General features: G+C 72.8%; 49 protein-coding genes and 2 pseudogenes (1 of these 51 running past the window's edge). 25 read left to right on the top strand and 26 right to left on the bottom strand.

Annotated elements, in window-relative coordinates:
* Positions 1–841, top strand: partial view of an ABC transporter substrate-binding protein gene (locus ACIOWN_RS30020; protein WP_401983873.1) — the 3' portion only. It extends 119 nt beyond the left edge of the window; only the last 841 of its 960 coding nucleotides appear in the window; its start codon lies beyond the left edge, outside the window; it ends in the stop codon at positions 839–841.
* 111 nt (positions 842–952) lie between these two features.
* On the opposite strand, the gene ACIOWN_RS30015 is transcribed toward ACIOWN_RS30020, so the two are convergent.
* Positions 953–1,408 carry a TerB family tellurite resistance protein gene (locus tag ACIOWN_RS30015; RefSeq protein WP_362354887.1) on the bottom strand — a complete coding sequence of 152 codons (456 nt, stop codon included), beginning with the start codon at positions 1,406–1,408 and terminating at the stop codon, positions 953–955.
* 284 nt (positions 1,409–1,692) lie between these two features.
* Between ACIOWN_RS30015 and ACIOWN_RS30010 the strand changes: the two genes are divergently transcribed.
* Both ACIOWN_RS30010 and mgtA read left to right on the top strand, forming a co-directional pair.
* The gene (locus tag ACIOWN_RS30010) at positions 1,693–2,049 is read left to right on the top strand and encodes a metalloregulator ArsR/SmtB family transcription factor (protein WP_100566386.1); all 357 of its coding nucleotides are present in this window, start codon (positions 1,693–1,695) and stop codon (positions 2,047–2,049) included.
* Positions 2,039–4,690, top strand: a complete 2,652-nt coding sequence (gene mgtA / locus ACIOWN_RS30005; RefSeq protein ID WP_401983871.1) for a magnesium-translocating P-type ATPase — start codon at positions 2,039–2,041, stop codon at positions 4,688–4,690. Before ACIOWN_RS30010 ends, mgtA begins: the two co-directional genes overlap by 11 nt.
* 18 nt (positions 4,691–4,708) lie before the next feature.
* Here the strand turns inward: mgtA and ACIOWN_RS30000 are convergent, their stop codons facing one another.
* Complete coding sequence (locus ACIOWN_RS30000; protein WP_401983870.1) at positions 4,709–5,707, bottom strand: lytic polysaccharide monooxygenase; 999 nt, start codon at positions 5,705–5,707, stop codon at positions 4,709–4,711.
* 216 nt (positions 5,708–5,923) lie between these two features.
* Here ACIOWN_RS30000 and ACIOWN_RS29995 point away from each other — a divergent pair, with 216 nt between their 5' ends.
* From ACIOWN_RS29995 to ACIOWN_RS29970, 6 genes are all read left to right on the top strand, one after another.
* Entirely contained in the window at positions 5,924–6,571 is a 648-nt protein-coding gene (locus tag ACIOWN_RS29995; RefSeq protein WP_362354775.1) for a ScbR family autoregulator-binding transcription factor, read from the top strand.
* A 22-nt stretch (positions 6,572–6,593) separates the two neighbouring features.
* Positions 6,594–7,772, top strand: a complete 1,179-nt coding sequence (locus ACIOWN_RS29990) for a damage-control phosphatase ARMT1 family protein (protein WP_401983868.1) — start codon at positions 6,594–6,596, stop codon at positions 7,770–7,772.
* A gap of 114 nt (positions 7,773–7,886) precedes the next feature.
* Complete coding sequence (cyc2, locus tag ACIOWN_RS29985) at positions 7,887–10,049, top strand: germacradienol/geosmin synthase Cyc2 (RefSeq protein ID WP_401983866.1); 2,163 nt, start codon at positions 7,887–7,889, stop codon at positions 10,047–10,049.
* A 13-nt stretch (positions 10,050–10,062) separates the two neighbouring features.
* The gene (locus ACIOWN_RS29980) at positions 10,063–10,617 is read left to right on the top strand and encodes a PDZ domain-containing protein (RefSeq protein ID WP_401983864.1); all 555 of its coding nucleotides are present in this window, start codon (positions 10,063–10,065) and stop codon (positions 10,615–10,617) included.
* A 167-nt stretch (positions 10,618–10,784) separates the two neighbouring features.
* Complete coding sequence (locus ACIOWN_RS29975; RefSeq protein ID WP_362354783.1) at positions 10,785–11,921, top strand: aminopeptidase P family protein; 1,137 nt, start codon at positions 10,785–10,787, stop codon at positions 11,919–11,921.
* Between the two features lie 45 nt (positions 11,922–11,966).
* The gene (locus ACIOWN_RS29970) at positions 11,967–12,938 is read left to right on the top strand and encodes an aminoglycoside phosphotransferase family protein (RefSeq protein WP_401983862.1); all 972 of its coding nucleotides are present in this window, start codon (positions 11,967–11,969) and stop codon (positions 12,936–12,938) included.
* A gap of 34 nt (positions 12,939–12,972) precedes the next feature.
* Here the strand turns inward: ACIOWN_RS29970 and treZ are convergent, their stop codons facing one another.
* Positions 12,973–14,727, bottom strand: coding sequence for a malto-oligosyltrehalose trehalohydrolase (gene treZ / locus ACIOWN_RS29965; RefSeq protein WP_362354786.1), 1,755 nt, complete (start codon positions 14,725–14,727; stop codon positions 12,973–12,975).
* A gap of 172 nt (positions 14,728–14,899) precedes the next feature.
* Here treZ and ACIOWN_RS29960 point away from each other — a divergent pair, with 172 nt between their 5' ends.
* Together ACIOWN_RS29960 and ACIOWN_RS29955 are read left to right on the top strand one after the other, a co-directional pair.
* Positions 14,900–15,451 carry a DUF1707 and FHA domain-containing protein gene (locus ACIOWN_RS29960; RefSeq protein WP_362354788.1) on the top strand — a complete coding sequence of 184 codons (552 nt, stop codon included), beginning with the start codon at positions 14,900–14,902 and terminating at the stop codon, positions 15,449–15,451.
* A gap of 111 nt (positions 15,452–15,562) precedes the next feature.
* Entirely contained in the window at positions 15,563–15,988 is a 426-nt protein-coding gene (locus tag ACIOWN_RS29955; protein ID WP_362354790.1) for an SSI family serine proteinase inhibitor, read from the top strand.
* 26 nt (positions 15,989–16,014) lie between these two features.
* Here the strand turns inward: ACIOWN_RS29955 and ACIOWN_RS29950 are convergent, their stop codons facing one another.
* The 3 genes from ACIOWN_RS29950 to glgX form a co-directional block, all read right to left on the bottom strand.
* Positions 16,015–17,265, bottom strand: coding sequence for a M14 family zinc carboxypeptidase (locus ACIOWN_RS29950; protein WP_401983859.1), 1,251 nt, complete (start codon positions 17,263–17,265; stop codon positions 16,015–16,017).
* 57 nt (positions 17,266–17,322) lie between these two features.
* Entirely contained in the window at positions 17,323–19,677 is a 2,355-nt protein-coding gene (gene treY, locus ACIOWN_RS29945; protein ID WP_401983857.1) for a malto-oligosyltrehalose synthase, read from the bottom strand.
* 494 nt (positions 19,678–20,171) lie between these two features.
* Positions 20,172–22,289, bottom strand: coding sequence for a glycogen debranching protein GlgX (gene glgX / locus ACIOWN_RS29940; RefSeq protein ID WP_362354796.1), 2,118 nt, complete (start codon positions 22,287–22,289; stop codon positions 20,172–20,174).
* Positions 22,290–22,741: 452 nt separating this feature from the next.
* On the opposite strand from glgX, the gene ACIOWN_RS29935 reads away from it, so the two are divergent.
* The 3 genes from ACIOWN_RS29935 (at position 22,742) to ACIOWN_RS29925 (ending at position 25,451) form a co-directional block, all read left to right on the top strand.
* The gene (locus ACIOWN_RS29935; RefSeq protein WP_362354798.1) at positions 22,742–23,980 is read left to right on the top strand and encodes an SAV2148 family HEPN domain-containing protein; all 1,239 of its coding nucleotides are present in this window, start codon (positions 22,742–22,744) and stop codon (positions 23,978–23,980) included.
* A gap of 201 nt (positions 23,981–24,181) precedes the next feature.
* Entirely contained in the window at positions 24,182–24,892 is a 711-nt protein-coding gene (locus ACIOWN_RS29930; RefSeq protein ID WP_362354800.1) for a 3'-5' exonuclease, read from the top strand.
* 55 nt (positions 24,893–24,947) lie between these two features.
* Positions 24,948–25,451 carry a hypothetical protein gene (locus ACIOWN_RS29925; protein WP_362354802.1) on the top strand — a complete coding sequence of 168 codons (504 nt, stop codon included), beginning with the start codon at positions 24,948–24,950 and terminating at the stop codon, positions 25,449–25,451.
* A gap of 88 nt (positions 25,452–25,539) precedes the next feature.
* Here ACIOWN_RS29925 and ACIOWN_RS29920 read toward each other — a convergent pair whose 3' ends face one another.
* Entirely contained in the window at positions 25,540–26,403 is an 864-nt protein-coding gene (locus ACIOWN_RS29920) for an aminoglycoside phosphotransferase family protein (protein ID WP_362354804.1), read from the bottom strand.
* Positions 26,404–26,584: 181 nt separating this feature from the next.
* On the opposite strand from ACIOWN_RS29920, the gene mgt reads away from it, so the two are divergent.
* Positions 26,585–27,781: a macrolide-inactivating glycosyltransferase gene (mgt, locus tag ACIOWN_RS29915; RefSeq protein ID WP_401983856.1), complete on the top strand. Its 1,197-nt coding sequence runs from the start codon at positions 26,585–26,587 to the stop codon at positions 27,779–27,781.
* 27 nt (positions 27,782–27,808) lie between these two features.
* On the opposite strand, the gene ACIOWN_RS29910 is transcribed toward mgt, so the two are convergent.
* Positions 27,809–30,061: an MMPL family transporter gene (locus ACIOWN_RS29910; protein ID WP_401983855.1), complete on the bottom strand. Its 2,253-nt coding sequence runs from the start codon at positions 30,059–30,061 to the stop codon at positions 27,809–27,811.
* 260 nt (positions 30,062–30,321) lie between these two features.
* On the opposite strand from ACIOWN_RS29910, the gene ACIOWN_RS29905 reads away from it, so the two are divergent.
* Positions 30,322–30,870 (top strand): DUF1697 domain-containing protein, encoded by a 549-nt coding sequence (locus ACIOWN_RS29905; RefSeq protein WP_362354810.1) that lies wholly within the window; start codon positions 30,322–30,324, stop codon positions 30,868–30,870.
* 30 nt (positions 30,871–30,900) lie between these two features.
* Here the strand turns inward: ACIOWN_RS29905 and ACIOWN_RS29900 are convergent, their stop codons facing one another.
* Positions 30,901–31,728 (bottom strand): aldo/keto reductase, encoded by an 828-nt coding sequence (locus tag ACIOWN_RS29900; protein WP_362354890.1) that lies wholly within the window; start codon positions 31,726–31,728, stop codon positions 30,901–30,903.
* A gap of 67 nt (positions 31,729–31,795) precedes the next feature.
* Between ACIOWN_RS29900 and ACIOWN_RS29895 the strand changes: the two genes are divergently transcribed.
* Both ACIOWN_RS29895 and ACIOWN_RS29890 read left to right on the top strand, forming a co-directional pair.
* Entirely contained in the window at positions 31,796–32,818 is a 1,023-nt protein-coding gene (locus tag ACIOWN_RS29895) for a 2-dehydropantoate 2-reductase N-terminal domain-containing protein (protein ID WP_362354812.1), read from the top strand.
* Positions 32,819–32,930: 112 nt separating this feature from the next.
* Positions 32,931–33,557 carry a DsbA family protein gene (locus ACIOWN_RS29890; RefSeq protein WP_401983853.1) on the top strand — a complete coding sequence of 209 codons (627 nt, stop codon included), beginning with the start codon at positions 32,931–32,933 and terminating at the stop codon, positions 33,555–33,557.
* A gap of 211 nt (positions 33,558–33,768) precedes the next feature.
* Here ACIOWN_RS29890 and ACIOWN_RS29885 read toward each other — a convergent pair whose 3' ends face one another.
* From ACIOWN_RS29885 to ACIOWN_RS29820, 14 genes and pseudogenes are all read right to left on the bottom strand, one after another.
* Positions 33,769–34,515 carry a sirohydrochlorin chelatase gene (locus ACIOWN_RS29885; protein ID WP_362354816.1) on the bottom strand — a complete coding sequence of 249 codons (747 nt, stop codon included), beginning with the start codon at positions 34,513–34,515 and terminating at the stop codon, positions 33,769–33,771.
* A 6-nt stretch (positions 34,516–34,521) separates the two neighbouring features.
* Positions 34,522–35,412 carry an ABC transporter permease gene (locus ACIOWN_RS29880; protein ID WP_362354818.1) on the bottom strand — a complete coding sequence of 297 codons (891 nt, stop codon included), beginning with the start codon at positions 35,410–35,412 and terminating at the stop codon, positions 34,522–34,524.
* Positions 35,399–36,178 (bottom strand): ABC transporter ATP-binding protein, encoded by a 780-nt coding sequence (locus ACIOWN_RS29875; RefSeq protein ID WP_100566412.1) that lies wholly within the window; start codon positions 36,176–36,178, stop codon positions 35,399–35,401. The genes ACIOWN_RS29880 and ACIOWN_RS29875 overlap by 14 nt, the downstream gene beginning before the upstream one ends.
* Positions 36,179–36,213: 35 nt before the next feature.
* On the bottom strand, positions 36,214–37,362 hold the full coding sequence (locus ACIOWN_RS29870) for an aliphatic sulfonate ABC transporter substrate-binding protein (protein ID WP_401983850.1): 1,149 nt from the start codon (positions 37,360–37,362) through the stop codon (positions 36,214–36,216).
* A 250-nt stretch (positions 37,363–37,612) separates the two neighbouring features.
* The gene (locus tag ACIOWN_RS29865; protein WP_362354820.1) at positions 37,613–38,941 is read right to left on the bottom strand and encodes a GTP-binding protein; all 1,329 of its coding nucleotides are present in this window, start codon (positions 38,939–38,941) and stop codon (positions 37,613–37,615) included.
* A 2-nt stretch (positions 38,942–38,943) separates the two neighbouring features.
* A complete protein-coding gene (gene cysD / locus ACIOWN_RS29860; RefSeq protein WP_362354822.1) occupies positions 38,944–39,888 on the bottom strand; it encodes a sulfate adenylyltransferase subunit CysD in 945 nt (314 codons plus the stop codon).
* Entirely contained in the window at positions 39,885–40,475 is a 591-nt protein-coding gene (gene cysC, locus ACIOWN_RS29855; protein WP_401983849.1) for an adenylyl-sulfate kinase, read from the bottom strand. Before cysC ends, cysD begins: the two co-directional genes overlap by 4 nt.
* A gap of 2 nt (positions 40,476–40,477) precedes the next feature.
* On the bottom strand, positions 40,478–41,188 hold the full coding sequence (locus tag ACIOWN_RS29850; protein ID WP_362354825.1) for a phosphoadenylyl-sulfate reductase: 711 nt from the start codon (positions 41,186–41,188) through the stop codon (positions 40,478–40,480).
* Entirely contained in the window at positions 41,185–41,367 is a 183-nt protein-coding gene (locus ACIOWN_RS29845) for a hypothetical protein (RefSeq protein ID WP_362354827.1), read from the bottom strand. Before ACIOWN_RS29845 ends, ACIOWN_RS29850 begins: the two co-directional genes overlap by 4 nt.
* Positions 41,364–43,055 carry a nitrite/sulfite reductase gene (locus ACIOWN_RS29840; RefSeq protein ID WP_362354829.1) on the bottom strand — a complete coding sequence of 564 codons (1,692 nt, stop codon included), beginning with the start codon at positions 43,053–43,055 and terminating at the stop codon, positions 41,364–41,366. Before ACIOWN_RS29840 ends, ACIOWN_RS29845 begins: the two co-directional genes overlap by 4 nt.
* A 397-nt stretch (positions 43,056–43,452) precedes the next feature.
* Positions 43,453–44,025: a GNAT family N-acetyltransferase gene (locus ACIOWN_RS29835; RefSeq protein WP_362354831.1), complete on the bottom strand. Its 573-nt coding sequence runs from the start codon at positions 44,023–44,025 to the stop codon at positions 43,453–43,455.
* Positions 44,026–44,172: 147 nt separating this feature from the next.
* Positions 44,173–45,510: a hypothetical protein gene (locus tag ACIOWN_RS29830; protein ID WP_401983847.1), complete on the bottom strand. Its 1,338-nt coding sequence runs from the start codon at positions 45,508–45,510 to the stop codon at positions 44,173–44,175.
* A 421-nt stretch (positions 45,511–45,931) separates the two neighbouring features.
* Positions 45,932–46,466: pseudogene (locus ACIOWN_RS29825) on the bottom strand (helix-turn-helix domain-containing protein); the annotation flags it as partial.
* A gap of 241 nt (positions 46,467–46,707) precedes the next feature.
* Positions 46,708–48,342 (bottom strand): acyl-CoA dehydrogenase family protein, encoded by a 1,635-nt coding sequence (locus tag ACIOWN_RS29820; RefSeq protein ID WP_401983846.1) that lies wholly within the window; start codon positions 48,340–48,342, stop codon positions 46,708–46,710.
* 219 nt (positions 48,343–48,561) lie between these two features.
* Between ACIOWN_RS29820 and ACIOWN_RS29815 the strand changes: the two genes are divergently transcribed.
* On the top strand, positions 48,562–49,641 hold the full coding sequence (locus ACIOWN_RS29815; RefSeq protein ID WP_362354837.1) for a YihY/virulence factor BrkB family protein: 1,080 nt from the start codon (positions 48,562–48,564) through the stop codon (positions 49,639–49,641).
* A 107-nt stretch (positions 49,642–49,748) separates the two neighbouring features.
* Positions 49,749–50,402, top strand: a complete 654-nt coding sequence (locus tag ACIOWN_RS29810) for a ThuA domain-containing protein (RefSeq protein ID WP_362354840.1) — start codon at positions 49,749–49,751, stop codon at positions 50,400–50,402.
* Between the two features lie 28 nt (positions 50,403–50,430).
* Here the strand turns inward: ACIOWN_RS29810 and ACIOWN_RS29805 are convergent, their stop codons facing one another.
* Entirely contained in the window at positions 50,431–51,015 is a 585-nt protein-coding gene (locus ACIOWN_RS29805) for a helix-turn-helix domain-containing protein (protein ID WP_401983844.1), read from the bottom strand.
* 131 nt (positions 51,016–51,146) lie between these two features.
* Here ACIOWN_RS29805 and ACIOWN_RS29800 point away from each other — a divergent pair, with 131 nt between their 5' ends.
* Together ACIOWN_RS29800 and ACIOWN_RS29795 are read left to right on the top strand one after the other, a co-directional pair.
* The gene (locus ACIOWN_RS29800) at positions 51,147–51,362 is read left to right on the top strand and encodes a PLDc N-terminal domain-containing protein (protein WP_362354846.1); all 216 of its coding nucleotides are present in this window, start codon (positions 51,147–51,149) and stop codon (positions 51,360–51,362) included.
* A gap of 107 nt (positions 51,363–51,469) precedes the next feature.
* A complete protein-coding gene (locus ACIOWN_RS29795) occupies positions 51,470–53,041 on the top strand; it encodes a carboxylesterase family protein (RefSeq protein WP_362354849.1) in 1,572 nt (523 codons plus the stop codon).
* 677 nt (positions 53,042–53,718) lie between these two features.
* Here ACIOWN_RS29795 and mmuM read toward each other — a convergent pair.
* Positions 53,719–54,645 (bottom strand): homocysteine S-methyltransferase, encoded by a 927-nt coding sequence (mmuM, locus tag ACIOWN_RS29790; RefSeq protein WP_362354852.1) that lies wholly within the window; start codon positions 54,643–54,645, stop codon positions 53,719–53,721.
* A gap of 145 nt (positions 54,646–54,790) precedes the next feature.
* Between mmuM and ACIOWN_RS29785 the strand changes: the two genes are divergently transcribed.
* Both ACIOWN_RS29785 and ACIOWN_RS29780 read left to right on the top strand, forming a co-directional pair.
* Positions 54,791–55,036: a type II toxin-antitoxin system RelE/ParE family toxin gene (locus ACIOWN_RS29785; RefSeq protein WP_401983843.1), complete on the top strand. Its 246-nt coding sequence runs from the start codon at positions 54,791–54,793 to the stop codon at positions 55,034–55,036.
* On the top strand, positions 55,033–55,362 hold the full coding sequence (locus tag ACIOWN_RS29780) for a helix-turn-helix transcriptional regulator (protein WP_100566429.1): 330 nt from the start codon (positions 55,033–55,035) through the stop codon (positions 55,360–55,362). Before ACIOWN_RS29785 ends, ACIOWN_RS29780 begins: the two co-directional genes overlap by 4 nt.
* 91 nt (positions 55,363–55,453) lie before the next feature.
* Here the strand turns inward: ACIOWN_RS29780 and ACIOWN_RS29775 are convergent, their stop codons facing one another.
* The gene (locus ACIOWN_RS29775) at positions 55,454–55,621 is read right to left on the bottom strand and encodes a hypothetical protein (protein WP_362354855.1); all 168 of its coding nucleotides are present in this window, start codon (positions 55,619–55,621) and stop codon (positions 55,454–55,456) included.
* Positions 55,622–55,887: 266 nt separating this feature from the next.
* Here ACIOWN_RS29775 and ACIOWN_RS29770 point away from each other — a divergent pair.
* A pseudogene (locus ACIOWN_RS29770) lies at positions 55,888–56,028 on the top strand (transcriptional regulator); the annotation flags it as partial.
* Positions 56,029–56,411: the final 383 nt, after the last annotated feature.

Raw genomic sequence — 56,411 nt, 5'->3', positions numbered from 1 at the left:
GGACCCGCTCGCGGAGGGCAGGGCGAGCGGCGGCAAAGTCGTCGTCGGCTCCAACAACTTCGCCGAGAGCATCCTGATCGCCGACATCTACGGCGAGGCCCTGAAAGCCAAGGGCATCAAGGTCGAGTACAAGCCCAACATCGGCAGCCGGGAGGCCACCTACGGTCTGCTCAAGAACGGCTCGATCACCGTGCTGCCCGAGTACAACGGGGCACTGCTGGCCTACCTCGACTCCAAGGCCGCCCCGGAGTCGGTCGAGGCGACGACGGCCGCCATCGGCGCGAAGCTGGACTCCGGTCTCACGCTGCTCGAGCCGGCGCCCGCCGAGGACAAGGACTCCGTCACCGTCAACGCCGCGACGGCGAAGAAGTACGGCCTCACCGGCAAGTCGTCCATCGCGGACCTCAAGGACGCCGCCAAGGACCTGGTCATCGGCGGCTCGCCGGAGTTCCAGGCCCGGCAGCAGGGTCTGAAGGGCCTGAAGTCCGAGTACGGGCTGGAGTTCAAGTCCTTCAAGGCGCTGGACGCGGGCGGCCCGCTGACCCAGGCGGCGCTGAAGAAGAACACCGTGCAGGTCGCCGACCTGTTCACCACGGATCCGACCATCGCCAAGGAGAAGTTCGTCGTCCTCCAGGACCCGAAGAACCTCTTCGGCTTCGAGAACGTGCAGCCGCTGGTGTACAAGTCCGGCCTCGACCAGAAGGGCGTCGACGCGCTCAACGCCGTCTCCGCCAAGCTGGACACGGCCGCCCTGCTGGACATGGACACCCAGGTGCAGTCGCAGAACAAGGACCCGCTCGACGTGGCCAAGGCGTGGCTGAAGTCCGTGGGTCTCGACTGACCGACGCCGGTGGGACACGGGCCCGCGGGGCCGCGAACCGCCCGCTCGCAGGGTGCCGGACGGACGACCGTCCGGCACCCGGCGAGGCGGGAGCCGTGAGGACCCGCCGGCTCAGAGGTCGAACTCGTGCGGCGGCAGGCCCAGGGCGAAGCAGGCCTCGCGCACCATGGCCTGCTCGGTCTTGTCGAAGTCGCCGTCCGCGCCGCCGATGACGATGCCGATCTGGACCACGGCACGCGCCTCGGCCGGCTTCTTCTTCGCCTTGGCGATCTCCTGCAACACGCTGACCTTGCCGAAGTCGAAGTCGGCGGTCAGCTTGTCCAGGTTCTCCTCGAAGCGGCGGCGCAGGTCGTCCGCGGGGAAGTTCTGCAGTACCTCGTTGGTGGCGATCAGCTGCGCGACACGCTGACGCTCCGAAGGGTCGACGGTGCCGTCGGCGGCGGCCACGAGGGCGCACATCGCCATGCTCGCGTCCCGGAAGGCACCGCTCTTCAGGTCGTTCTTCTTCGCCACGAGCTGGGTCTGCATCTGCGTCGCGGAGTCCTTGATGCGGTCCCACAGGGCCATGTGCTCTCCAAGTGTGGTGTCGGGTGGACTGACACGTCCGTGCTGCATCTACAGCAACGTAGAAACTGACGGGGCGACGGATAAGTTCCGGCCGACGTCGTCGCGGGCTCCGGCGGGTTCCCGGCGGGCTCCGGCGGGTTCCTTCCGGGCCGGGCCGCCTAGACTGGGGCGGCCCGTACCGGGCGTGCGGGCGAGCGCGGGAAGAGCTCGCGCGAACAGTCCGCGCGACCAGCGTGTGCGATCAGTGTGCGCGATCAGTGCGCGCGAACAGGAGGAAGACGACCGTGGCGGCAGCCGGCAGTGGCTTCGAGGATCCGCCCGCCGACGTGCTCGCGGAGGCGGCCGCGGCCTTCGGGCTGCTCGCCTCGCCCGCCCGGCTGCACATCGTGTGGGCCCTGGCCCAGGGCGAGAGCGACGTCACCGGGCTCGCGGAGCGGGTCGGCGGCGCGCTGCCCGCGGTCAGCCAGCACCTCACCAAGCTGAAGCTCGCCGGGCTCGTCCGCTCCCGCCGCGAGGGCAGGCGGCAGGTCTACTTCGTCGACGACCCCGACGTGGTCGACGTGGTACGGCTCACGGTGGCCCGGCTCACCGACCGGGGCGCCGCCGTCGGCGCCCCGGCGCACCGCCTCCGTGGCCTCTGAGCTCGCGGCGGCCCGCCCGGCCTCGCCCGACGGAACACCCCTCCAGGTACTGCGCCGGCTCGACAGCGGCCCGCGCGGACTGACCGACGCCGAGGCGGAGGCCCGGCTCGCGGCGGTCGGCGAGAACACGGTTCCCGAGGTACGCACCCCGTCCTGGCCCCTGCGGTGGATGCGCTCCCTGCGGGACCCGTTCACGGCCGTACTGCTCTGCCTCGGCCTCGTCTCCACCCTCGTCGCCTCCTGGGGAACCGCCGCGGTGATCCTCGGCCTGGTCGCGGTCAGCTGCGTACTGCGCGCGACCGGCGAGCACCGGGCCGACCGGTCCATGGCCGCCCTGCGCGAACTGGTGGCCGGCACCGCCACCGTGCTGCGGCGCACGGCCGGCGGGGAGGAGCCGCGCGCCCGAGAGGTCCCGGTCACCGAGCTGGTGCCGGGCGACGTGCTCCGGCTCGGCCCCGGCGACCTCGTACCGGCCGACGTAAGACTGCTGCGCGCCCGCGGGCTCACCGTGCATCAGGCCGCGCTCACCGGCGAGTCCGCCCCGGTCGCCAAGGCGGCCGTGGAGGAGCCGGGGCTCGGTGAGCGGGGCCCGTTCGGGCAGCCGCACCTGTGCTTCCAGGGCAGCAGCGTCGCCACCGGCACGGCCACCGCCGTGGTGGTGGAGACGGGGGAGCGGACGCGGTTCGCCGCCGCCCACGGCACGGCGGGCCTCGGGCGCGCGGGCCGGACGGGCCCCAGCGCCTTCGACAGCGCCTTCGACCGCTCCGTGCGGGGCATCTCCTGGGTGCTCATCCGGTTCATGCTGCTGACGCCGCCGCTGGTGCTGATGGCCAACGCGGCGCTGCGCGGGCGCGGTCTGGAGACCCTACCCTTCGCCGTGGCGGTGGCCGTCGGGCTCACCCCCGAGATGCTGCCCGTGATCGTCACCCTCTGCCTGGCCCGCGGCACCCGGCAGCTCGCGGGGGCGCACGGCGTCATCGTCAAGCGGCTGCCCGCCCTGCACGACCTGGGGGCCGTCGACGTGCTCTGCGTCGACAAGACCGGCACCCTCACCCAGGACCGGCCCGTCGTCGAACGGGCCCTGGACGCCGACGGCCACGACGACCCCGAGGTGCTGCGCTGGGCCGCGGTCGGCGCCTGGTGGAGCCTCCAGCTCGCCGAACTGCCCGCGCCCGACGCGCTCGACGAGGCGCTCCTGGAGGCCGCCGGAGCGGTCGGCGAGGAGCACGACGGGGTCGCCGCCGTCCCCTTCGACCCGGTGCGGCGCCTGGCCACCGCCGTGGTGCGGGGCCGGTTCGGCCGGCACGTCCTCATCGTCCGGGGCGCCGTGGAGGACGTACTGGAGCGCTGCGCGCTGGAGCCCGCCGAGCGCGAGCGGCTGCGCCGGCTCGCCGCGCGGGAGGCGGACGCCGGGCTGCGGCTGCTGGCCCTCGCCACGGCCGACCGCGCCGCCCGCACCGGCGACTACACCCCCGCCGACGAACGCGGGCTGACCTTCCGGGGCCTGATCGCCTTCCGCGACGCGCTCGCGCCGACCGCGGCCGAGGCCCTGCGCGGGCTCGCCGAGGCCGGTGTCACCGTCAAGATCCTCACTGGCGACCACCCCGGCACGGCGGCGCGCGTCTGCCGTGACCTGGGGATCGACGTGGGGGAGGTGCACACCGTGGGCCCGGGGCCCGGCGGGGACGGCGCCCTCGCGGCCGCCGCCGCCCGTACCACCGTCTTCGCCCGCTGCACACCGGACGACAAGGCCAGGGTCGTCGCCGCGCTGCGGGCCGCGGGACACACCGTCGGCTTCCTCGGTGACGGCGCCAACGACGTGCCCGCGCTGCGGACCGCCGACGTCGGCGTCGCGCCCCGGGCGGCCTGCGGCATCGCCCGGGGGAGCGCCGACGTGGTGCTCGCCGACAAGGACCTCACCGCGATCGGCCACGCCGTGACGGCCGGCCGGCGGGCCAGCGGCAACATCGCCTCCTACCTGCGCGTCACGCTCTCCTCCAACCTCGGCAACGTGATAGCGATGCTCGTCGCGGGCCTGCTGCTGCCCTTCCTGCCGATGCTCCCGGTGCAGGTGCTCGTGCAGAACCTCTGCTTCGACGCGGCCCAGTCGTCGTTCGCCCACGACCGTCCGGGAAGGGCGGCGCTGCGCCGCCCGACCGTGCTGCGGCCGCGCGCCTTCCTGCGGTTCATCACCGGGTTCGGCGCGCTCAACGCGGTCGCGGACTTCGCCACCTTCGCCGTCCTCGCCCTCGTCCTGTGGGGGCCCGACGCGCTGAACGACGAGGCCGTCTTCCACTCGGCCTGGTTCACCGAGAACCTGCTGACCCAGGCCCTGGTGATGGTGCTCCTGCGCACCGGCCGGGGCGAGGGCGGCCGGCGACGGCTGCCCGGACCCGTGGGCAGGGCGGCGGCCGTCCTCGCCCTCGTCGGGCTGCTGCTCCCGGCCAGTCCGCTGGGTCCGCCGCTGGGCATGACGGGACTTCCGCTGCCCTACTACCTCCTGCTCGCCGTCGTCCTCGTTCCGTACGGACTCGCCCTCGCGGCGGCGGTCCGACGGTACGAGCGGCGGGTGCCGGGCGCCGACGCGCCCGGCACCAAGACCCCGGTGACCGAGGAGGGCGCGCCCGCCCGCGTCAACTGACGACGGGCGCGGGCGGTTTCAGCGGCTCCGCAGCCGCAGGGCCAGGGCGACGCCCGCGGTGAGCACCAGCACCGCGGCGGCGCCGGCCGCCAGCAGGGGCGCGGAGGGGCCCTGGCTGGGGGCGTCGGTCGCGGACGCCACCGGGCTGCTGTCGGGAGCGGCCGAACGCGCCTGGGCGGCGGCGGAGTCGGGGGTCTGCCGCGCCGGAGCCGTCGTGTGCGACTCGTGCGAACGGCCGGCGCCCGGGCTCCGGGTGTCCGGCTTCGGCGTACCGGTGGCCGGGCTCCCGGCCGAGGGGCCGGAGTCACCCTGCCCGGCCGGTCCGGCCGTTCCGCCTGTGCCGCCCGGACCGCCCGTGCCGGCCGTCGCGTTCGTCGCCTTCGCGAACACCACGTCCGAGCACGAGTAGTAGGTGTCCGGGGTGCTGCTGTTCTGCCAGACGGTGAAGAGGACATGGCGGCCCGTCCGGTCGGCCGGGAGGGTCGCGCCGATGCGGTACGCGCCGCCCGTCAGCGGCGCGTCCTTGACCTCGGCGAAGGGGCGCTCGGGCAGGTCCGACCAGGTCAGCGGCTTCGTCGGGTCGTAGCCCGGCCTGGTCAGATAGAGCCTGAACGTGCCCTCGTGCGGGATCGTCGAGGCGTACGACATGCTGAGCCTCGCGCCCGGCGTCAGACGGGTCGACGGCCAGTCGGTGCGGGCGAGGTCGAGGCCCTTGTACGCGGGCAGTCCTCCGCTGCAGAGCCTTCCGTCGGGGACGACCTGGCGGTCCCGGCCGCCCACGTTCGCCACCCGCAGGTTGTCCCAGGCGGTGAAGGGGGCTCCGCCGTTCGCGGCGACGGCCGCCCGGCAGGCCGCAGTACCGGCCCAACCGCCGTCCGGCGAGCAGGCGTACACCCGGCTGACCGGGTCGGTCGGGGCGCCGTGCGCCCGGGCGGGCCCCGCCGCCCACAACGTGAGCAGGGCCGACACCGCCACGGCGGCTGCGGTGCCCCTGAGGGGCGCGGTCGTCCGGGTCATCGGGAGGCGTCTCCTGGCGGGCGGGAAAACGGAGTGCTGTCCGGTCCAGTACGGGCGGCGGGCGCGGAGCGTTCAAGCGGGTTTCCCGAGCACGGCCGGTGACGTCAGGGGCCCAAGGGGCCCTGGTGGACGCCTCGTAGCCGTGAGCTATCGTGTACGCGGAGTGAGAAACAAACGGTCCGCCCCGTTCGTTACGGCCCCGGGAGTGTTCTGTCCATGCCGAGGCAGTTACGTGCCGAACAGACCCGCGCGACGATCATCACAGCCGCCGCCGACCTGTTCGACCGGCACGGCTACGAACGGACCAGCCTGAGCGACATCGTCGCACACGCACACGTCACCAAGGGCGCGCTGTACTTCCACTTCGCGGCCAAGGAGGATCTGGCCCACGCCATCCTGGAGTTGCAGTCCCGGGCCGCCCAGCAGGTCACCAACCGCGTGGACGAGCAGGGCTACTCGTCGCTCGAGGCCCTCATACGCATCACCTACGCGCTCACCCGCCTCACCGTGGAGGGCCCCGTCACCCGCGCCGGCCTGCGACTGGCCACCGGAGGGATCGAGGTACGGCCGCCGCTGCGGCACCCGTTCACCGAATGGCTGGACATCGCCACCGGCAAACTCCTCGGCGCCGTCAAGGAGTACGAGATCCAGCAGGACGTCGACGTCCACGCCGTCGCGCACTCCCTCGTCTGCTTCTTCGTCGGCACCCGCGTCGCCGGCCGGCGCCTGGAAACCATGGCGCGGCTGCCCCGCCGCACGACCGAGATGTGGCACCTGCTGATCCGCGGTCTGGTGCCGGTGCACCGGCGCCCCCGCTATCTGAGCCTCGCCACCCGCCTGGAGCGGGAGATCGTCGTCCTGTGACCCGCCGGGTACGGTGAGGCGCATGCCCGCCAACCCGTCCGCGCCCGTCATCCTCGGCAACGAACCCGGTTCCTTCCCGCGCAGCGTGCTGGCCGCACGGCACCCGGCCATCATCCGGCAGGTGCGCGACGCCTTCCCCTACGGCCCCGAGCAGCATCGCGCCCTGGACGCGCTCCTGCAGAGCTGCGCCGAGGGCGTGATCGAGGACCTTCCCGCCGCCGCGCCCGACCGGGACCGCTGGCGGTCCTGGGGCCTGGAACGGTACGCCGGGCACTCCTGGTTCGACGTGCCGTGGCTGTGGTCCGAGAGCTACTTCTACCGCCGGCTCCTCGAAGCCGTCGGCTACTTCGGGCCCGGCCCCTGGCAGGGCATCGACCCCTTCCGCCCGTCCAAGCTCGCCGAACTCGACTCCCGGGAGACCGACGAGGAACTGGCGGCGCTCGACGAACTGGCGGGCAAACCTGTGGCGCAGCGCGCGGACGCCCTGCTGCACGGCTCCCTCTGGGGCAACCGCGCCGACCTCGGCTTCCGGCTGTCGGCGGGCGGCGCCGAGACCGGACCGCCCGTCCCCGCCCTGGTCGCCGACGACAGCGCGGCCCTCTGGTCACTGCTGCCGCCCTCCGGCACCGGCACGCTCTGCCTGGTCGCCGACAACGCCGGCCGCGAACTCGTCCCCGACCTCCTCCTCGTCGCCCACCTCCTCGCCCACGGCCGCGTCCGGCGGGCGGTCCTGCACGTCAAGCCGTACCCGTACTACGTCTCCGACGCCACCACCGCCGACGTCGTCGACGCCGTACGCCGGCTGACGGCGGCTCCCGGCGCGGCCGCGGACCACGGGCGCCGCCTGTGGTCCGCGATGGCCGACGGCCGGCTCACGGTCCGGGCGCACCCCTTCTCCTGCTCCCCGCTGCCGTACGCCGACATGCCCGCGGACCTGCGCGAGGAGTTCGCCGCGGCGGCGCTGACCGTGTTCAAGGGCGACCTCAACTACCGGCGGCTGGTGGGCGACCGGCTGTGGCCCCCGACCACGCCGTTCGCGGACACCACCGGCTTCTTCCCCGGCCCCGTCGCCGCCCTGCGCACCCTGAAGTCCGACGTGATCACCGGTCTTGAGGCGGAGACCGAGGCCGCGCTGGACGCCGCCGAGGGCGGGCGCTGGCGCGTCGCCGGCACGCACGCCCTGATCCAGGTCAGGACCTGACCCGCGGGACCGCCCCACCCCCGCGACCACCCGGTTCACGTGCGAATTCACGCGATGGAGTGATCGCGTTGGTGCGTACGGATGGTGCCGGAGTGTCGCGGGTAGGGCCCGGCCATGACGCAGCAGCCCTTCGAACTCCCGCACTTCTACATGCCGTATCCCGCGCGGCTCAACCCGAACGTCGACGAGGCCCGCGCCCACTCGACGCAATGGGCGCGCGACATGGGCATGCTGGAGGGCTCCGGGATCTGGGAGCAGTCCGACCTCGACGCGCACGACTACGGACTGCTCTGCGCCTACACCCACCCCGACTGCGACGGACCGGCCCTGTCGCTCATCACCGACTGGTACGTGTGGGTCTTCTTCTTCGACGACCACTTCCTGGAGACCTTCAAGCGCAGCCAGGACCGCGGGGGCGGCAAGGCCTACCTGGACCGGCTTCCCCTGTTCATGCCCCTCGACCCCGAAACCCCCGTCCCCGGGCCCCGCAACCCGGTCGAGGCCGGCCTCGCCGACCTGTGGGCGCGTACGGTGCCGTCGATGTCGGCCGACTGGCGCCGCCGGTTCGCGGTGGCCACCGAGCATCTGCTGAACGAGTCCATGTGGGAGCTGTCGAACATCAACGAGGGGCGGATCGCCAATCCCGTCGAGTACATCGAGATGCGCCGCAAGGTCGGCGGCGCGCCCTGGTCGGCGGGGCTGGTGGAGTACGCGACCGCCGAAGTGCCCGCCTCCGTCGCCGAGGCCCGGCCGCTGAGGGTGCTGATGGAGACGTTCTCCGACGCCGTGCACCTGCGCAACGACCTGTTCTCCTACCAGCGGGAGGTCGAGGACGAAGGGGAGTTGAGCAACGGTGTCCTGGTCCTGGAGACCTTCTTCGGATGCACCACCCAGGAGGCCGCCGACTCCGTCAACGACGTCCTCACCTCCCGTCTGCACCAGTTCGAGCACACCGCGCTCACCGAAGTGCCCGCGCTGGCCCTGGAGAACGGCCTCACCCCGGCCGAGACGGCGGCGGTGGCGGCGTACGCCAAGGGCCTGCAGGACTGGCAGTCCGGCGGCCACGAGTGGCACACGCGCTCCAGCCGGTACATGAACGAGCGGGCCCGGCCCACCAACCCCTGGCAGCGGCCGGCGGGTCCCGGCACCTCGGCGGCAGACGTGGGCGCGCTGCTCGCGGCCGCCGGGATGGAAAGGCTGCGCGCGTACACGCACGTGCCGTTCGAGAAGGTCGGCCCGTCCCGCATCCCCGACCTCCACATGCCCTACCCGCTGGGGCTGAGCCCCCATCTGGACCGCTCCCGGGCAACGCTCGTCGACTGGTGCCACCGCATGGGCATCCTCGAAGAGGGCGTGTGGGACGAGGACAAGCTCGCCGCCTACGATCTGGCGCTGTGCTCGGCCGGGATCGACCCGGACGCCACGCCGGAGGCGCTCGACCTGAGCGCCCAGTGGCTCGCCTTCGGCACCTACGGCGACGACTACTACCCGCTGGTGTACGGACAGCGACGCGACCTGGCCGCCGCGAAGGCGACCACGGCCCGCCTGTCGGCCTGCATGCCCGTGGAGGGGGAGGCGGCGCCCGTCCCGCTCAACGCCATGGAGCGGAGCCTGACCGACCTGTGGGCGCGCACCACCGCGGCGATGACCCCCGACCAGCGGCGCACCCTGAAACACGCGATCGACTCCATGACCGAGAGCTGGGTGTGGGAGCTGTCCAACCAGCTCCAGAACCGTGTCCCCGACCCGGTGGACTACCTGGAGATGCGGCGCGCCACCTTCGGCTCCGACCTCACCCTGAGCCTGTGCCGGATGGGACACGGCCCGGCCATCCCGGCGGAGGTCTACCGCAGCGGCCCGGTCCGCTCCCTGGAGAACGCGGCGGTCGACTACGCCTGCCTGCTCAACGACGTCTTCTCGTACCAGAAGGAGATCGAGTACGAGGGTGAGATCCACAACGCGATCCTGGTCGTGCAGCACTTCTTCGGCATCGACTACCCGGCCGCGCTCAAGGTCGTCCAGGACCTGATCAACCAGCGCATGCGGCAGTTCGAGCATGTCGTCGCCCACGAACTGCCCGTGGTCCACGACGACTTCGAACTGTCCGAGGAGGCTCGGGCGGCCGTGATCGGCTATGTCGCCGACCTGCAGAACTGGATGGCGGGCATCCTCAACTGGCACCGGAACGTCGACCGCTACAAGTCCGAGTGGCTGGGCAGCCGGGCCCACGCCTTCCTGCCGGACCGCGTGCCGGCCTCCGCCCTCCCCGTGGGCTGACCGGAGGCGGTCGATGGACTCCAGGGAGCAGACGGCGTTGCGTCCCAAGCCGATGCCCGGACAGGAGCCCGGCGGCGAGCACGGGCCGGTACGGCGGCCGCCCGCCCCGCGCCGCCGCCGTGGCCGCCGCCTGGCGGCCCTGGCGTGCGGGGTGCTCGCCGGGATCGTCCTGATCCTGTCCGGCGTCGGCCTCGCCACGCTGGCCGGCCCGAGCCGGCAGGCCCCCACCGGGCCGCGGCCGCAGGCGGGTGCGCAGGCGCGCACGGCTCCGGCGCCCGCCGTCGCACCCGCGCCCGCGCCGGTGCGCCCGACCCTCGGCCTGGAGGTGGTGGACGACGACAGGCCCGGAGCCCGGGTGGTCGGCGTCCACGTCTCCGGCCCCGGCTACACGGCGGGCCTGGTCCGCGGCGACGTACTCCTCACCTTCGCCGGAAGCCGCCTGGCCACGGCGACGGACCTGGCCCGCGCCGTCGCCGCCTCCCACCCGGGCCGGGCAGTCCCCCTCACGGTCCGCCACGCCACCGGCACCTACCAGCAGCTGACGGTCACCCCGGGCATCGTCACATGACGCCGATCACGCGGACCCGCCCCGTGTCCCCTGCCCCGCCCCGCGCCCCGCCGGCAGGCGGGCGCGACCGGGGGCGGGATTCGCAACCGGCTCGCGTCGGGCGGCGGGGGCGGGCAGGATGCTGCCCGTAGTGGTTCTCACCGTTTCAGCCGTGTACGGAGGCCCGGATGACCGGCATCGCGCTCGCGCCCTTCAGCGCCGACGACTACAGGGTCCGGCTGGAACGCGCCGCCCGGGCGGCGGCCGAGGCCGGGCTGGCCGGGCTGCTGGTGGCGCCCGGGCCGGATCTGGTGTGGCTGACCGGGTACGCGCCCACCGCCGTCACCGAACGGCTCACGCTGCTCGTGCTGGCCGCCGGACGCGAACGCGTCGAGCCCGTTCTCGTCGTGCCCACCCTGGAGGCCCCGGACGCCGCCAAGGCGCCCGGGACGTCCGCCCTGGCCCTGCGGGACTGGACCGACGGCACCGACCCCTACGCCGTCACCGCGGCCCTCCTCGACGACGGCGGCCGGTTCGGCATCAGCGACAACACCTGGGCCATGCATCTGCTCGCCCTGCAACAGGCGCTGCCGGGGACCTCGTACGCCTCCCTCACCGAGGCCCTGCCCATGCTGCGCGCGGTGAAGGACGCGGCCGAGGTGGAACTGCTCGCGGCAGCGGGGGCGGCCGCCGACGCCGCGTTCGAGGAGATCCGCGCGGTGCGCTTCTCCGGCCGCCGTGAGTCCGAGGTCGCCGGCGACCTCGCCGGCCTGCTGCGGCGCTTCGGGCACTCCCAGGTCGACTTCACCATCGTCGGCTCAGGACCCAACGGCGCCAACCCGCACCACGAGGTGGGCGACCGCGTCATCGAACGCGGTGACATGGTCGTCCTCGACTTCGGCGGCCTCAAGGACGGCTACGGCTCCGACACCACCCGCACCGTCCACGTCGGCGAGCCGACCGACGAGGAGCGGCGGGTGCACGACATCGTCCGCGAGGCCCAGGAGGCCGGCTTCCGTGCCGTACGTCCCGGCGTCTCCTGCCAGGAGGTCGACCGCGCCGCCCGCGCGGTCATCACCCGGGCCGGATACGGCGAGTTCTTCATCCACCGCACCGGCCACGGCATCGGCGTCACCACGCACGAGCCGCCGTACATGATCGAGGGCGAGGAGCAGCCCCTCGTGCCCGGCATGTGCTTCTCCGTGGAGCCCGGCATCTACCTGCCCGGCCGCTTCGGGGTGCGCATCGAGGACATCGTCACCGTGACCGAGGACGGGGGCCGCCGCCTCAACGACACGACCCGGGAGATGGTCATAGTGGACTGACCACCGGCAGTCCCCACCCCGCAACCGCAACGACACGGCGCGACGATGACCCAGGCACCGACACCCACCGCGGACACCGTCCGCAGGCTGGTCCGCACCCTGCTCAAGGACGGCCAGGAAACCGCCCCCGGACCCGAGATCCGGCCCGTCGCCGAGGGCGTCGAGCACTTCACCTGGTGGGTCGGCGCCCGCCATGTGCTGCGCCTGGCCCCCGACCGTGAGGCCGCCGACCGCCAGCGCCGCGAACTGCGCCTGCGCGAACTGGTCCGCCCGCACCTTCCGGTCGCCGTCCCCGCCAGCGTCGCGCACGGTGAGTGGGCACCCGGGCTGACGTACACGCTGGACACCCGGATCACCGGCGGCACGGCCGGCGAGCACGACGTCTCCGCCGTCGGCGAGGACGACCTGGCCGGGCTGTTCAGCGGGCTGCGCGAGGTCCCCGCCCGGCAGGCCCGGACCCTCGGCGTCCCGCGCACCGCGCCGCGCTCCCTGGAGGCGCTGCGCCGCATGGCCGTGCGCGCCGCCGAACGCCTCGGCGTCGCCGACGAGTTCGACCCCGCGCGGATGGCCCAGCTCGCCGCGCCCGCCGCGGCCCAGCTCGCCGCCCAGCCCGGTGCCGCCGTGCTCGTCCACCACGACCTCAAGGGCGAGCACCTGGTGGTGAGCGCCGACGGCCGGGTGCGCGGGGTCCTCGACTGGACCGGTGCCGTGGTCGGCGACCCCGCCGAGGACATCGCCGGCGTCGCCGTCGCCGTCGGTTCCCCCGCCGCGGTGCGCGCCGCCACCCTCGCCGGCTACAGCGCCCGGCCCTGCCTGCGCGGCCTGTGGCTGGCCCGCTGCGACACCGTGATCCGCCTCGCCGCACGCATCGAGGGGCGCGGCGACGCCCCGCTGCCGCTCCTCAGGGCCCAGCTGCGCCACGCCTGGGAGGCGATCCTGCTGGAGCGGGTGACGGAGTTCCGGGAGGACACCGGGGACACCGGTGGCATCGGCGATACGGGGGCCGCCGGGGAATAGCGGCCGTACGGTGCGGCGCGTCGCTGTGCCGTGCTCAGTGCTGCACCAGCACCGCGCACGACTCCGCGGGCACGTGCAGCACCCCCTCCGCCCCCGGGGCCGCGACCGGCTCCCAGGCGGCCAGCACCTCGACGGGGCGGTTGCCGAGGGGGATCTCCGCCGGCGTCCCGGCGAGGTTGAGCGCCACCAGCACGTCCCCGCGCCGGAAGGCGAACCAGCGGGCCTCCTCGTCGTAGGCCACCTTGGTGTCGGCGAGATCGGGGTCGGTGAGGTCGGGCTGCTCCTGCCGCAGGGCGGTCAGCCGGCGGTACCAGGCCAGCACGCGCGCGTGCGGCTCGCGTCCCGGCTCGGACCAGTCCAGGCAGGAGCGGTCGCGGGTCGCCGGGTCCTGCGGGTCGGGCACGTCCGCCTCCGCCCAGCCGTGCTCGGCGAACTCCCGCCGCCGGCCCCGGCGCACCGCCTCCGCGAGTTCCGGGTCGGTGTGGTCGGTGAAGTACTGCCACGGCGTGCCGGCCGCCCACTCCTCGCCCATGAACAGCATCGGCGTGAACGGCGCGGTCAGCGTCAGCGTGGCAGCGCAGGCCAGCAGCCCGGGGGAGTCGGCGAGCAGCATGGACAGGCGGTCGCCCCGGGCGCGGTTGCCGATCTGGTCGTGGGTCTGGCTGTAGCCGAGCAGCCGGTGCCCGGCCACCCGGGTGCGGTCCAGCGGGCGGCCGTGGTGGCGCCCCCGGAAGCCGGAGTACGTACCGTCGTGGAAGTAGCCGCCGGTGAGCGTCTTGGCGACCGCCGCGAGCGGGGCCCGCCCGAAGTCGGCGTAGTAGCCCTGGGCCTCGCCGGTGAGCGCGGAGTGCAGCGCGTGGTGGAAGTCGTCGTTCCACTGGGCGTCGAGGCCGAGGCCGCCCTCCGCGCGCGGGGTGATGAGCCGCGGGTCGTTCAGGTCCGACTCCGCGATCAGGAACGGACGGCGGCCCAGGTCGGCGGAGAGCGCGTGCACGGCCGCCGACAGCTCCTCCAGGAAGTGGCACGCGCGCGTGTCCACGAGCGCGTGCACCGCGTCCAGGCGCAGACCGTCGATCCGGTAGTCGCGCAGCCAGGCGAGCGCGCTGCCGACCAGGAACCGGCGCACCTCGTCCGAGCCGGGCGCGTCCAGGTTGACGGCGGCGCCCCAGGGGGTGTGGTGGGTGTCGGTGAAGTAGGGCCCGAACCGCGGCAGATGGTTGCCCGACGGGCCCAGGTGGTTGTGCACCACGTCCAGGACCACGCCGAGGCCCAGTTCGTGGGCCCGGTCGACGAAGCGCTTCAGGCCCTCGGGGCCGCCGTACGGCTCGTGCACCGCCCACAGCGACACGCCGTCGTAGCCCCAGCCGTGCCGGCCGGGGAAGGGGCACACCGGCATCAACTCCACGTGGGTGACCCCCAGTTCCACCAGGTGCGGCAACCGCTCGGCGGCCGCGTCGAGGGTGCCCTCGGGCGTGTACGTGCCGATGTGCAGCTCGTACATGACCGCGCCGGGCAGCGGGCGCCCGGCCCGGTCGGAGGAGCGCCACGTGTACCGTGTGTGCTCGACGACCGCGCTCAGCCCGTCCGGTCCGTCCGGCTGCCGGAGCGAGCGCGGATCGGGCAGCACCGGGCCGTCGTCCAGCGCGAATCCGTACCGCGAGCCGTCGCGCGCGTCGGCCTCACCGGTCCACCACCCCTCCCGCTCCGGATCGCGCTCCAACGCGCGCGTGGCGCCGTCGCACTGGAGCGTCACACGGCCGGCCTGTGGTGCCCACACCTCGAACTGCACGGACGGTTCCCCTTCGTTCGCTCACCGTGACGTCGCCGTCCATGGTGCGCCACAAGAGATCGATCCGCTTTTGAATCCCCCTTTTACGGCGGGTGTCGCCGGATCCGCGGGCCCGGTGTGCCTCTTCGTGATGGCTGGACACGGGGGGATGGGCTGACCGACAATCAGCAGCGTGACGTCGCCCTCTGAGTCCCACGCGTTCCCCGCGCGGCTGTCCGACGCGGAGCGCGACAAGGCGCTGAAGGTGCTCCGTGACGGCGTCGCGATGGGCCGGCTGTCCCACGACACGTTCGTGAGGCGGATGGAACTGGCCCTGGCCGCCCGCCGGGCGGACGAACTCGCCGTGCTCACCTCCGACCTGCGCGCCGAGGGGCGCGTGTCCCGCCTGGTGTTCGGCACGGTCGAGGCGGTGTCCGGCTTCGGCGTACGGGTGCGGCGGGCCTGGCAGGCCGAGCGGCTGCCCAAGCTGCTGCTGCCGCACGCCGGGAGCGGTCACCCGTTGCGCATAGGGCGCGATCCGGCGTGCGGTCTGCGGCTGACCCACGAGACGGTCTCCCGGGTGCACGCCGAGCTGCGGCACCAGGGCGGGATGTGGGTGCTGCGGGACCTCGGCTCGACCAACGGCACGACCGTCAACGGGCGGCGCGTGGTCGGCGCGGCCGTCGTGCGCGCGGGGGATCAGGTGGGGTTCGGGCAGGTGGCGTTCCGGCTCTCCGCGAACTGAGCCGCGCACGCGGCGGGCCTCACGCGCGCGTGTGTGCTCACGATCGCGTGTGTGTTCACGATCGAGTGAGCGGGGGTGGGGCGCGCGGGCGGCCGTGCCGATACACCGGGCATGACTCACCTCACCAAGGCGGCCACGACCTGCCTGCGGCACGGCCTGACGGCCGCGGCCGCCCTCCTGCTCGCCGGCGCCGCCCCGGCCTCGGCCACCCACCGGACCGCCGCCCAGTCCGACTGGCTCTACGTCACGGTCACCCACGGCGACGCCCGTTCCGGGGAGGCCCGCGGTGTCCTGCTCCTGTGCGACCCGCCCCGGGGCCACGCCCACGCGGCCGAGGCCTGCGCGCAGCTCCGCTCGTCCGGCGGCGACATCCACGGCATCCCCCACAGGGACGTCCTCTGCCCGATGATCTACGCCCCCGTCACGGCGCACGCCCGCGGCCGGTGGGAGGGCCGCCCGGTCGACTACACGGAGACCTTCTCCAGCACCTGCGAAATGAACGCCAGGACAGGCCACGTCTTCGACGTCACCCCCTGACACCGGGCCACGCGCGCGGTGGGGGTTCAGGCGGGTGGGGTGCCGGCCTGGTGGGCCGTGGTGAGGACTGTGTGGCTCTGGTGCTCGATCTGGTGTTCCAGGGGGACCCATCGGGCGTGGAAGCGGTGGGCGAAGGACTCGCTCCAGGTGGTCACCAGGTGCTCCAGGTCCGGGGCCGCGCGGTCGTCGGACTCGCGCAGGGTGCGCAGGAGCATCGCCGCGGCCCGCAGCGGCAGCCGGCGGCCGAAGGCGTCCACGCTGCCGACGTACGCCATCGTGGTGTCCGCGGGCGGCGTGTGGAGCCAGTCCGCGGCCAGCCCCGGCACCAGGCTCAGCCCCCACTTCGCCGCCCGCAGCAGTGGCCCGTCGGCACCGTGCAGGCGCGGCAGCGCGTCGGCGAGCACCAGCTCCACCTCCCGCGCGTCCCGCAGCAGCCGGTACGCCAGCCGCCGTATCGCCGCCGCCGGGGCGGGATGCGGCGCGGGGTCGTCCACCAGGTCGCTCGCCCACATCGGCACCTCCACGACCGCGGTCATGCCGCCGTACCGGTGGGGATGGAACCAGGTGCTGTGCCGCGCGTCGTCCGGCATGCTCGGATACGCCAGGTCCGCGCCCGCCCCCGGCATCACTCGCACCCCGGGCCCGGACACCGGCCAGCCCGCCGCGTCCGACGCGCCCGTCTCCACCGGTATGTGCAGCCGCGCCGCCGACTTGCCGAACGGCTCGGCGAGCCCGGGCACGTCACGGGTCAACTGCACCCAGCTTCCGCCCAGGTCGGTGCCGTGCAGCGTCACCTGGAGGTAGGGCCGCAGCTCGTCGATCACCCTGGTCAGCGCACGTGTCTCCGGCGGCAGCCGGTCGGGCGGCAGCACGGAGGGCGACCACTCCGGCTGCTCGGGCCCGGCGGGCCGGAAGAAGCCGAGGTGGTAGTCGAGCAGACTGCGCGGGGCCGGAGTGACGTGCAGACTCGCCCCGTCCGGGTCCGCGCACAGCAGGAAGTGCCAGGAGGTGTACGCCCGCAACCGCTCCTCGCGCAGCACACGGCGTGCGACGGCGAGGAGGGTGGAGCCGCCGGTGGGCTCGTTGGCGTGGGCGCCCGCGACCACCAGCACCGCCCGCCGGGCGTGCCCGACGGACAGCAGGTGCAGCGGTCGTCCCGCGCGTGAGTGGCCGACCTGCCTCAGCACGCACCGGTCCGGCCGGGACGCGGCCAACGCCTGGGCGGACGTCACCAGTTCGGCAACACTGGGGTAGCGCAACTCCGGCAGGAGACTCACCCCCGACCTGTCCTCCCGGCTTCGCATTCCGCAGTACCCCACGGACGCCGGGTCCTGTCAAGCACGCTCCAGCAGTGCGACCGGCAGCCGCTCGAAGAGTTCCGCCACGCGCACGTGCCCCTCGAACTCCCCTCCAGGGGTCAGCGTGTCGGCCCACCGGCCGGGCGGCAGCGGCAGCCGGGTGTCCCGCCAGCCGCCTTCCTCCGCCAGCCGCAGCGACAGCCGGGTCACGGCCGTGACCACCTCCCCGGAGCGCTCGAACGCCGCGCAGTGGGCCGCCGCCGGCCCCTCGGCGAGCAGGGGCGCGTACGTCGCCGCGGCACCGAAGACCTCCGGCCGTCGGGCGCGCAGCCGCAGCGCCGCCATCGTCACCGCCCCCTTGTCACCGGCGTCGGCGGGCGGGAACCGCGCCGGGCGCCGGTTGTCCGGGTCGACCAGGGCCCGGTACTCGTCCTCCGTGCCCTGGTACACGTCGGGCACGCCGGGCATCGTCAGATGCACCAGGGCCGTGCCCAGGACGTTCGCCCGGATGTGCGGCTGGAGCGCGGTGCGCAGCTCGGTCACCGGCCCGGCGGGAGCCCCGCACGGCCCCTCGGTGACGAAGCGGGCCACCGCCTCCTCGTAGTCGGGTCGCTGCTCGGTCCAGCTCGTGCGCAGGCCCGCCTCCCGCACATGCTTCAGCAGGGCCTGCCGCACGCGTTCCCCGTCCGCGGGGCCGAGGCCGAACACCGTCTGCCAGGCCGCCCACGCCAGTTGCCGGTCCGGCACGCCCTCGCCGCCGCCCGTCACCACGTCCAGCAGGTCGGCCCAGACCCGCGGGCACTCGGTGAGCACGGCCAGCGCCGCCCGTACGTCGGCGCTGCGCTTGGTGTCGTGCGTGGAGACCACCGTGCCGGTGGCCGGCCAGTCGCGCTGCACCCGGGCGCAGTACGCGTGGAAGTCCTCCGGGGGCACCGCCGGGCGGCCGGGGTCGCCGCCCACCTCGTTGGCCGACAGCAGCGGCACGTACCGGTAATAGGCCGTGTCCTCGACGGACTTGGCGCGCAGCGCGGAGGCGGCCTGCGCGAACCGGGTGCGGAACTCCAGGGCGCCGGGCCCGGATCCGGCCCGCCCGACGACCAGGTCGCGCACCACGTCGACGGCCTCCCCCTCCTCCGGCACCGTGAAGGCGAGCCGGGCCTGCGCGGCGCCCTCCTCCGTGACCACGGACGCCGGGTCCACGGAGGTGTAGGGCCGGTAGACCCGGAGGCGGACCAGCAGCTCCCGCAGCGCGGTGCGCAGCGCCCAGGGCGCGCGGTCGTGCAGCGCGAGGTCGGGCGAGGTGGCGCACACCCGGCTCGCCACCCGGGTCAGCCGCTCCGTCTCGGCGGCCAGCTCGTGCGTGATCACCGTGTACGCCGCCCGCCGTACGGTCGCCTCCCAGTCCCCGCCCTCGTCGTCGCGCGGAGCGGCGAACCGGCGGTACCGCTCGGCCAGCTCGTCCGCTCCGGCCGGGTCGGTGAACAGGCCGTCGACGTGCCGCAGGGCGTCGTAGCCGGTGGTGCCCGCGACCGGCCAGGAGGCCGGCAGGTGCTCGCCGTCGGAGAGGATCTTCTCGACGACGGTCCAGCGCCCGCCGGTCGCCTCGTGCAGCCGGCGGAGGTAGGCGTCGGGGTCGGCGAGCCCGTCCGGGTGGTCGACGCGCAGCCCGTTGACCACGCCCTCCGCCAGCAGCTGGAGGATCTTGGCGTGGGTCGCCCGGAACACCTCCGGGTCCTCCACCCGCACCCCGATCAGCTCCGAGATGCTGAAGAAGCGCCGGTAGTTCAGCTCCGTACGGGCCAGCCGCCACCACACCGGCCGGTACCACTGCGCGTCCAGCAGTTCGGGCAGGGGCAGCCCGCCGGTGCCCTCGCGCAGCGGGAAGGCGTGGTCGTGGTACCGCAGGACGTCGCCGTCCGCCTTCAGCTCGCCGGCCTCCCGGCCGACCGGGTGGCCGAGCACGGGCAGCAGCACCTTGCCGTCCTGGGCGTCCCAGTCGATGTCGAACCAGCGTGCGTACGGCGACGAGGGTCCCTGCCGCAGCACCTCCCACAGGGCGTGATTGTGCCGTGGGGCCATGGCCATGTGGTTCGGCACGATGTCCACGACCAGGCCGAGCCCGTGCTCCCGGGCGGTGCGCGAAAGCCCCCGCAGGCCCTCCTCACCGCCGAGCTCGTCGCGCACCCGCGTGGGGTCCACGACGTCGTAGCCGTGCGCGGAGCCCGGCACGGCCTGGAGGACGGGCGACAGATGCAGGTGCGAGACGCCGAGCGAGGCCAGATACGGCACGGCCCGCTCCGCGGCCGCGAACGGGAACTCGGGCTGGAGCTGGAGCCGGTAGGTGGACGTCGGCACGACGGGCTCGGGACGCTCGGATGTCTCGGGTGTCATGGAGAGCTACGTACCCGCCCGGCCGCCTTTGGTGTCACCCACCCGCCATGTGCCCCACACCCCCCGGCGCGGGCAAGCGCCGGGCCGGGCGCTTGTGCTAGCTAGCCGGGTCGTGCGTTTGCCCGCGCCGGGCCGGGCCGAGCGGTTGCGCCGGCCGGGCTGGGTGGCTGCCTTTGCCGGGCTGGGTGGTTGGCTTCGCCCGGTCGAGCGTGTGCTCTCGCCCAACCGGGCGGCCGCGTGGCCTCGCCCGGCCGGGGGGCCTGTCGTTGCCGGGCCGGGTGCCCCCGCCCTTGCTGGGCCGAGTGCCTCGCCCTTGCCGGGCTGGGTGCCCGCCCTTGCCGGGCTGTGCGCCTTGCGCCGGCCGGGCTGGGTGGCTGCCCTTGCCGGGCCGGGTGGTTGGCTTCGCCCGGTCGAGCGTGTGCTCTCGCCCACCCGGCCGGGGCACCTGGCCCCACCAGGCCGGGGGGCCTGTCGTCGGCCGGGTGGGCGAGGGGCTACACCGGGCGTCGCAGGACCGTCAGGCTGCGGTCCGGCAGGGTGAGCTGTTCTCCGGCGCGCACCGTGGGGCCGGTGCCCGGTGGGACCGGGTCCGTGCGGGCGGTGTCCACCACCACCTGCCACTGGCGCCCGTGATCGACCGGTACGGCGAAGTCGAGCGGCTTCGGCGAGGCGTTGAACATCAGCAGGAAGGAGTCGTCGGTGATCCGCTCCCCGCGTGTGCCGGGCTCCGAGATCGCGTTGCCGTTGAGGAACACGGTCAGCGCGGAGGCCCGCGCCGAGTCCCAGTCCTGCTGGGTCATCTCCCGGCCCTCGGGGGTGAACCAGGCGATGTCGGACAGCGCGTCGTGCGTGCCCTCCACCGGCCGTCCGTGGAAGAAGCGGCGCCGCCGGAAGACCGGGTGGTCCCTGCGAAGCGCCGCCATCGCCCGGACGAAGTCCAGCAGCTCGGCGTCCGGCTCGCCGGGCTCGGGCCAGCGCACCCAGGACAGCTCGTTGTCCTGGCAGTAGGCGTTGTTGTTGCCCCGCTGCGTGCGCGCGAACTCGTCACCGTGACTGATCATGGGCACGCCCTGGGACAGCATCAGCGTCGCGACGAAGTTCCGCGTCTGCCGCGCCCGGAGCCGGAGCACCTCGGGGTCGTCGCTCTCGCCCTCGGCGCCGCAGTTCCAGGACCGGTTGTGGTTCTCGCCGTCCCGGTTGTCCTCGCCGTTGGCCTGGTTGTGCTTGTCGTTGTACGACACCAGATCGCGCAGGGTGAAGCCGTCGTGGCAGGTGACGAAGTTGATCGAGGCCAGCGGGCGGCGGCCGTCGTCCTGGTACAGGTCGGAGGAGCCGGTCAGCCGGGAGGCGAACTCGGCGAGCGCCCGGGGCTCGCCGCGCCACAGGTCCCGCACGGTGTCGCGGTACTTGCCGTTCCACTCGGTCCACAGCGGCGGGAAGTTCCCCACCTGGTAGCCGCCCTCGCCGACGTCCCAGGGCTCGGCGATCAGCTTCACCTGGGAGACCACCGGGTCCTGCTGCACCAGGTCGAAGAACGACGACAGCCGGTCCACCTCGTGGAACTGCCGCGCCAGGGTCGCCGCCAGGTCGAAGCGGAAGCCGTCGACGTGCATCTCGGTGACCCAGTAGCGCAGCGAGTCCATGATCAGCTGGAGCACGTGCGGGGACCGCATGAGCAGGGAGTTCCCGGTGCCCGTGGTGTCCATGTAGTAGCGCGGGTCGTCGGTGAGCCGGTAGTAGCGCGGGTTGTCGATGCCCTTGAAGGACAGTGTCGGACCCAGGTGGTTGCCCTCGGCGGTGTGGTTGTAGACCACGTCGAGGATGACCTCGATGCCGGCCTCGTGCAGGGCCCGGACCGCCGACTTGAACTCCAGGACCTGCTGGCCGCGGTCGCCCCAGGAGGCGTAGGCGTTGTGCGGGGCGAAGAAGCCGATCGTGTTGTAGCCCCAGTAGTTGTTGAGGCCCAGGTCGACCAGGCGGTGATCGTTCACGAACTGGTGTACGGGCATCAGCTCGAGCGCGGTGACGCCGAGTTCGGTCAGGTGGTCGATGAGCGCCGGGTGGGCGAGCCCCGCGTAGGTGCCGCGCAACTCCTCGGGCAGCCCCGGATGCCGCATGGTGAGGCCCTTGACGTGGGCCTCGTAGATCACCGTCTCGTGGTAGCCGCGGCGCGGCAGCCGGTCGTCGCCCCAGTCGAAGTACGGGTTGACCACGACGGACGTCATGGTGTGCGGCGCCGAGTCCAGGTCGTTGCGCCGGCCGGGGGCGTCGAAGTGGTAGCCGTACACCTCCTCCCCCCACCGGATCGAGCCGCTGATCGCACGCGCGTACGGGTCGAGGAGCAGTTTCGCCGAGTTGCAGAGCAGCCCGCGCTCCGGGACGTACGGGCCGTGCACCCGGAACCCGTACCGCTGTCCCGGCATCACACCGGGCACGTACGCGTGCCGGACGAACGCGTCGCTCTCCCGCAGTTCCACCGCCGTCTCCGAGCCGTCGTCGTGCAGCAGACACAGCTCTACTCGGTCCGCGGCCTCGCTGAAGACCGCGAAGTTGGTGCCGGCGCCGTCGTACGTGGCGCCGAGTGGGTACGCCTCTCCAGGCCAGACCTGCATGGACAAGACTCTTTCAGGTGTGGGACGCCGTGGGTGGCGCCTTGGCACCGAGTCTCCACAAAAGTCGGGGAAGCACCCATGACGCACGTCCATGTGCCGAACCGGTGGGGTGAACGGTGCCCGCGGGACGGGAACGCCCAGGTGTGCGGGGTGGGCCGGGCGGGCCGCGGGGTCCGGGCGCGCCCGCGGGTCAATGTGCGGGCCCGGTGCTCACCCGGAGAGGTGGCGACACGGGGGCGTGCGGCACCGCGCGGGACGCGGACGGCGGCCGGTGCCGGTCACCGGCTATGAATCAGCTCACTCGGCGGGGGCCGGGCCGCCGGAACACGTAAGCACCGTGCGGAAGTTGGGAAAGGAGCTGTGCATCCGGCTGCGTCGCGCGCCGCTCCCGGAGTACCCTTCCTTGATCGTTGGGACGGGGAGTGCCCGGGGGAGCGGAAGGCGGTGTACGGGTGGGCTCGGGAGGCCTGGAGCTGCCCTCTGGTGACGAGGGTCACGAGGGGCACTCCGCAGACGTCCCCTCCGGCGCGGTGTCCCTGGCCCGGCCGATGGACGCGGGTGCCATCGGGCCGGAGCTGGACTGGGACGCGGGCGCCTGGCGCGAGGTGCGTACACGCGCCCAGCGGGCCGGCCGCGCCTACATCTGGCTGAACCTCGTCGAGCAGCGGCTGCGCGCCGTCGTGGCCGCCGTGCTGCGCCCCGTCTACGAGCCCGTCCACGGCGACGACTGGGTGGTGGCCGCCGCCGGACCGGCCGGCCAGGAGTGGGTGCAGCGGGCCGTCGCTGTACGCGAAGTCAGCCGCCGCAAGGGCTACTTGCTCGACCCGGCAGACGACAACGTGATCAGCTTCCTCACCCTGCCGCAGCTGCGTGAGCTGGTGGTGCAGCACTGGCCGTGCTTCGCGCCCTACATAGACGAGCGCCGGGACGTCGAACTCGCCCTGGACGAGCTGGAGGTGGCCCGCAACGTCGTCTCCCGCAACCGGGCGCTGTCCGAGGCGGTGCTGAACCAGGCCGAGCGGGCCTCCGCGCGCCTGCTCGACATCCTCGGCACCGGCGGCGACGTGCCCTCCGCCCGGCGGCTGCCGGTCGACGCGGTCGAGGACCTGGTCGGCGACCGGTACGCGGACGTGGTCGCGGTGCACCCGGACCGGGTGCGGCTCATGCGCCAGTTCCCGGCCGAGGACATGTTCGGCGGCGCCCGCCGCCTGGACGCCATCGGCATCGGCCTGAACCTGCTCGTGCAGAACTTCTCCGGCCGCCGCCTGGTGCGGCTCGCCGAGTCCGGCTGCCGGGTGCGGTTGCTGTTCCTCAACCCGGCCTCCAGCGCGGTGAAGCGGCGCGAGCGCGAACTCGGTCTCAAACGCGGGGAACTGAGCCGCTCGGTGGAGATGAACATCCTGCACATGCGCCGGGTGCGCGGCCGGCTGCGTGACCCGGGCGCCTTCGAGATCCAGGTCTACGACGAGACCCCCCGGGTCACCGCATACCTGGTCGACGGCGACGGCTCGGACGGCGTCGGGGTCGTGCAGTCCTATCTGCGGCGCAGCCGGGGCATGGAGGCCCCCGTCTTCGTCCTGCGGAACGGGAACAAGGTGGTCAAACCCGGCGAGATCGACGAAAGCGGCCTCTTCTCCGCCTATCGCGAGGAGTTCGAGCTGATGTGGGCGGATTCGCGCCCGGTGTCCTGAAACGCCCTCAGTCCCCCGGTGCCAAGCGGAACGTGGTCCTCGGATTGTCAGTGGCGCGTGCGATCGTGGAGGCCACTGGGGGAACGCACCACCGAGAAGGGGGGCCGCCATGGGCCGGCACCGGGAACTGCTGATCGGCTTCGACCTGGAGACGACCGGGACGGATCCGCGCGAGGCGCGCATCGTCGCGGGGGCCGTGCGATGAGCTGGATCAGAGGGCCGTTGATGGCCTTCGACCTGGAGACCACGGGTACTGACGTCGAGACCGACCGCATCGTCACCGCGGCGGTCGTGCGACTGGATCCGGACGGGGCGGTCTCGAAGGAGCGCACCTGGCTGCTCGATCCCGGGGTGGCGATACCGGAGCAGGCGTCGGCGATCCACGGAATCTCGACGGAGCGGGCTCGCAGGCACGGGGCACCGGCTGCTCCCGCGATCGAGGAGATCGCACGGACCGTCGCCGAGGGGATGCGGTCGGGGACGCCCCTGGTCGTGATGAACGCACGCTACGACCTGTCACTGCTCGACCGTGAGTGCCGGCGGTACGCGGTCGAGTCCGTCACTGAGCGGCTGGGCAAGGGGCCTTGGCCCGTCATCGATCCGTTGGTCATCGACAAGCATGTGGACAAGTACCGGAAGGGGAAGCGGGCCCTGACCGCGCTGTGCGCGCACTACGGCGTGCCGCTCGACGACGCGCACGATGCGAGGGCGGACGCCGTGGCCGCCGCCCGGGTGGTACGGCGCATGGGCGAGAAGTACCCGGCCATGGGGGAGTTGGCGCCGACGGATCTCCACGACCTTCAGGTTCGTGCGGCAGCCGAGCAGGCGGCGTCGCTGCAGCGATATCTCCGGCGCACCTCGAACCCCGAGGCGACCGTCGAACCGGCCTGGCCCGTCATCCCGTACTGTTGACGGACCTATCGCTCGCAGCTGAACAGGTCAAGAATTCGTGAATCTCGGAGCAAGGGTGGCGCGGCTGGTCGTCGTGGCCGGTCTCGCCGCGGCGGTATCGAGTTGCGGCTATGCCGAACCGTGTGCCGGTGTCGGTGTCTCCTCCTACCTCTCGGTGAGCCTCCTTCAGTCGGAGTATCCCGAATTCGTCGATGGTACATACGAGTTGTGCGCCTTCGGCCACTGCTCCACAGAGCATTTCGTCGACCGGGAGATCATGATCGCCAATCTCCATCTGCCGGACGAGATCGGTCCGGCTCATGGAACGGTGCGGCTGCGGATGATCCCGAAGGGTGCGCGCACGCCGACGGTGGACGAGTCCGCTGAAGTCACTCTGGACTCGCAGTCCGACAACTGCGGTGGCTTCGGTTACAACAGGGGCCTCGCCCTGACCAAGGCAGGGGGGCTGAGCAGCACCATTCCCACCACGGGGGAATGGGACTACCGGAAGCGGTTCTCACCGACTACTCCTCCTGCCTCCCCCGAGGCGGGTGGGTCTCCGGCCGGGCTGAGCGGCTGACCGTCGGGCCGGGATCGCACTGTGCGATCCCGGCCCGACGTCTTCGGGGCGAGCGCGAGAGCCGGCCCGGGCGCGGCGGCCGGGCGGGTCAGAAGGGGTACCAGCGCACCGTGGTGTCGCCGTCGCGCAGGGATGCCACCCGGCGTTCGAACTCGGCCAGCGCCTTGGGGTTGGTGGGGGCGTGCTGGGCGACCCAGGCGCAGCTCGCCGTCTCGCGGGCGCCGCGCAGCACCGGGCAGCCCTCCCACTCCCGTACGTCCCAGCCGTACGTCCGCGTGAAGGCGTCGTAGGCGTCGGCGGGCAGGCCGTAGCGGTCCCGGGACAGGGCCATGACCACCAGGTCGTGCTCGCGCAGGTCCGCCGAGAAGGTCTCCAGGTCGACCAGGACCGGCCCGTCCGGACCGATGTGCACATTGCGCGGCAGCGCGTCGCCGTGGATCGGGCCCGGCGGCAGGTGCGGGGTGAGCGCGGCGGCGGCCGCCGCGAAGCCGTCCCGGCGCTCCCGCAGATACGCCGCGTCGGCCGGGGAGATCGCGTCGCCCGCGAGCCGCAGCCAGCGTTCCACGCCGCCGAGCAGCTCGCGGGGCGGCAGCTCGAAGCCGGGAGCGGGCAGGGCGTGGACCAGGCGCAGCAGTTCGGCCAGGTCCGCCGGCCCGGCGGGCCGTACCGGATCGGGCAGCCGGTGCCACACGGTCACCGGATGCCCCTCGACGAGGATCGCCTCCGTGTCGGCGGCCCGCACCGCGGGGACGCCGGCCTCGGCCAGCCACAGCGCGATCCGCACCTCGCGCCGCGCGCGGTCCCACAGCTCCGCGTCCCGGCCCACCTTGACGACGAGGTCCCCGGCGGCGAACACCGCGTTCTCGCCCAGCGCGAGGAGCCGCGCGTCGCGCACCGGACCGGTCGACACCCCCGCCCCGCCCAGTACCTCCCGAGCCCGCGCCTCGTCCATCCTCAGCCTCCGTGTCCTCGTCCGGACCCCGGCAACCACACCGAGGCCCCGCGTTTTCGCCGGGTCAGTGTCGCATCCGCACAGGTCGGGGCAGGTGTCCGGTGCCCGGCCCGGAGCGAGCCGCCCGCCGTCAGTGAAACTACATTGCACGAGACGTATCGTCTCGCCTAGGGTCCTGGGCATGCCCACTCGCGCCCACATCGCCATGTTCTCCGTCGCCGCCCACGGACACGTGAACCCCAGCCTCGAAGTGATCCGGGAACTCGTCGCACGCGGACACCGGGTGACGTACGCCATCCCGCCCGTCTTCGCGGAGAAGGTCGCCGAGACCGGCGCCGAGGTGAAGCCCTGGCACTCCACGCTGCCCTCGCCCGACGACGACCCCTCCGCCTGGGGATCCACGCTGCTCGACAACGTCGAACCGTTCCTGAACGACGCGATCCAGGCCCTGCCCCAGCTGATCGAGGCCTACCGCGGCGACGAGCCGGACCTCGTCCTGCACGACATCACCTCCTACCCGGCCCGCGTCCTCGCCCACCGCTGGGGCGTGCCGGCGATCTCCCTCTCCCCGAACCTCGTGGCCTGGGAGGGCTACGAGGAGGAGGTCGCCGAACCGCTGTGGGCCGAGCCCCGCAAGACGGAGCGCGGCCGGGCCTACTACGCCCGCTTCGAGGCGTGGCTCGCGGAGAACGGGATCTCCCTGCACCCGGACCCGTTCGCCGGGCGCCCCGACCGCTCGCTCGTCCTGATCCCCCGCGCGCTGCAACCGCACGCCGACCGGGTCGACGAGAAGGTTCACAGCTTCGTCGGCGCCTGCCAGGGCGACCGCTCGGCGCAGGGCGGCTGGGAGCGGCCCGCCGGGGCCGAGAAGGTGGTGCTCGTCTCGCTCGGCTCCGCCTTCACCAAACAGGCCGCCTTCTACCGGGAGTGCCTCGAGGCCTTCGGTGCACTGCCGGGCTGGCACACGGTGCTCCAGATCGGCAGGCACGTGCGCCCCGACGAACTCGGCGAGGTCCCCGCGAACGTCGAAGTACGTTCCTGGGTGCCGCAGTTGGCGATCCTGCGCCAGGCCGACCTGTTCGTCACGCACGCCGGGGCCGGGGGCAGCCAGGAGGGCCTGGCCACCTCGACGCCGATGATCGCCGTACCGCAGGCCGTCGACCAGTTCGGCAACGCGGACATGCTCCAGGGCCTCGGCGTGGCCCGTCACCTCCCCATGGAGGAGGCGACCGCCGGGAACCTGCGTGCCGCCGCGCTCGCCCTAGTCGACGACCCCGAGGTGTCCCGGCGGCTGAAGGACATCCGGGCCGCCATGGCCGAGGAAGGCGGCACCCGGCGGGCCGCCGACCTCATCGAGGCCGAACTGCCCGCCGGGTGAAGGTGACGTGCGCTGCCCGCCGAGGGCTCAAACGCCCAGTGGCTCGCCCTTGCTCGGAGCGGGCGGGGCCGGCGGGACCGCCGCCGGCTCCAGGGGCTCGTCGTGGGAGAGGTCCGGGAGGCGGTGCAGCCAGCGGGGCAGGTACCAGTTGCGCTCGCCCAGCAGGGACATCACCGAGGGCAGCAGCACCCCGCGGATGACCGTGGCGTCGATGAGCACCGCGGCCGCCAGGCCCACACCCATCTGCTTCATCGACTGCATGGACAGCGTCCCGAAGATCGCGAACACGGCGACCATGATGACCGCGGCGCTGGTGACGACACCCGCCGTGGTGACCACACCGTGCTGGATGGCGTCCTTCGTGCCGCGGCCGCGCAGCCGCGCCTCGCGGATCCGGGAGACCACGAAGACGTGGTAGTCCATCGAGAGACCGAACAGGATCACGAACAGGAACAGCGGCAGCCAGGTGACGATCGCGCCGACACCGTGGGCGCCCACCAGGGACGCCCCCCAGCCGTGCTGGAAGACCGCGACGAGGATGCCGTAGGCGGCGCCCACGGACAGCAGGTTCAGCACGATCGAGGTGATCGCGACGGTCAGCGAGCGGAACGACAGCAGCATCAGCAGGAAGGCGAACACCACGACGAAGACGAACACCGGCACGACGGAGCCGATGAGCTGCGCGTTGAAGTCGTGGGAGCCGGCGACCTGGCCGGTGATCGGCGCCTGGACGCCGTCGACCTTGCCCAGCGTGGCGGGCCGCACCTCGTCACGCAGCTTCTCCAGGCTCTTGCCCGCCTTGTCGAGGTCCGAGCCGCCGACCAGCGGGACGGAGACGAGGGCGACGTCGTGGTCCTCGTGCAGCCGGATGTCGACCGGGCCGCGCGAGGCGCCCGAGGCGACGGCCCGCTCCTTGAACGCGGCCAGCGCCTGCCGCACCTCGGGAGCGTTGATGTCGTCGGCCTTCACGACCACCTGGGCCGGCTGGGTGCCGCCGGGGAAGGCGTCGTTGAGCCGCTGGTACGTCTGCACGATGGGCAGCGAGTCGCCGAACTCCTGGTCCAGCGTGAGCTGCGACGTCTTCATGCCCAGCGCCGGGGCCGCGACGGCGAGCAGCGCGCCCGCGGCCACCGCGGCCGACACCGCCGGCCGGGCCAGCACACGCCGCAGCACGGCCGTCCAGAACCTGCTCTCCCCAGTGCCCTGCCGGCCCCGCCGCAGGAACGGCAGGCGCCCCTTCTCGACCCGCTCGCCCAGCAGCGACAGCAGCGCCGGCAGCACGGTCACCGAGCCGACCATGGCGACGGCCACCACCATCAGCGAGGCCAGGCCCATCGCCTCGAACTCGGCGACCCCGGTGAACAGCATGCCCGCCATCGCCACGCACACCGTGACGCCGGAGACGATGATCGCGCGCCCGCTGGTCGCGGCGGCGATGCGCAGCGCGGTCCCGGCGTCCCGCCCGGCCTCCCGCTCCTCGCGCTCGCGGCGCAGGTAGAAGAGGCAGTAGTCGACGCCGACCGCCATGCCGACCAGCAGCATCACGGAGTTGGCGGTGTCGCTCATCGGCTGGAGGTGGCTGACGATGCCCATCAGGCCCATCGTCGCCATGATCGCGGTGATCGCCAGCGCCACGGGCAGCAGCGCGGCCACCAGCGCGCCGAAGGCGATCAGCAGGATCCCGAGGGCCACCGGCACGGCGGAGAACTCGGCCTGCTGGAAGTCGTCCCCGAAGGCGTCGGAGTACTGCTTCTGCATGCTGGCGCCGCCGATCTCCTCGATCCGCAGCGTGGAGTGGTCCTTCTGGACGTTGGCGACGGCGTTGAGCACGGGCTCCACCCGCTCGCCCGCGGTGTCCGCCTCGCCGCGCAGCGAGAACTGCACCAGCGCGCTGCGGCCGTCCCCGGAGATGGTCTTCGTGTCGTACGGCGAGGTCACGTCCGTGACCAGGCCGGTCCCCTCGACGGCCGTGATCACGTCGCCGACGGCCGTCCGGAAGCCGGCGTCCGTGGCCCTGCCGGAGCCCTCCTTCGCCTGGATGAGGACGGTCTCGCTCGCCGGTTCCTTGATCCCCGCGTCCTCGATGATCTTCGCCGCGGTGTGTGTCTCGCCCTTGAGCTGGTCGCTCTCCTTGACGTCCAGCCGGCCGGCCGCCGACCCAAGACCCATCGCCAGCACGACGAACAGCACCCAGATCCCGACAGCGGCCCATCGATGCCGGGCGCTCCAGCCGCCGGCCCGCGCGGCGAGGCCCCGCACCCGTGTCTCTGCGTTCACCATGACGGGCTTGCCCCTTCTTGAGAGGCCCTGCGGACCTCGTGCGCGGCGACGGCCCCCTGCCGTCGCCCTCCGCATCGAAGGTAGGTGCGGGGCGGTGCCCCACTCGTCGTGCTGACCGGTGAAGTGCCGCCGCCCGGGCTCCTCCTGCCGGACCCCGTTTCCTCCGCACTGGGGAGGACGCCGACCCCTTACACGTATCCGGGCTTCTCGGGGGCGCGGATCAGGGGTGCGCGTGACGCCCGCCGCTCTATCGTGGGCGGATGACGACGTACGCCGCGCTGCTGCGCGGAATCAACGTGGGCGGCAAGAAGGTCCCGATGGCCGAGCTGCGCACCCTGGTGGCGGAGCTCGGTCACACCCGTGTGCGGACCCATCTGCAGAGCGGCCAGGCTGTTTTCGCCGCCGGTCACGGCGACGAGGAGTCGCTGGCCGCGGAGTTCACGGCGGCGCTGGAGAAGCGGTTCGGCTTCCCGGTGGACGTGATCGTGCGCGACCACGCCTATCTGCGGGCGGTCGCGGAGTCCTGCCCGTTCCCGGCCGCCAAGCTGGAGGGACGGCAGCTGCACGTGACCTACTTCTCCGCGCCCGTCGGGGCGGAGCGGTACGCGGAGATCGACCAGGAGGCCTACCTGCCCGAGGAGTTCCGCCTCGGCGACCGGGCCCTCTACCTGTACGCGCCGGACGGGCTCGGCCGCTCCAAGCTCGCCGAGCACCTGTCCAGGAAGCGGCTGAACAAGGACCTGATCGCGACCAGCCGGAACTGGAACACGGTGCTCAAACTCGTCGAGCTGACCGCCCCTGACGCCTGACCCGCGCGGGCGCGTCCCCCACGGGCCCGCTCACCCGAGGGCGGACAGCCGGGACAGCTCGGCGGCGCCGAGGGACAGGCGCGCCGCGTCCAGGTTCTCCTCAAGATGGGCGAGGGTGCCCGTGCCCGGGGTCGGACAGAGCACGGGGGAGCGGTGCAGCAGCCACGCCAGCGCCACCTGCCCGGGCGTGGCGCCGTGCGCGGCGGCGATCCGGGCGCACTCCGGGTTCCCGGTCAACGCGCCGTTGCCCAGCGGGAACCACGGCAGGAACGCGATCCCGCGCTCCTCGCACAGGTCCAGCAGCGGCCCGGACGCGCGGTCGGCGAGGTTGTAGCGGTTCTGGACGGAGGCGACCGAGGTCAACTCCATCGCCGACGCGAGCTGTTCGGCGGAGACGGTGTCAAGGCCGACGTGGCGGATCTTGCCCTCCTCGCGCAACTCGTCGAGCGCGCCGAGCTGTTCGGCCATCGGCACGGCGGGGTCGAGCCGGTGGAGCTGGTACAGGTCGATCCTCTCCAGCCGCAGCCTCCGCAGGCTCGCCTCGCACATCGCCCGCAGCCGCTCCGGCCGTCCGTCGACGTGCCAGGCATTGTCGCCGGTGCGGACCACACCGCCCTTGGTGGCGAGCACCAGGTCCTCCGGGTAGGGGTGCAGGGCCTCGGCCACCAGTTCCTCGGCCACGGACGGACCGTAGTTGTCCGCGGTGTCGACCAGGTTCACCCCGCGCTCCACCGCCCGCCGCAGCACGGCCACCGCGTCCCGGGCGTCGCCGCGCGGACCCCAGTAACCGGGGCCGGTGAGCTGCGCGGTGCCGTAGCCGAGGCGCCGTACGGGCAGGTCGCCGCCGAGCGTGAACATCTGCGGGGTCACACGGTCTCCTGGGTCGTCCGGTGGGGCATGCGGAGGGCTGTGGGAGGCTCGCCCCATGCGTTACATCATCATCGGGGCAGGGGCGGTCGGCGGCACCGTCGGGGGGCGGCTGGCGCAGAGCGGGCGCGAGGTCGTGCTGGTCGCGCGCGGAGCGCATCTCGCTGCGCTGCGCGAGGACGGGCTGCGGCTGGCGGTCCCGGAGGGCGAACTCACGTACCGGCTGCCCGCCGTGGACGGGCCCGGGGCGCTCGGCGAACTGCGCGCCGACGACGTGCTCGTGCTGGCCGTCAAGACCCAGGACACCGAGGCGGCGCTGGCGGCCTGGGGTCCGGCGCCGGTCGCGGGCGGCGGCACGGCCGAGCGGAGACTGCCGCTGCTGTGCGCGCAGAACGGGGTGGAGGGCCAACGGCTCGCCCTGCGCCGCTTCCGGCACGTGTACGGCGTCTGCGTCTGGCTGCCCGCGGCCCACGTCGAACCCGGCGCCGTCTCGGCCGCGGGCGCCCCGCTCACCGGCATACTGCACCTGGGCGGCTACCCGGGCGGAACCGACGACACCCTGCGGCGGATCTCCGCCGACCTGGAGTCGGCGCACTTCGAGGCGCCGGTCGTGCCGGACGTGAGCCGCTGGCAGTACGCCAAACTGCTCGGCAACCTCGCCAACGCGATCGAGGCCGTCAGCGGCCCGCTGGACAGCGAGGCGGCGCACGCGCTGTACGGGAGGGTGCGCGCCGAGGGCGAGGCTGTGCTCGCCGCCGCCGGGATCCCCTGGGCGGGGGCCGAGGAGCAGAAGGAGGTCCGCGGCGACAAGATCACCCTGGTGCCGCTGCCCGGCGCCCCGCGCGGCGGCGGCTCCTCCTGGCAGTCCCTCGCCCGGGGCACCGGTTCCATCGAGGCCGACCACCTCAACGGGGAGATCGTGCTCCTGGGCCGGCTGCACGGCATACCGACCCCGCTCAACGAACTGCTCCAGCACCTGGCCAACACCTTCGCGCGAGAGCGCCGGGCGGCGGGCTCGATGCCGGTGGCGGAGCTGGTGCGGCTGGCGGACGCGGCGGAAGCGGCGGACGCTGCGGGCTGAGCGGGCCGCGCCGGCCAAGCCGGGCAGGCGGGCCGGGCGGGCCAAGTGGCGCACGAAAAGACCTCGCGATTGGACCGGGATCCTGTGCCAATCGGCCGCTAGCGTCGACGGCATGACCCCTGACTCGCCCAACTCGCCGACCCGCGTCGACTTCTACTTCGACCCCGCCTGCCCCTTCGCCTGGATCACCTCCCGCTGGCTGCTCGAGGTGGAACGCGAGCGTCCGCTCGACCTCGGGTTCCACGTCATGAGCCTGTATCTGCACAACACCGGCAACGAACTGCCCGACTGGTACCGGGATCTGGTCGACAGGTCGATCGGCCCGGTGCGCGTCGCGGTGGCCGCCGCCGAACGGCACGGCGAGAAGGTGCTGCGGGACCTCTACACCGCGTTCGGCGTCCGCATCCACGAGCGTGGGGAGGAGGACTTCGACGCGGTCGTCGTCGGGTCCCTGGCCGAGCTGGGACTCGACCGGGACCTCGCCGCGGCCGCGCACGATCCGTCGTACGACGACGCGGTTCGGCGCAGTCACGAGGCCGGTGGCGAGACGGAGACCGGCGCGTACGTGGGGACGCCCACCCTCCACGTCGACGGAACGGTGTGGTTCGGGCCGGTGCTGCGGGCCGTCCCGCGTGGCGCCGAGGCGGCCGAGCTGTTCGACGCCTTCCGAGTCCTGGCCACCCAACCGGACTTCTTCGAACTCAAGCGCACCCGCACCGGATCACTCCGCTTCGACTGAGCCCCGGCCGAGGGTCCCTCGCGTACGGCATGGGCGGGATGATCCGCATTCGGGGACCCGCCCGCGGCAGGGCAGTGACACTTGCGCACCGCCGCACGCTGAACTGGATGTCACCACCATTCACCGCTCAACGGCGTTTGGTGGTGGGGCCGTTCGCGGACCGGCACCACGGGGGAGTGCCGGGCCGCGGGCGGAACCCATCCTCCGTCCTTCAGGCTCCCAGGGCCGCCGAGAGCGGCAGCCGGGCGGCGTCGTAGCGCTCCAGCAGGACCCGGGCCACCTCCGGGGCGGGGCCGAGCACCCCGGCCAGTACGTCGGCGCCGGCCTCGGTCGCTCCGCGGGCGATGCGGTCGGGCAGGAAGCCGGGTGCCAGGACGTACGGCGCGACCGCGACCCTCGCGCAGCCCAGTTCGCGCAGTTCCCGCACCGCGTCCTCGGTGCGCGGCGTGGAGGCGGAGGCGAACGCAGGCCGCACGGCGCACCAGCCGGTGTGCCGCCACTCCCGCGCGATTTCTGCGATCACTGCGATCGCCTCCGGGTCCGAGGACCCCGCCGAGGCCAGTACGACCCCGGTCGAGGACTTGTCGGCGGGGCCGAGCCCCGCCTCGTACAGACGCCTCTCCAGGGCGTCCGTCAGCAGCGGTGAGGGGCCGAGGACCTCCGCCTGCCGGATCCGCAGCCGCGACGGCGCCCGGCGCAGCACCGAGGGGATGTCCGCCTTGGCGTGGAAGGCGCGGGTCAGCAGCAGCGGCAGGGCCACGACGTCCCGCACCCCGTCGGCCGCCAGGGCGTCCAGCACGCCCGGCACGCCCGGCACGTTGAAGTCCAGGAAGCCGGTCTCCACCCGCAGCCCGGGGCGCAGTGCCCGGACCCGGCGTACCAGGGCGTGGACGGTCGCGGCATGGCGCGGATCGCGGCTGCCGTGGGCGACGACGAGGAGAACGGGCTGGTGGATCATGGGCGTTCAGCTCTTCACGAGAAGACCGCGGCCGCGCAGCACCCGCCGCTCCAGCGGACTGAAGATCAGCAGGTCGATGGCGATGCCGACGAACAGGATCAGGATGATGGCCTCGAAGACCATGGCCATGGAGCTCGCGTTGCGGCCGTTCTCCAGCAGCGCGCCAAGGCCGATGCCCAGGTCCGGCGAGGAGGCGATGATCTCCGCCGCCATCAGTGACCGCCAGGAGAACGCCCAGCCCTGCTTCAGACCGGCCAGATAGCCCGGCAGGGCGGCCGGCAGGACGATGTGCCAGGCGCCCCGGGCACCCGTCGCGCCCATCGTGCGGCCCGCCCGCAGGAACAGCGGCGGCACCTGGTCGATGCCGGACACCAGTCCATTGGCGATGGACGGGACCGCGCCGAGCAGGATCACCGCGTACATCATCGAGTTGTCCAGGCCCAGCCAGATCACCGCCGGCGGCACCCACGCCACCGACGGCAGCGACTGGAGGCCGGACAGGATCGGGCCGAGGGCCGCGCGCACGAACTTCACCCGGGCCACCAGCAGGCCCAGCGGGGTGCCGATGGCCAGCGCGAACAGGAAGCCCAGCAGACCGCGCGAGACGGACGTCCAGATGAAGCCGAGCAGCTTGCCCTGCAACCAGGCGTCCTTGAACTCGCCGCCCACGTCGGCGGGCGAGGGCAGCCGGCTCGGGTCGTCGACCACCTTCAGGGAGATCAGCGCCTGCCAGACCACCAGGACCACCGCGATCGCCACGACCGGCGGCAGGACCTTGTTGACCAGGGTCTGGCGCAGCGGCGCACGGCCGGCCGCCGTGGTCTCCAGGGCGTCGAGACCGGCCTCGACGTCGGCCAGTCCGGCGCCCCGGGCCGTCTTCGTCTCAGTGCTGGCCATGTCGGCGGATCTCCCCACGCAGGACTTCGGTGATCTCCAGGGACAGTTCCGCCACGGGCGCGTCCTCGATGCGGCGCGGCTGCGGGATGTCCACCGTCCACTCGCGGGCCACCCGGCCCGGACGGGAGGACAGCAGGACGACGCGCTGTGCGAGCCGCACCGCCTCGCGCACGTTGTGCGTGACGAACAGCACCGACACCCCGGTCTGCTGCCAGATCCGGGTCAGCTCGTCGTGCAGGACGTCACGGGTGATGGCGTCGAGCGCCGCGAACGGCTCGTCCATCAGCAGCAGGTTGCTCTCCTGGGCCAGCGCGCGGGCCATCGCCACCCGCTGGCGCATCCCGCCGGACAGTTCGTGGACGCGCTTGCCGTACGCGCCCTTCAGCCGGACGAGTTCGAGCAGCTCCTCGGCGCGGCCGCGCCGCTCCGGCTTCGCCACCCCGCGCAGCCTGAGGGCGAGTTCGATGTTCCGGCCGGCGGTCAGCCAGGGGAACAGGGCGTGCTCCTGGAACATCAGGGCGGGGCGGCCGTCCGTCGTGATGGACCCGGCGGTGGGCCGGTCCAGCCCCGCCACCAGATTCAGCAGCGTGGACTTGCCGCAGCCCGAGGCCCCCAGGAGGGTGACGAACTCGCCCGGAGCGACATCGAGGCTGATGCCGTCCAGGACGAGCTGCTGCCCGCCCGGTGCCGCGAAGGACTTCGAGACGTTCTCGAGGCGGGCCGCGTGCTCTACGGTCTCGGCGGCCCTGGCGAGGGTCGTGGCCATGGTCGTCACCTCCTGGGAACTCTTCGGCTACGGATCTACTGGGCGCCGAGACCGGCGTCGTCGACGGTCGGCCGGCCCGCGGCCTTCAGCACCTTGTTCAGCGGGGCGAGGTCGTAGATGCCGGCCAGCTTCGGGCTCCGCAGCAGGCCCGCCTTGACCGCGTGCTGCGCCTCGGTGTCGAGGGTCGCGGCCAGCGGGTCGTCGGTGATCTGGATGGACTTCCACGCCGGGTCGAGGACGTTCTCGGGCAGCTCCTTGCCGGAGTCGGTGCCCAGCTGCTTGTTCGCCGCGGCCTTGGCCTCGTCCGGGTGGGCATTGATCCACTCGTTGGTCTCCACGGACGCCTTCAGCACCGCCTCGACGGCCTTCGGGTGCTCCTTGAGGAACTTCTGCGACACGATGATGTTCGTGATCACGAACTTCTTGTCGGGCCACAGCGACGACTCGTCGAGGAGCACCTTGGCGCCCTCGGCGACCAGCTTCGACGCGGTCGGCTCCGGGACCCAGGCGCCGTCGATGGAGCCGGACTTGTAGGCGTCCGGGGTGATCTTGTTGTCGGTGCGGACCACGGACACGTCGCCCTTGCCGCTCTGCGCGTCGACCCTCCAGCCCTGTTCGGCGATCCAGTTGAGGAACGCCACGTCCTGCGTGTTGCCGAGCTGCGGGGTCGCGATTTTCTTGCCCCTGACGTCCTGCAAGGACTTGATCTTCGCCGGGTCGACCACGAGCTTGACCCCGCCGGAGGCCGAACCGCCGATGATGCGCAGGCTCTTGCCGTCCGACTTGGTGTAGCCGTTGATCGCCGGGGACGGGCCGATCCAGCCGATGTCGATGGAGCCGGAGTTGAGGGCCTCGATCTCGGACGGCCCGGCGTTGAAGACCGACGGCTTGACCACCGTCGCGCCCAACTCCTTCTGGAAGAAGCCCTTCTGCACTCCGACCAGCGCGGTCGCATGGGTCAGGTTGCCGAAGTAGCCGATCCTGACCGAGTCGAGCCCGTCGGTCTTCTCGGCACCGGCGGCCACCTTCTGCCGGGCGCCGTCGTCGTCGGCCTGGGAGCCGTAGCCGCAGGCGGCGAGCGTGAGCAGGGGCAGGGCGGCGAGCACGGCGAGGCCGCGGCGGAGTACCGGCCCGGGGGAGCCGCCGGCGGGGCGGGAGCGGAACGGGGAAAGGCTGGCAGGCACGGGAGGTGGTCCTCTCGCAGGCCCGGCGGTCACGGCCGGTCAGGCCGTGGCCGGGAAGTCGGCAGGTTCGAGTTCTAAGCGGTGGGGGGTGAGGGCGCGCGGGCAGTGCGCGTACGTCAGCGCGTACATCGCGCCACCCCGCCCTGTCCGCTGCCGAGGGCACCTCCCCCATACTTCGTACGGGGGTGCCCCCAGCCGACCCGGCCGCCCTCCTTGGCGAACGTCGAGTAGAAGTCCCGGGAGTCCATGGTCAGAAGTCCCAGCCGTCCTCGTCCGCCGCGTCCTTGACCGGCGCCGGCGCGGCGAACGACTCGCCGACCATCCCCGCGGTGAGCGTGGTGCCGTCGGCCGGGTCGATCAGGATGAACGAGCCGGTGCGGCGGGAGTCGGCGTAGGAGTCGACCGGCAGCGGCTCGGCGGTGCGGATCTTGACCCGGCCGATGTCGTTGGCGACGAGTTGACCGGGGTGCGGGTGCAGGGACAGGTCGTCCAGGGTGAGCCGGGACGGGATGTCCTTGACGATCGCCTTGACCGTGCGGGTGCCGTGCTTGAGCAGCACCCGGTGGCCGACGGTCAGCGGCTGGTCGGCGACGTGGCAGACGGTCGCCTCCACGTCCTGGGTGGTGGCGGGCGCGTCCTTGGCCGGCACGATAAGGTCGCCGCGCGAGACGTCGACGTCGTCCCGGAGCAGGACCGTCACCGACTGCGCCGTCCAGGCCACGTCGACCGGCTCACCGAGCAGGTCGATGCCGGAGATCCGGCTGATGCGGCCGGACGGCAGCACCTTCACCTCGTCGCCGACCCGGAAGCTGCCCGCGGCGATCTGGCCCGCGTAGCCCCGGTAGTCGGGGTGCTCGGCGGTCTGCGGCCGGATCACGTACTGCACGGGCAGCCGCGCGTGGCAGTGCGACAGGTCGTGGCTGACCGGGACCGTCTCCAGGTGCTCCAGGACGGTCGGGCCGCCGTACCAGTCCATGGTCGCGGACGGCTCCACCACGTTGTCGCCGACGAGCGCCGAGATCGGGATGGCGGTGACCTCCGGGACTCCCAGTTCGGTCGCGTACGCCGTGAACTCCTCGGCGATCGCCGCGAACACGGACTCGCGGTGGTCGACCAGGTCCATCTTGTTCACGGCCAGGACCACGTGCGGCACGCGCAGCAGCGCGGCGATCGCCGCGTGCCGGCGGGTCTGCTCCACCACGCCGTTGCGGGCGTCCACCAGGATCACCGTCAGCTCGGCGGTGGACGCGCCGGTGACCATGTTCCGCGTGTACTGCACATGGCCCGGGGTGTCCGCGAGGATGAACCGGCGGCGGGGGGTGGCGAAGTAGCGGTAGGCCACGTCGATGGTGATGCCCTGCTCGCGCTCGGCGCGCAGCCCGTCGGTGAGCAGGGCGAGGTCCGGGGCCTGCTGGCCGCGGCTCGCGGAGGCGCGCTCCACGGCCTCCAGCTGATCGGCGAGGACCGACTTGGAGTCGTGCAGCAGCCGGCCCACGAGGGTGGACTTCCCGTCGTCGACGGAGCCCGCGGTGGCGAACCGCAGCAGGGTGGTGGACGCCAGGTCCGTGGTCGTGGTCATCTCTAGAAGTACCCCTCGCGCTTGCGGTCTTCCATCGCGGCCTCGGACAGCTTGTCGTCGGCCCGGGTGGCGCCGCGCTCGGTCAGGCGCGAGGCGGCGATCTCGGCGATCACCTTCTCGATGGTGTCGGCGTCGGAGTCGACGGCGCCGGTGCACGACATGTCGCCGACGGTGCGGTAGCGCACGAGCCGCTTCTCGACGCTCTCGCCGTCCTTGGGGCCGCCCCAGTCGCCGGCGGTCAGCCACATGCCGTCGCGCGAGAAGACCTCGCGCGTGTGGGCGTAGTAGATCCCGGGCAGCTCGATGCCCTCGCGGGCGATGTACTGCCACACGTCCAACTCGGTCCAGTTGGACAGCGGGAACACCCGGACGTGCTCGCCGGGCGCGTGCCTGCCGTTGTAGAGGTTCCACAGCTCGGGCCGCTGGCGGCGCGGGTCCCACTGGGAGAACTCGTCGCGCAGCGAGAACACCCGCTCCTTGGCGCGGGCCTTCTCCTCGTCGCGGCGGCCGCCGCCGAAGACCGCGTCGAACCGCTCGGACTGGATCCTCTCGGTCAGCGGAAGGGTCTGGAGCGGATTGCGGGTGCCGTCCGGGCGTTCCCGGAGGACGCCCCGGTCGATGTAGTCCTGCACGGAGGCGATGTGCAGCCGCAGCCCGTGCCCGGCCACCGTGCGGTCGCGGTAGTCGAGGACCTCGGGGAAGTTGTGCCCGGTGTCCACGTGCAGCAGCGAGAAGGGCACCGCGGCGGGCCGGAATGCCTTCAGCGCCAGGTGCAGCATGACGATGGAGTCCTTGCCCCCGGAGAACAGGATCACCGGGTTCTCGAACTCGCCTGCCACCTCGCGGAAGATGTGCACCGCCTCGGACTCCAGCGCGTCCAGGTGGGAGAGGGCGTACGGGCTGCCCGTGCCCTCGTCGCCCGCCTTGGTCTTGGCGACGGTCGTCATGCCAGTCCCCTTTCGCTGAGCAGCGTGTGCACGGAATCGGCCGACTCCCGTACCGTCTGGTGCTGCGACTCGATGCGCAGGTCCGGCGAGAGGGGCTCCTCGTACGGGTCGTCGACGCCCGTCAGACCCGTCAGTTCGCCCGCGGCCTGCTTGGCGTACAGACCCTTCACATCGCGTACGGAGCACACCTCGACCGGAGTGGCGACGTGCACCTCCAGGTACGCCGTGCCGTTCTTCGCGTGCCACTCGCGCACCGCGTCGCGGCTGTCGGTGTACGGCGCGATCACCGGGACCAGCGCCTTGACCCCGTTGCGGGCGAGCAGTTCGGCGACGAAGCCGATGCGCCGCACGTTGGTGTGCCGGTCGGCGCGGCCGAAGTCGAGGCCCGCGGAGAGGAACTCGCGGATCTCGTCGCCGTCGAGCACCTCGACGCGATGGCCCTCCGCACGCAGCCGTCCGGCCAGTTCGTGCGCGATGGTGGTCTTGCCGGCGCTCGGCAGACCCGTGAGCCAGACGGTGGCTCCGGTCGTCACGTGTGTCTCCCTGTGGGTGGAAGCTTTCGCCGACAGTCTCGGCAGTACGGTCATGGTCAGCCGTGCAGTCCGCACTCGGTCTTGGCGCTGCCAGCCCAGCGGCCGGCGCGCGCGTCCTCGCCCTCCAGCAGGCGCCGGGTGCAGGGCGCGCAGCCCACGGAGCCGTAGCCGTCCATCAGCAACGGGTTGGTGAGCACGCCGTGTTCGGCGACGTAGGCGTCCACGTCGTCCTGGGTCCAGCGGGCGATCGGGGAGACCTTGACCTTCCGCCGCTTCTCGTCCCAGCCGACGACCGGCGTGTTCGCCCGGGTCGGGGACTCGTCGCGGCGCAGCCCGGTCGCCCAGGCCGTGTAGCCCTTCAGGCCCTCCTCCAGCGGCCGCACCTTGCGCAGCCGGCAGCACAGGTCCGGATCGCGGTCGTGCAGCCTCGGTCCGTACTCCGCGTCCTGCTCGGCGACCGTCCGCTCCGGAGTGAGGGTGATGACGTGGACGTCCATCACGGCCTCGACCGCGTCGCGGGTGCCGATGGTCTCCGGGAAGTGGTAGCCGGTGTCGAGGAACACCACGTCCACGCCCGGCATCGCACGGGAGGCGAGGTGGGCGACGACCGCGTCCTCCATGGAGGAAGTGACGCAGAACCGGCGGCCGAAGGCGCCGGCCGCCCACTGGAGGATCTCCAGCGCGGAGGCGTCCTCCAGGTCGCGGCCCGCCTGTTCGGCCAGCGCCTTCAACTCGGATTCGCTCATCGCTTCCTGAGTGGCTGTCATATCCGCTCGTCCCCTTCGTGACCGGCGCTCCGGCAGCCCCGGGCGAGCAGGCCGAGGAACTTCAGCCGGAAGGCCCGGTTGCATCCCGCGCACTCCCAGGCTCCGTGGCCCTCCTCGCTGGGACGCAGATCCTCCTCGCCGCAGTACGGGCAGTAGAAGGGGGCGGCACGCTCGCTCATGACAGCTCCTTCTCGGACGCCCGCGCGGCCCAGGCGGCGAACCGCTCGCCGTCCTCGCGCTGCTCCTGGTAGCGGTTCAGGACCCGCTCGATGTAGTCGGGCAGCTCCGTGGCCGTCACCTTCAGTCCGCGCACCTTGCGGCCGAAGCCCGGCTCCAGGCCCAGCGCGCCGCCCAGGTGCACCTGGTAGCCCTCGACCTGCTCGCCGCGGTCGTCGACGACCAACTGGCCCTTGAGGCCGATGTCCGCCACCTGGATACGGGCGCAGGCGTTGGGGCAGCCGTTGAGGTTGATGGTGATCGGCTCGTCGAAGTCCGGCAGGCGGCGCTCGAGTTCGTCGATCAGCGTGGCGCCGCGCGCCTTGGTCTCGACGATGGCGAGCTTGCAGAACTCGATGCCGGTGCAGGCCATGGTGCCGCGCCGGAACGTGGACGGCCGGGCGGTGAGGTCCAGGGCCTCGAGACCGGCGACCAGCGAGTCGACCTGGTCCCCCTCGACGTCGAGGATGATCATCTTCTGCTCGACGGTGGTACGGACCCGCCCCGAGCCGTGCGCCTCGGCCAGTTCGGCGATCTTCGTCAGGGTGGCGCCGTCGACGCGGCCGACCCGCGGGGCGAAACCGACGTAGTGCCGGCCGTCGTTCTGCCGGTGCACCCCGACGTGGTCGCGCCACCGCTGGACCGGTTCCTCGGGGGCGGGCCCGTCGACGAGCGGCCGCTTCAGGTACTCGTCCTCCAGCACCTGGCGGAACTTCTCCGCGCCCCAGTCGGCGACCAGGAACTTCAGCCGGGCCCGGTTGCGCAGCCGCCGGTAGCCGTAGTCGCGGAAGATCGACAGAACGCCCTCGTAGACGTCCGGGACCTCCTCCAGCGGCACCCAGGCGCCCAGCCGCACGCCCAGCTTGGGGTTGGTGGACAGACCGCCGCCGACCCACAGGTCGAAGCCGGGCCCGTGCTCCGGGTGGCGCACGCCCACGAACGCGACGTCGTTGATCTCGTGGACCACGTCGAGCAGCGGGGAGCCGGAGATGGCCGTCTTGAACTTCCGGGGGAGGTTCGAGTACGCCTTGTTGCCCAGGACGCGGCGCTGTATCTCCTCCAGCGCCGGGGTGGCGTCGATGATCTCGTCCTCGGCGATGCCGGCGACGGGGGAGCCGATCATCACGCGCGGGGTGTCGCCGCAGGCGGTGACCGTGGACAGGCCGACTGCCTCCAGGCGGTTCCAGATCTCCGGCACGTCCTCGATCCGGATCCAGTGGTACTGGATGTTCTGCCGGTCGGTGATGTCGGCGGTGCCGCGCGCGAACTCCTGGGAGACCTCGCCGATGACCCGCAGCTGCCGGGTGGTCAGCCGGCCGCCGTCGATGCGTACGCGCATCATGAAGTAGCGGTCGTCCAGCTCCTCCGGCTCCAGGATCGCGGTCTTGCCGCCGTCGATGCCGGGCTTGCGCTGGGTGTACAGGCCCCACCAGCGCATCCGGCCGCGCAGGTCGTTGGGGTCGATCGAGTCGAAACCGCGCTTGGAGTAGATGGTCTCAATACGTGTCCGCACGTTGAGACCGTCGTCGTCCTTCTTGAACTGTTCGTTGCCGTTGAGCGGGGTCAGATGCCCCACGGCCCACTGTCCCTCGCCGCGGTGACGGCTCACCTTGCGGCGGGACGCGGCGGGGTTCTGCGGGGAGGCGGCCATGGTCGATACGTCCTTCGGGACAGCGGGAACGCGGCTCTGGACCTGCGCGGGTGCAGGCGCACGGGCAGGCGCGCGGGTGGGCGCGTCTGTGCGCAGGGCGGGACAGCAGGTAAAGCGGTACGAAAAGGGAAAACGGGAAAAGCCGGCGGCGCCGGGCTCGTGGCCGTCAGGCCACGGCGGGCGAGGTCAGCTCCCCGGACAGATGGCGCTGGACATGCGGCCGTGGTCGACGTGCCGTCGGCTCACCAAGGCGATTCCAGTTCCAGACATGCGGAAAGCCTGGCACGGCGATCTGGACAGCGTCCAGCATCGTCCGGCATGCGGACACCCCTGTCCCGTGATACGGGACAGGGGTGTCGTCCGGCGCATCGGCCGCCGTCATGCGCCCACTTGGAGCTCAGGCCGGGTACGCCCCCGGCCACGGTCCCGGGGTGGCCACTTCCTGCTCCTCCTCGACCTTGGTGTCGAAGAGCTTGAAGCCGCGGCGCTGGTAGTTGTCCATCGCGTACTCGCCGTCCTTGCTGCACGTGTGCAGCCACACCCGCTTCGTCGGCGTCCACCCGGGCCGGCGGTCGGCCAGGTCCCAGGCGCGGGCGGTGCCGCAGGACAGCAGGTGACCGCCGATCCGCCGGCCGCGGAAGGCCGCGATCAGCCCGAAGTACACGATCTCCACGACGCCCTCGTCCTGCGCCTCCAGCTCGACATAGCCCGCCGGGGTGCCGCGGTCGTACGCCACCCACGTCTCGACACCCGGACGCTCCAGGTACTCCCGCCACCGCGCGTACGACCAGCCGAGCCGGTCCGTCCAGCGGATGTCGCCGCCGACCGAGGCGTACAGGAACCGGCTGAACTCGGGGGAGGGGATCTCGGAGCGGACGACCCGCACGTCCCCCTCGGGCACTGCGGCCGGCAGGAGGTCGGTCGGGGAGGTCTGCTCCAGGGACCAGGTGGTCACGGCGATGCTCGTCATGCCGGTCAGGGAATCATCCGCGCCGCTCCGCTGTCGATCGGGGGTGCCGGGTCTCACTCCGGACGCCCAGGCGGCCCGGCGCTGCTGCCGTCCGCCGATCCGGCCCGGCCTCCCGTCCGTCGGCCTTCCGCGGCTCCGTCCGTCGGCCTACCGCAGCTCCCGTTCGACCGCGGACAGCGGCAGCGCGAACAGCATCCGGCCCGACAGGGACCAGACGTCGCCGGTCTCCTGCCAGTAGGACAGGGAGCCGGTGCCGTCGCCCCAGCAGCGGTGGGTGTCCTCGGCGCCGCAGGAGGCGGCGTTCGCGCCGCGCTCGTCCTGGCGCCACAGCGTGCCGTGGGTGCCCTCGTCCGCGGGGCGGCCCAGATACCAGTCCGGTGGCGCGAACGGCCCCGGACGGTGCGACAGGACGCCCCGGACGTCCTCCGTCTTCGTCCCGTAGGCCTCGGTCGAGGTCACCGTGGCGCCGGAGTCGGTGGCCAGCAGACCGGAGCGGCCGGGGTCCCGGCTGAAGGAGTAGCGCCACAGACGCGTGTGGTGGCCGTCCTCCGTGGGCACGGACTGGCTCGCGACCAGGCTGGCCGGCGCGGAACTGCGGTCCAGGGAAAGGCCGTCCGGGCAGGGCGCCGCGGACGGGTCCGTGCCGGACTCCCGGACGCAGTTGCCGTCGGCGGGGCGGTAGGAGGCGATCGCGGGCAGCACCCACCGGTAGCCGTGCGCCGACCAGCCGCCCGGCACGCGGCCCACCTCATCGCCGCCGACCGTGGCGCGGTGGATGCGGCGCAGGTCGTAGACGTACAGCGCGTCGCGCTCGTCGCCGGAGGTGGTGACCAGCAGTTTGTCCCGGTACCAGACCATCCCCGACACCTGCGAGACGAGCCCGCGGAAGTCGCGTCCGCCGTCGACCGGGACGGCGAGCAGCACCCACGTGTAGGTGAGGTGGCCGGGGTCGTCGGCGTCGACGAACGCCACCCGGGCCAGACCGCGGCCGTCGTCGGCCTCGCGCGTCCAGCCGGAGAGGATCACCCGGTGGCCGCGCCACCGGCCGTCGCTCTCGGCGTCCCCCGAGGTGGTCACCGACTCCGGCCGCCACAGGCGGGTGGCGGAGTCGGCGGGGTCCCAGCAGTACGCGCGTGTGGCCGCCGGCTCGACGGGCAGCGCCTTCTTCTCCTCGGCGTCGCACTCGTCGGCGCCGCGCAGCGAGCGGTCGGCGCCGTGGAGCACCGTGCCGACACCGACCGGCCGGCCCATCGCCTTGGCGAGCCGGTCGAGGGACCGCTGGGGCACCGGCTGCTCGGTCAGCCGCAGCCGGTCGAGCTCGGCCGACGAGGTGAGGGGCTTGAGGGCCCCGGGGTCGTCGGCGACCGTGGCCTGCGAGGTGCTGATCATCGTGGCGGCCGCGGTCAGCGCGAGGCCGGCCCCGGCCAGGGTGGCGCGCAGCGCCCTGCCCCGTCTGCGCCTGCGGTGTCTGCCGCGCTGCTTCATACAGCCCCCTTTTCAGGGCTCGGTCCGCCTCCGGGACGCCGGTTCCGCACACACGGGCCAACTGCTACGGAAGGTCCGAGCGTTGACCGAGGAGCGGCTGGGGCGGCCCTGCGGCGATGCTACGGCAGTCCGGCCCGCGACAGGTCGAAGACCCTGCAAATATGCGGAAGATGCCACCGCCGGCCGAACCCTTGACCTAGGGCCTCTCGTTTGGATCAGGCCGGGCTCGCGGGCCCTGGCACCGCTCCCCCAAGCTCTTCGAGCAGGGGGCACCCCCAGCGGCGTTGTCGTCGGTTGTCAGGGCTCCGCCCTGCCGCCCTCCTCCGCCTTGCGAGGCACGGCACCAGATCCCGCTCCCTGATCCGGCCTGATCCAAACGAAAGACCCTAACAGGGACCACCGGATCACCCACCCGCGTCACTCACGGCACGGTGACGACACGCTCCCCGCGTACCGCCGGCGCCGCCCGGACCGCCGCCGCCTGGACCGCCGCCGCCTGGACCGCCGGTGCCGCCGAGTGGGGGAGGAGGTCGACCGGGTCGTCCGGCAGGAGGAGTTCGACGTCGGTGTCCTCGCGGAAGCGGTAGGGGCGGTGTTCGAGGAACGGGCCCAGACAGCGCCGTACCCGCGACATCTCGGCGCGCACGGTCACCTTGCGGGCCGGATCGCCGAACACGGCCCCGGCGAGCTGCGAGGCGCTGCGGCCCAAGCGGTGCACGGCGAGCAGGTAGAGCAACTCGGCGTGGCGCGGACTCAGTTCATGGGCCCAGGAGTCACCGTCGCCCAGCATGGTCACCGAGCAGCGGCGTGGCCGGGGTCAGGTCCAGCACGATCCGGGCGCCCTCGTACGGGGCAGGTTCCGCACCGGCCCGCACCAACCAGCCGTCCGCCAGCGGCTCCAGGAAGCACAGACCGATCTCCGCCAGCCACACGGGGCCTCCCGGGAAAGAGGTCGGGGCAACCGACTGCCCCACGGCGCCGGGGCCTTGCCCCCGGCCGCCCTGTCCACCGTGCCGACCGGCCGTGCCGGAAGGCCGCGGTCCGCTCACGCGGACCCGCATGTTGCAACCCCTTGCAACCCTGGTGAACCGCTGTGAGTTCATTGAAGATTGTTCAACGCCGCCGCGTGCGGCGCCACGGCCTGGAACGGGCCGGGAAGCGGGGGTGGTGCCGTGTCGGCGCAGCACCACCCCCGCGTCAGTGCGCGGGGCGCGCCCGTTCGACCACCGCCGCCAGGTTGAGCGTGTGCGGCAGCGTCCCGAACGTCGCCCCCCACTCGCCGCCCAGCCGTGAGGCGCAGAACGCGTCGGCGACGTCCGGCGGCGCGAACCGCACCAGCAGCGCTCCCTGGAGCACCAGCGCCAGCCGTTCGGCCAGCCGCCGGGCCCGGGCCTCCATGCCCTCCAGATCGGCGAGTTCGGTGAAAAGCCGCTTGATCGCCGTGTCGAGACGGTGGTCGGCGCCGCGCGCCGCACCCACCTCCCGCAGATAGGCGTCGAGCGCGCCCGGCTCCCGCGTCAGTGCCCGCAGCACGTCCAGCGCCTGTACGTTCCCGGCGCCCTCCCAGATCGAGTTGAGCGGCGACTCGCGCACCAGGCGGGGCATCCCGGACTCCTCCACGTACCCGTTGCCGCCCAGGCACTCGGAGGCCTCCACCGCCAGCGGCGCGCACCGCTTGGTGACCCAGTACTTGGCGGCCGGCACCGCGATCCGCAGCAGCGCCCGCTCCTGCTCGCCCCCGTCGTCACAGGCGGCCGCCAGGCGCAGCGCGAGCGTCGTCGCCGCCTCCGACTCCAGCGCGAGGTCGGCCAGCACGTTGCGCATCAGCGGCTTGTCGACGAGCCTGCCGCCGAACGCCTCGCGGTGCCCGCAGTGGTGCACCGCCTGCGCCACCGCCTGCCGCATCAGACCCGCCGAGCCGAGCACGCAGTCCAGGCGGGTCGCCGCGACCATGTCGATGATGGTGCGCACCCCGCGCCCCTCCTCGCCGACCCGGCGCGCCCAGGTCCCGTCGAACTCGACCTCGGCGGAGGCGTTCGACCGGTTGCCCAGCTTGTCCTTGAGCCGCTGGAGCAGGAACACGTTGCGCGTGCCGTCCGGCAGCACCCGCGGCACCAGGAAGCAGGTGAGCCCGCCGGGCGCCTGCGCGAGCACCAGGAACCCGTCCGACATCGGCGCCGAGCAGAACCACTTGTGCCCGGTCAGCTCGTAGGCGCCGTCCTCGGCGAGCGGCCTGGCCGCGGTGGTGCCGGCCCGTACGTCGCTGCCGCCCTGCTTCTCGGTCATGCCCATCCCGAACAGCGCCCCGGCCTTCAGGTGCGGGGGCCGCAGTTCGCGCTCGTAGATCACGGACGTCAGCCGCGGCTCCCACTCGGCGGCCAGTTCCGGATCCGTGCGCAACGCGGGCACGGCCGCGTGCGTCATCGACAGCGGGCAGCAGGTGCCTGCCTCGACCTGCGTCCACACCAGGAAGGCGGCCGCCCGCCGCACATGCCCGGCCGGGCGGTCCCAGGCCGCGGTCAGCCCGGACGAGACGCCCTTGCCGAGGAGCCGGTGCCAGGCCGGGTGGAACTCGACCTCGTCGACGCGGTGGCCGTAGCGGTCGTGGGTGCGCAGCCGCGGCGGGTTCTCGTCGGCCTGCGCTCCCCACTCCTGCACCTGGGCCGATCCGGCGGCCTGCCCGAGCGCCGTCAACTCCCCGCGCACCTCGTCGAGCAGCCCAGGCTCCACGTGCCGCCCGACCGCCTCGGCCAGGGCCCGGTCGGCGGCGAAGACGTCGTAGCCGACCAGCGGCGGCGGCTGGTTGGTCACGGTGTGCGTGCTGGATGCCATGAAACGGAACCTACCGCGCGGTACGGCCGCGGGCATCACGCGGACGCCGGGGAGCCCCGGGGCCCTGCCCGGTGGCCGACTCCCCCGGCGGGTGAGGGGGAGGGTGGCCGACGGAGATACCTTTGGGTCGTGCAGCAGTCAGCCAGCGAATCCTCCGAAAGGCCCTCCGGCCGCCTCCACCGGGCACGAGCCCTCTACCGGAACGTATCCAAACGCAGGATGGCCTGGCTGCTCCTGAAGGACACGGTCAACTCGTGCATGGAGTACCGGATCCTGGGTCTGGCGGCCGAGGCGGCGTTCTTCTCCCTGCTCTCCGTGCCGCCGCTGCTGCTGAGCCTGATCGGACTGCTCTTCTACGTCGACTCCTGGACCGGCGCCCACACCATCGCGAGCCTGGAGCGCAACATCCTGGACGCCTCCCGCACGGTCCTGTCCGACCAGGGCGTCAAGGAGATCACCGAGCCGATCCTGCGGGACGTCATGAAGGGCGGCCGGCCCGACGTGATCTCCATCGGGTTCGTGTTCGCCCTGTGGTCGGGCTCGCGCGCGGTGAACGTCTTCATCGACACGATCACCGTCATGTACGGCCTCGACGGCGTGCGCGGCATCGTCAAGACCCGGCTGCTGGCCTTCGGGTTGTTCATCGTGGCCCTGCTGATCGGTTCGATCGCGCTGCCGCTGATGGTCGCCGGCCCGGACGCGGTGGTACGGATCGTGCCGTGGTCGACGACGGTCGTCCAGATCCTGTACTGGCCGGTCGTCATCGTGCTGTCCGTCGTCTTCCTGACCACGCTGTACCACGTGTCCGTGCCGGTGCGCTCCGCGTGGATCGAGGACGTGCCCGGCGCGCTGGTCGCCCTCGCCATGTGGGTGGTGTGCAGCTTCCTGCTGCGCATCTACCTCACCAGCACCGTGGAGGGCCCGACCATCTACGGCTCGCTGGCCGCGCCCGTCGCCGTGCTGCTGTGGATCGGTGTGTCCGCGTTCGCGGTGCTCGTCGGAGCGGCGGTCAACGCCGCCATCGACCGGGTCTGGCCGACCGCCGGCACGGCCTCGGCCCGCGCCGCCAACGAGCGGGTGCGCGACGCGCAGATCGCCGAGTACGTCGCCCGCGCCGCCGCGACCCGCGACAGCGAGCCCGACGACCCGGAGGACCCCGACATGCCCGCGGAGTTCCCCGAACGCTGGTCACGCTTCCTGCCCCCGGAGGACGTGACGGCCCGGCTGCGCTCCCATGTGCGGTCCACACACGCACGCAGCCCGCACAAGGACGACGAGAACGGCTCGTCGAAGGGGTGACGGGACGCCGTCCGGTGCCGCCGTGCGGGACCGGGGCGTGGGGGTCGTCCGGTGCCGTGGGGTGCGGGGTCGTCCGGCACGAGGCGCGGGGGATAGGGTCGTCCGCCATGGGCCGTCGACTTCTCGTCCACACGCGTACCGCCGACTACCGCCACGAGTCCATCCCGGACGCCGTCGCCGCGCTGCGCGCCCTCGGCGGGTTCGACGTCGAGCACACCGAGGACCCGGAGGCCCTCGCCCGGCCCCTGGAGCGGTACGCCGCCGTCGTCTTCCTCTCCACCAGCGGCGAGGTGCTCACCCCCGAAGGCCGGGAGCGCCTCGCGGCGTACGTCGAGCAGGGCGGCGGGTTCGTCGGTGTGCACGCGGCGGCCTGCACGGAGTACGACTGGCCCCACTACGGCGAACTGCTCGGCGCCCGGTTCGCCCGGCACCCGGAGTACCAGCCGGGCCGGGTCCTGGTCGAGGACCCGGACCATCCGGCCACCCGGCACCTGCCTGCCGAGTGGGCCTTCACCGACGAGTGGTACGACTTCCGCACCAACCCGCGCGGCACCGTACGGGTCCTGGCCCGCGCCGACGAGACGTCGTACCGCGGCGGCGGCATGGGCGCCGACCACCCCCTGGTGTGGTGCCGCGAACAGGGCCGGGGCCGCGTCTTCTACACGGCCCTCGGCCACGCCTCCGAGGCCTACGCGGACCCGGACTTCCGCGCCCATCTGCGCGGCGGCATCGAGTGGGCGGCGGGGCTCGCGGCCGGCTGAGGCGCGGCCGAAGGCCTGGCCGTCGTCGCTACGGCGCCGCGCTGCCCGCCGGGCCGTGCGCGTGCCCGTCCCCAGCGCCCTGCGCGCCGTCCTCGCCCGGCAGCAGGACCGTCGCGAGGATGCGCCGCCTGCGTCCCGGGCCGGGCGGCAGGGCCAGGCGGGGCTGGAGCACCCGGACCAGGTCGTGCAGCACGGCGGCGTACTCCGCGTCGTCGAGCCACATCCCGGCCAGGTTGTACGTGGCTCCGTCCCGGACCGGGTCGGCGTCCTCGCGGGCGAGGTAGCGGTCGACGTCGTCGAGGAGGCCCGCGACGAACGCCATGAAGGCGTTGCGGTGGTCGTCGGGACTCATCCGTGCGACCTCGTCCGCGGACATCTTCGCCGCGGCGGCCCGCAGCACGTACGTACGCTCCACGGCGCCCCGTACCTGCCGTTCCGCCACGACCATCAGCACACCGGCGTCCACCAGGCGGGCCACATGGCGGTACAGGCTGGTGGACGGCACGTCGGACAGTTCCTCCCTGAGCGCGCCGGTGGTCAGCGCCCGGTCGCCGAGGAAGGCCTGCACGATCCGCAGCCGGACCGGATGGAGGAGGAGATCAGCGGTGGTCACGACGTCACCCTAGTAGTCGTATCTTCCCGGCGTTGGTAATGTTCCCATGGATGGGATTGGTTGGTCGTCGGGATCGACCCGGTATCCCGTCCGTGAAACGCCGTGTCCGCCCCTCCGAGAAGGAACCTCCCGTGCTGGCCGACTCCTTCCCCGCCTCGTCCCCCACCCCGTGGATGGCGATCGTGCCGCTGGTGGCGCTCGTCCCCGCCGCCTACTGCATGATCGACATCGCGCGGCACCCCGACACCAGGCAGCTCTCGCCCCAGGCATGGCTGGCCGTCTGCGCCTTCGGCAACGTGTTCGGCCTGGCCGCCTATCTCAGGTTCGGCCGCAGCGAGAACCGGTAGCGCTCCACCGGGCCGTGGTGCCGGCGGCCCGCGCGCCCGGAATACCGGGAGAGGGCGGGGCGCTTCCCTGATACCGGTGCCGCACGCGGCGAAGGGCTGGTGGACGCATGACGGCCGACAGAGCCGACAGACCGGACCCCGTGGTCACCACCCCCTACGGGGCGGTGCGAGGCAGGCATGAGCACGGCGTGGCCGTGTTCCGCGGCATCCCGTACGCCGCGCCCCCCTTCGGCCCCCGGCGGTTCCGCCCGCCGGAGCCGCCCGAGCCCTGGGACGGTGTCCGCGACGCCGCGTCCTTCGGCCCGACCGCGCCGAAGCCCCCGTACTCCGAGGCCTTCGCGCGCTACCTGTCCGACCCGGTCGTCCCCGGCGACGACTGCCTCAACCTCAACGTATGGACACCCGACCCGGACCCCGGCGCCCGGCTCCCCGTCATGGTGTGGCTGCACGGCGGCGCGCTGACCCGCGGCTCCTCCGCCGTGCCCGTGTACGACGGGCGGGCCTTCGCCCGTGACGGCGTCGTCCTGGTGTCCGCCAACTACCGGCTCGGCGTCGAGGGCTACGGACTCTTCCCGGACACCCCCGCCAACCCCGGCCTGCGCGACCAGCTCGCCGCCCTGCGCTGGGTCCACGAGTCCATCGGGGCCTTCGGCGGCGACCCGGACCGGATCACCCTGTGCGGCCAGTCGGCCGGAGCCATCAGCATCGGCGCCCTGATCGCAGCCCCGCAGGCCCAGGGCCTGTTCCGGCGCGCGGTCCTGCAGAGCGGGCCGCCGGAGGCCGCCGACCGCGGCAACGTACGGCGGATGGTGCGCCGCATGGCGGCCCGGCTGAAGGTGCCCGCCACCGCGGAGGCGTTCGCCGCCGTCGACCGGGACCTGCTGCTGCGCACGCAGGCCGAGGTCGGCCGGCTCAGCAGCCCGGTCCTCGGCGGACCCGCCTTCGGCATCGTCGTGGACGGCGACCTCGTCCCGCGCGACCCGCTCCAGGCCCTGGTGGAGGGCGACGCGGCACGGGCAGCGGACCTCCTCATGGGCTGGACCCGCGACGAGTACCGGCTGTGGCTGGTCCCCGGCGGGCTGCTGGAACGCGTCGACCGGCTCGGCGCGGTCGCGCTGGCCGGCGCCATGGCCCGCTGCCACTGTGGGCACGAGGTGGTCCGCGGCTACCGGGCGCTGCGCCCCGGCGCCGGCACCGCCGAGATCGTCGGCCAGATGGTCACCGACCACCTGCTGCGCCGCCCGCTGCACCGCCTGGCCGACGCGCGCTGCGGCCCGTCGTACGTCTACGAGTTCGCCTGGCCCTCGCTGCTGCCCGGCCTCGGCGCCTGCCACGCCCTGGAACTCGGCTTCGTCTTCGACACCGGCGACGCCCCGGACTCCCGCAGACTCGCGGGCGAGGGCGCCCCGCAGGAACTGGCCGACGCCCTGCACACGGCCTGGGTCCGCTTCGCCGCCGACGGCGACCCCGGCTGGCAGCCCTGGGACGCCACCCACCCGGTCCGCGTCTTCGGCGACGGCCCCCCACGCACCACCCACGGCCCACGCGACGCCGAACTCGCCCTCTGGACGACCACCCCCGAGCCGCCCCCCGCCCCGAACGGCACCCGGCCCCGCGCCGGGGAACTCCGAGCAGTCGTACGCCGCCTGCGCCGCGCGGGGGGTGTGGGGGGCCGCTGACGACGCGGGACGTCAGCGGATCACGGGGAGGGGCTCAATGTTGCGCCTTCCGGTGGCTCCTGCGAGGCACCAGCCGTCGAGGGCCGGGCCGGGGGCGCGGTAGGCCTCGCCGCGTTCTTCGGGTCCCACGGACCTGTTGTCGGCACCGACTCGCTCAAACCGTCGGCCGGAGTCAGGGCCAGTTCACGCCAGTAGTAGGTCCCGTCACAGATCGTGTCGGTCCTGATCAGCGTGGTCGTCGTGCTCTGGTCGACGCTGGGCGAGTGCGCTCCGGGTGCGGTGAGGCGCAGCCGGACGGTCACGGTGCGAGCTCCCACGTCGCTCGGGAGGAACACGTGGGTACTCAGAAGCGACGCCGGCTGGAGTGTCCCGCGGGCGCAGTGGTCTGCGGCGCACAGATGGAAGGTGCCGCCCGCGAGATCCGGGTAGTCGGCCCTCAGCAGGTTCACGACCACGGAGGAGCCGGCCTGGGCTACCGTGCAAGAACTTCTTGTTCCGCATGCGGAGGTCAGCATGAGAACTCCGCATGCGGCCAGCAGCGCACTGCTCCTCTTTGCGGCGGTCGCCACTTCTGCACTCCTTCGGGGAGGGCCTTCTCAGCGGGTGCGACGTCCATGAAGCCCACCACGCGGTCGACGTCGGCGGCATCGCCGGCCGTGTGAGGGTGCCGTGGGAGGCTACCGGGTCGCCAGTACGCGGGTGATCTCCGCGATCGCGTCCGGTCCCACCCGGCAGCAGCCCCCGATGAGGCGGGCGCCGGCGGCGTGCCAGCTTTCCACCTGGTCCGGGGTGAAGGTGGAGCGGCCGGTCCAGGAGCGGGACTCGGCGTCCCAGGACTCACCGCTGTTGGGGTAGACCACGACCGGCTTGCCGGTGACGCTGGCGGCCGTGCGCACCGCGGCCGCCGCGTCGCCGGGCGCGCAGCAGTTCACGCCGACCGCGATGACCTCGTCCGCATCGGCGGCCAGGGCGAACGCCTCCTCCAGCGGCTGCCCGGCGCGCGTGCGGTCACCGGCGACGGCGTACGACAGCCAGGCCGGCACCCCCAGCCCGCGCACCGCCCGCAGCAGCGCCCGCGCCTCCTCGATGTCGGGCACCGTCTCCAGCGCCAGCACGTCGGGCCGGGCGGCGGCCAGCACCTCGAGGCGGGGCCGATGGAAGCGCTCCAGCTCGTCCACGGTGAGCCCGTACCGGCCCCGGTACTCGGAGCCGTCGGCGAGCATCGCACCGTACGGCCCCGCCGACGCCGCCACCCACAACGGCCGCACCACCCCGAGCGCACGCGCCCGCCGCGCCGCCTCCCGCGCCGACTCCACGCTCAGCCGCATGAGCCCGGCCGCCCGCTCCCGCCCGGTCCCCCGCTTCGCGAACCCCTCGAAAGTGGCCTGATAACTCGCGGTGATCGCGACGCTCGCCCCCGCCTCGAAGTACGCCAGATGCGCTCGAGTGACCGCCTCCGGCCGCTCGGCCAGCAGCCGCGCCGACCACAGCTCGTCGCTCAGGTCGTACCCGGCCGACTCCAACTGGTTGGACATCCCGCCGTCGAGCACGACCGCCCCGCCGGTGAGCGCGTCGGCGAGGGTGGGGGAGGCGACACTGTCCATGCCACGACGCTAATCGACGGTCCGGCGTCACGGGACGGGGCCGGGTGGGCTGCCGGGCACCCGTCCAGGCGTTCCAGACACCCGCGACCCGCGTGTGCATGTCTTTGTCGAAAATATGAGCCCTGGGTTATATTGAGCGGGTTGCGTGGGAGATCGTGGGAGCAGCCTGCCGAATCTGAAGGAGCTGCGGCCTGGTTCGCGTGGTCGAAGTGAGCTGCGTCTGCTGTTCGTCTTCGATCCGGACCGTGAGGCAGTCTTCTTGGTTGCAGGTGACAAAGCGGGGCGCTGGGCCCGCTGGTACCCGGAGGCGATGGCCGTGGCCGAGCAGCGCTATGCGGAATTCCGCGAGGAGAAGAACGCTGAGCTGCAAGCGAAGGAGGAGGGCCCATGAGTCCGGCACGTCGTTGGCAGGACGTCAAGGCGGAGGCACATCGGCGTCATCCGGAGCTGACGGATCCGCAGTTGCGGGCGCGGGCAGATGCTGAGCTGGACGCTCAGATCGCCGGCTACCACTTGGCGGAGCTGCGCAAGCTGGTCGGCAAGACGCAGGCCGAGGTCGCTGCCTTGGTCGGTGTCTCTCAGTCCCGGATTTCCCAGATCGAGAACGGCAACATCGAGGCCATGGAGCTGGAGACCCTGCGAGCCTATGCGGCAGCGTTGGGCGGACGCGTCGACGTGACGGTGAGCATCGGCCCCCACGCGGTCAAGGTCGCCTGAATGCCTACGACGTCGTGCGCGGTCATGCCCCAGTAGTCGGCATCCGCGGGGATCTCCTTGGACCGGCCGCTAGCAAGGAGATGGGCCAGTCTCAGCTGTCGCACCTGGACGATGTCGGCGCACTGCCAGGCCGGAACGTGCTGCAGAACAGCACGCGCCCTTCGGTGTCCGTGACGACCATGGACTTCACCGCGTTCTGCTTGGTCTTCCCGGAGACGAACTTGTCCCGGCCCTTGCGGTCCACGGCTGGGCGTCGCACACGGATCTCCGTGCCCGATCCGATCCTCGACACCCCGGTACTCGACGACCTCGGCGGGGTATCCCGCCGATCCGCTCCCGTCGCGGACCGCGTCGGCGACGGCCCGCCTGGCGATCCTTGGTGGGCGCTCCCATCCTGGCACCGGAGTCCAGACCAGCGTTGTTCCTTGCGGGTGACTGGAGGGATGGACCCGCCAGGCGACCCGTGCGGGAGGCTGCGGTCAGTCGGCGATGCGCAGCAGCAGCTTGCCCATGGACGTGCGTCCCTTCTCGGTCCTGCGCGACGCCGGCCTGGTCGAACAGCGCGACCGGGGCGCCAAACGGCTCAACCGGCTGCGCCGCGAGGAGTTCGACGCCCGCTTCCCCGGCCTCCTCGACCTGGCCCTCCGCGCCGGCGAAGCCGAGTGACAACGGCCGGCTCCTGCGCGCAGCCGTCCGTCACCGGGGCTGGGCTCAGCGCCTGCTGCCGCCGGGCGGCCACCGTCTCTTCGTAAGTCCACTACTACCGGTGCAACCACTTCGTCCCCGTCCCGAAGGTCGCCTCGCTGACCGAGCTGACTGCCACGGTCGACAGTGGGACCTGGACGACGAAGGCCGGCGCCTGCGGTCGAAGACCCGCGCCATCGGCGAGTACTTCGCTCAAGGGTTGTCCCGTAACTGATCTTTGGCAGCACGAGAGTGGCTGGCCGGGATCGCTGAAGCTTCCCCGTGATCTTGGACACTCGATGCTTACGCCACGAGGGCGTGTTCTTGTTCGAGGCGCTGCCGGGTCTCCAGCGGGGTGAGGTAGC

Source organism: Streptomyces sp. NPDC087787, assembly GCF_044743035.1.
Taxonomy (GTDB): domain Bacteria; phylum Actinomycetota; class Actinomycetes; order Streptomycetales; family Streptomycetaceae; genus Streptomyces.
Note: the sequence above shows the minus strand (reverse complement) of the source record. Positions and strands in the feature narration are given on the sequence as shown.

Excerpts from the sequence above, each read along its gene's own strand:
- ACIOWN_RS30015 (WP_362354887.1), bottom strand. The coding sequence starts at position 1,408 with ATGGCCCTGTGGGACCGCATCAAGGACTCCGCGACGCAGATGCAGACC.
- ACIOWN_RS30000 (WP_401983870.1), bottom strand. The coding sequence starts at position 5,707 with ATGACCCGGACGACCGCGCCCCTCAGGGGCACCGCAGCCGCCGTGGCG.
- ACIOWN_RS29995 (WP_362354775.1), top strand. The coding sequence starts at position 5,924 with ATGCCGAGGCAGTTACGTGCCGAACAGACCCGCGCGACGATCATCACA.
- ACIOWN_RS29990 (WP_401983868.1), top strand. The coding sequence starts at position 6,594 with ATGCCCGCCAACCCGTCCGCGCCCGTCATCCTCGGCAACGAACCCGGT.
- cyc2 (WP_401983866.1), top strand. The coding sequence starts at position 7,887 with ATGACGCAGCAGCCCTTCGAACTCCCGCACTTCTACATGCCGTATCCC.
- ACIOWN_RS29980 (WP_401983864.1), top strand. The coding sequence starts at position 10,063 with ATGGACTCCAGGGAGCAGACGGCGTTGCGTCCCAAGCCGATGCCCGGA.
- ACIOWN_RS29975 (WP_362354783.1), top strand. The coding sequence starts at position 10,785 with ATGACCGGCATCGCGCTCGCGCCCTTCAGCGCCGACGACTACAGGGTC.
- ACIOWN_RS29970 (WP_401983862.1), top strand. The coding sequence starts at position 11,967 with ATGACCCAGGCACCGACACCCACCGCGGACACCGTCCGCAGGCTGGTC.
- ACIOWN_RS29955 (WP_362354790.1), top strand. The coding sequence starts at position 15,563 with ATGACTCACCTCACCAAGGCGGCCACGACCTGCCTGCGGCACGGCCTG.
- treY (WP_401983857.1), bottom strand. The coding sequence starts at position 19,677 with ATGACACCCGAGACATCCGAGCGTCCCGAGCCCGTCGTGCCGACGTCC.
- glgX (WP_362354796.1), bottom strand. The coding sequence starts at position 22,289 with ATGCAGGTCTGGCCTGGAGAGGCGTACCCACTCGGCGCCACGTACGAC.
- ACIOWN_RS29930 (WP_362354800.1), top strand. The coding sequence starts at position 24,182 with ATGAGCTGGATCAGAGGGCCGTTGATGGCCTTCGACCTGGAGACCACG.
- ACIOWN_RS29920 (WP_362354804.1), bottom strand. The coding sequence starts at position 26,403 with ATGGACGAGGCGCGGGCTCGGGAGGTACTGGGCGGGGCGGGGGTGTCG.
- mgt (WP_401983856.1), top strand. The coding sequence starts at position 26,585 with ATGCCCACTCGCGCCCACATCGCCATGTTCTCCGTCGCCGCCCACGGA.
- ACIOWN_RS29910 (WP_401983855.1), bottom strand. The coding sequence starts at position 30,061 with ATGGTGAACGCAGAGACACGGGTGCGGGGCCTCGCCGCGCGGGCCGGC.
- ACIOWN_RS29905 (WP_362354810.1), top strand. The coding sequence starts at position 30,322 with ATGACGACGTACGCCGCGCTGCTGCGCGGAATCAACGTGGGCGGCAAG.
- ACIOWN_RS29900 (WP_362354890.1), bottom strand. The coding sequence starts at position 31,728 with ATGTTCACGCTCGGCGGCGACCTGCCCGTACGGCGCCTCGGCTACGGC.
- ACIOWN_RS29895 (WP_362354812.1), top strand. The coding sequence starts at position 31,796 with ATGCGTTACATCATCATCGGGGCAGGGGCGGTCGGCGGCACCGTCGGG.
- ACIOWN_RS29890 (WP_401983853.1), top strand. The coding sequence starts at position 32,931 with ATGACCCCTGACTCGCCCAACTCGCCGACCCGCGTCGACTTCTACTTC.
- ACIOWN_RS29885 (WP_362354816.1), bottom strand. The coding sequence starts at position 34,515 with ATGATCCACCAGCCCGTTCTCCTCGTCGTCGCCCACGGCAGCCGCGAT.
- ACIOWN_RS29880 (WP_362354818.1), bottom strand. The coding sequence starts at position 35,412 with ATGGCCAGCACTGAGACGAAGACGGCCCGGGGCGCCGGACTGGCCGAC.
- ACIOWN_RS29875 (WP_100566412.1), bottom strand. The coding sequence starts at position 36,178 with ATGGCCACGACCCTCGCCAGGGCCGCCGAGACCGTAGAGCACGCGGCC.
- ACIOWN_RS29865 (WP_362354820.1), bottom strand. The coding sequence starts at position 38,941 with ATGACCACGACCACGGACCTGGCGTCCACCACCCTGCTGCGGTTCGCC.
- cysD (WP_362354822.1), bottom strand. The coding sequence starts at position 39,888 with ATGACGACCGTCGCCAAGACCAAGGCGGGCGACGAGGGCACGGGCAGC.
- cysC (WP_401983849.1), bottom strand. The coding sequence starts at position 40,475 with ATGACCGTACTGCCGAGACTGTCGGCGAAAGCTTCCACCCACAGGGAG.
- ACIOWN_RS29850 (WP_362354825.1), bottom strand. The coding sequence starts at position 41,188 with ATGACAGCCACTCAGGAAGCGATGAGCGAATCCGAGTTGAAGGCGCTG.
- ACIOWN_RS29845 (WP_362354827.1), bottom strand. The coding sequence starts at position 41,367 with ATGAGCGAGCGTGCCGCCCCCTTCTACTGCCCGTACTGCGGCGAGGAG.
- ACIOWN_RS29840 (WP_362354829.1), bottom strand. The coding sequence starts at position 43,055 with ATGGCCGCCTCCCCGCAGAACCCCGCCGCGTCCCGCCGCAAGGTGAGC.
- ACIOWN_RS29835 (WP_362354831.1), bottom strand. The coding sequence starts at position 44,025 with ATGACGAGCATCGCCGTGACCACCTGGTCCCTGGAGCAGACCTCCCCG.
- ACIOWN_RS29830 (WP_401983847.1), bottom strand. The coding sequence starts at position 45,510 with ATGAAGCAGCGCGGCAGACACCGCAGGCGCAGACGGGGCAGGGCGCTG.
- ACIOWN_RS29820 (WP_401983846.1), bottom strand. The coding sequence starts at position 48,342 with ATGGCATCCAGCACGCACACCGTGACCAACCAGCCGCCGCCGCTGGTC.
- ACIOWN_RS29815 (WP_362354837.1), top strand. The coding sequence starts at position 48,562 with ATGGCCTGGCTGCTCCTGAAGGACACGGTCAACTCGTGCATGGAGTAC.
- ACIOWN_RS29810 (WP_362354840.1), top strand. The coding sequence starts at position 49,749 with ATGGGCCGTCGACTTCTCGTCCACACGCGTACCGCCGACTACCGCCAC.
- ACIOWN_RS29795 (WP_362354849.1), top strand. The coding sequence starts at position 51,470 with ATGACGGCCGACAGAGCCGACAGACCGGACCCCGTGGTCACCACCCCC.
- mmuM (WP_362354852.1), bottom strand. The coding sequence starts at position 54,645 with ATGGACAGTGTCGCCTCCCCCACCCTCGCCGACGCGCTCACCGGCGGG.
- ACIOWN_RS29780 (WP_100566429.1), top strand. The coding sequence starts at position 55,033 with ATGAGTCCGGCACGTCGTTGGCAGGACGTCAAGGCGGAGGCACATCGG.